The organism is Ensifer sp. GW821-FHT05G01 (assembly GCF_059419585.1).
In genome coordinates this window covers 114778-172448 of record NZ_JBWKSC010000014.1, presented here as the reverse complement: position 1 = coordinate 172448, position 57671 = coordinate 114778, and the positions used below count along the sequence as shown (strand labels likewise).

Annotated in this window: 48 protein-coding genes (2 of these 48 only partly in view); 20 read left to right on the top strand and 28 right to left on the bottom strand. The window is 62.7% G+C overall.

Annotation, left to right across the window (positions count from 1 at the left end; all coding sequences use genetic code 11):
• The 5 genes in view from AC07UR_RS28305 to AC07UR_RS28285 are tightly spaced (at most 21 nt apart) and all read left to right on the top strand, a layout consistent with a single transcriptional unit that may run on beyond the window.
• Positions 1-1002 carry the 3' portion of an ABC transporter permease gene (locus AC07UR_RS28305; protein WP_173423024.1) on the top strand. The gene continues 75 nt to the left of window position 1, outside the view, so 1002 of the gene's 1077 nt are visible here — the last part of the coding sequence; the start codon falls outside the window, past its left edge; it ends in the stop codon at positions 1000-1002.
• 12 nt (positions 1003-1014) lie between these two features.
• The gene (locus AC07UR_RS28300; protein WP_077501841.1) at positions 1015-1920 is read left to right on the top strand and encodes an ABC transporter permease; all 906 of its coding nucleotides are present in this window, start codon (positions 1015-1017) and stop codon (positions 1918-1920) included.
• Positions 1920-2753: an ABC transporter ATP-binding protein gene (locus AC07UR_RS28295; RefSeq protein ID WP_077501842.1), complete on the top strand. Its 834-nt coding sequence runs from the start codon at positions 1920-1922 to the stop codon at positions 2751-2753. Before AC07UR_RS28300 ends, AC07UR_RS28295 begins: the two co-directional genes overlap by 1 nt.
• Complete coding sequence (locus AC07UR_RS28290) at positions 2750-3490, top strand: ABC transporter ATP-binding protein (protein ID WP_173423025.1); 741 nt, start codon at positions 2750-2752, stop codon at positions 3488-3490. The genes AC07UR_RS28295 and AC07UR_RS28290 overlap by 4 nt, the downstream gene beginning before the upstream one ends.
• A 21-nt stretch (positions 3491-3511) precedes the next feature.
• Positions 3512-4018: a GAF domain-containing protein gene (locus tag AC07UR_RS28285; RefSeq protein WP_209789988.1), complete on the top strand. Its 507-nt coding sequence runs from the start codon at positions 3512-3514 to the stop codon at positions 4016-4018.
• Between the two features lie 47 nt (positions 4019-4065).
• On the opposite strand, the gene AC07UR_RS28280 is transcribed toward AC07UR_RS28285, so the two are convergent.
• The 15 genes from AC07UR_RS28280 to AC07UR_RS28210 form a co-directional block, all read right to left on the bottom strand.
• On the bottom strand, positions 4066-5157 hold the full coding sequence (locus AC07UR_RS28280) for an ABC transporter ATP-binding protein (protein ID WP_209789989.1): 1092 nt from the start codon (positions 5155-5157) through the stop codon (positions 4066-4068).
• A gap of 229 nt (positions 5158-5386) precedes the next feature.
• Positions 5387-6841: an ABC transporter substrate-binding protein gene (locus tag AC07UR_RS28275; RefSeq protein ID WP_209789990.1), complete on the bottom strand. Its 1455-nt coding sequence runs from the start codon at positions 6839-6841 to the stop codon at positions 5387-5389.
• 41 nt (positions 6842-6882) lie between these two features.
• Positions 6883-7911 (bottom strand): carbohydrate ABC transporter permease, encoded by a 1029-nt coding sequence (locus AC07UR_RS28270; RefSeq protein WP_209789991.1) that lies wholly within the window; start codon positions 7909-7911, stop codon positions 6883-6885.
• Positions 7908-8786, bottom strand: coding sequence for a carbohydrate ABC transporter permease (locus AC07UR_RS28265; RefSeq protein ID WP_209789992.1), 879 nt, complete (start codon positions 8784-8786; stop codon positions 7908-7910). Before AC07UR_RS28265 ends, AC07UR_RS28270 begins: the two co-directional genes overlap by 4 nt.
• On the bottom strand, positions 8783-9715 hold the full coding sequence (gene rbsK / locus AC07UR_RS28260; RefSeq protein ID WP_173423030.1) for a ribokinase: 933 nt from the start codon (positions 9713-9715) through the stop codon (positions 8783-8785). Before rbsK ends, AC07UR_RS28265 begins: the two co-directional genes overlap by 4 nt.
• 121 nt (positions 9716-9836) lie before the next feature.
• Positions 9837-10292, bottom strand: a complete 456-nt coding sequence (locus AC07UR_RS28255) for an RbsD/FucU family protein (RefSeq protein ID WP_176355784.1) — start codon at positions 10290-10292, stop codon at positions 9837-9839.
• Positions 10293-10445: 153 nt separating this feature from the next.
• Positions 10446-12830, bottom strand: coding sequence for an aldehyde dehydrogenase family protein (locus AC07UR_RS28250; protein WP_209789993.1), 2385 nt, complete (start codon positions 12828-12830; stop codon positions 10446-10448).
• A gap of 5 nt (positions 12831-12835) precedes the next feature.
• The gene (deoC, locus tag AC07UR_RS28245; RefSeq protein WP_173423033.1) at positions 12836-13849 is read right to left on the bottom strand and encodes a deoxyribose-phosphate aldolase; all 1014 of its coding nucleotides are present in this window, start codon (positions 13847-13849) and stop codon (positions 12836-12838) included.
• 180 nt (positions 13850-14029) lie between these two features.
• Positions 14030-14761, bottom strand: a complete 732-nt coding sequence (locus tag AC07UR_RS28240) for a DeoR family transcriptional regulator (RefSeq protein ID WP_209789994.1) — start codon at positions 14759-14761, stop codon at positions 14030-14032.
• Between the two features lie 224 nt (positions 14762-14985).
• Positions 14986-16788, bottom strand: coding sequence for an aminopeptidase P family protein (locus AC07UR_RS28235; RefSeq protein ID WP_209789995.1), 1803 nt, complete (start codon positions 16786-16788; stop codon positions 14986-14988).
• Between the two features lie 28 nt (positions 16789-16816).
• Positions 16817-17830 carry an ABC transporter ATP-binding protein gene (locus AC07UR_RS28230; RefSeq protein ID WP_209789996.1) on the bottom strand — a complete coding sequence of 338 codons (1014 nt, stop codon included), beginning with the start codon at positions 17828-17830 and terminating at the stop codon, positions 16817-16819.
• Positions 17827-18840 (bottom strand): ABC transporter ATP-binding protein, encoded by a 1014-nt coding sequence (locus AC07UR_RS28225; protein ID WP_209789997.1) that lies wholly within the window; start codon positions 18838-18840, stop codon positions 17827-17829. The genes AC07UR_RS28230 and AC07UR_RS28225 overlap by 4 nt, the downstream gene beginning before the upstream one ends.
• A 1-nt stretch (position 18841) precedes the next feature.
• Positions 18842-19711 (bottom strand): ABC transporter permease, encoded by an 870-nt coding sequence (locus AC07UR_RS28220; protein ID WP_209789998.1) that lies wholly within the window; start codon positions 19709-19711, stop codon positions 18842-18844.
• A complete protein-coding gene (locus AC07UR_RS28215; RefSeq protein ID WP_209789999.1) occupies positions 19708-20649 on the bottom strand; it encodes an ABC transporter permease in 942 nt (313 codons plus the stop codon). The genes AC07UR_RS28220 and AC07UR_RS28215 overlap by 4 nt, the downstream gene beginning before the upstream one ends.
• A 65-nt stretch (positions 20650-20714) precedes the next feature.
• Entirely contained in the window at positions 20715-22292 is a 1578-nt protein-coding gene (locus tag AC07UR_RS28210; RefSeq protein WP_234941761.1) for an ABC transporter substrate-binding protein, read from the bottom strand.
• A gap of 221 nt (positions 22293-22513) precedes the next feature.
• On the opposite strand from AC07UR_RS28210, the gene AC07UR_RS28205 reads away from it, so the two are divergent.
• Positions 22514-23131, top strand: coding sequence for a helix-turn-helix domain-containing protein (locus AC07UR_RS28205; RefSeq protein ID WP_209790000.1), 618 nt, complete (start codon positions 22514-22516; stop codon positions 23129-23131).
• 12 nt (positions 23132-23143) lie between these two features.
• Here the strand turns inward: AC07UR_RS28205 and AC07UR_RS28200 are convergent, their stop codons facing one another.
• Positions 23144-24175, bottom strand: a complete 1032-nt coding sequence (locus tag AC07UR_RS28200; protein ID WP_173423042.1) for a trans-3-hydroxy-L-proline dehydratase — start codon at positions 24173-24175, stop codon at positions 23144-23146.
• 287 nt (positions 24176-24462) lie between these two features.
• On the opposite strand from AC07UR_RS28200, the gene AC07UR_RS28195 reads away from it, so the two are divergent.
• From AC07UR_RS28195 to hpaH, 6 genes are all read left to right on the top strand, one after another.
• Complete coding sequence (locus AC07UR_RS28195; RefSeq protein ID WP_173423043.1) at positions 24463-25128, top strand: GntR family transcriptional regulator; 666 nt, start codon at positions 24463-24465, stop codon at positions 25126-25128.
• Between the two features lie 151 nt (positions 25129-25279).
• Complete coding sequence (locus AC07UR_RS28190; RefSeq protein ID WP_234941762.1) at positions 25280-30736, top strand: MG2 domain-containing protein; 5457 nt, start codon at positions 25280-25282, stop codon at positions 30734-30736.
• A gap of 8 nt (positions 30737-30744) precedes the next feature.
• Positions 30745-32826 carry a penicillin-binding protein 1C gene (gene pbpC / locus AC07UR_RS28185; RefSeq protein WP_209790001.1) on the top strand — a complete coding sequence of 694 codons (2082 nt, stop codon included), beginning with the start codon at positions 30745-30747 and terminating at the stop codon, positions 32824-32826.
• Between the two features lie 273 nt (positions 32827-33099).
• Positions 33100-33759, top strand: a complete 660-nt coding sequence (locus AC07UR_RS28180) for a response regulator (protein WP_209790002.1) — start codon at positions 33100-33102, stop codon at positions 33757-33759.
• A 209-nt stretch (positions 33760-33968) separates the two neighbouring features.
• On the top strand, positions 33969-34583 hold the full coding sequence (locus tag AC07UR_RS28175) for a LysE family translocator (protein WP_209790003.1): 615 nt from the start codon (positions 33969-33971) through the stop codon (positions 34581-34583).
• Positions 34584-34764: 181 nt separating this feature from the next.
• Positions 34765-35604, top strand: a complete 840-nt coding sequence (gene hpaH / locus AC07UR_RS28170) for a 2-oxo-hept-4-ene-1,7-dioate hydratase (protein ID WP_209790004.1) — start codon at positions 34765-34767, stop codon at positions 35602-35604.
• Between the two features lie 18 nt (positions 35605-35622).
• Here the strand turns inward: hpaH and AC07UR_RS28165 are convergent, their stop codons facing one another.
• The 4 genes from AC07UR_RS28165 to gcl all read right to left on the bottom strand — a co-directional run bounded on the left by AC07UR_RS28165 (position 35623) and on the right by gcl (position 40535).
• Positions 35623-36891 (bottom strand): glycerate kinase type-2 family protein, encoded by a 1269-nt coding sequence (locus AC07UR_RS28165; protein WP_173423048.1) that lies wholly within the window; start codon positions 36889-36891, stop codon positions 35623-35625.
• A 126-nt stretch (positions 36892-37017) separates the two neighbouring features.
• Positions 37018-37902 carry a 2-hydroxy-3-oxopropionate reductase gene (glxR, locus tag AC07UR_RS28160; protein ID WP_173423049.1) on the bottom strand — a complete coding sequence of 295 codons (885 nt, stop codon included), beginning with the start codon at positions 37900-37902 and terminating at the stop codon, positions 37018-37020.
• 5 nt (positions 37903-37907) lie between these two features.
• Positions 37908-38723: a hydroxypyruvate isomerase gene (hyi, locus tag AC07UR_RS28155; RefSeq protein WP_209790005.1), complete on the bottom strand. Its 816-nt coding sequence runs from the start codon at positions 38721-38723 to the stop codon at positions 37908-37910.
• Between the two features lie 27 nt (positions 38724-38750).
• A complete protein-coding gene (gene gcl, locus AC07UR_RS28150) occupies positions 38751-40535 on the bottom strand; it encodes a glyoxylate carboligase (RefSeq protein WP_209790006.1) in 1785 nt (594 codons plus the stop codon).
• 172 nt (positions 40536-40707) lie between these two features.
• Between gcl and AC07UR_RS28145 the strand changes: the two genes are divergently transcribed.
• Positions 40708-41529: an IclR family transcriptional regulator gene (locus AC07UR_RS28145; protein WP_209790007.1), complete on the top strand. Its 822-nt coding sequence runs from the start codon at positions 40708-40710 to the stop codon at positions 41527-41529.
• Between the two features lie 205 nt (positions 41530-41734).
• Here AC07UR_RS28145 and guaD read toward each other — a convergent pair whose 3' ends face one another.
• Positions 41735-43090 carry a guanine deaminase gene (guaD, locus tag AC07UR_RS28140; RefSeq protein WP_209790008.1) on the bottom strand — a complete coding sequence of 452 codons (1356 nt, stop codon included), beginning with the start codon at positions 43088-43090 and terminating at the stop codon, positions 41735-41737.
• Positions 43087-44325: a urate hydroxylase PuuD gene (locus AC07UR_RS28135; protein ID WP_209790009.1), complete on the bottom strand. Its 1239-nt coding sequence runs from the start codon at positions 44323-44325 to the stop codon at positions 43087-43089. The genes guaD and AC07UR_RS28135 overlap by 4 nt, the downstream gene beginning before the upstream one ends.
• 147 nt (positions 44326-44472) lie before the next feature.
• Between AC07UR_RS28135 and AC07UR_RS28130 the strand changes: the two genes are divergently transcribed.
• Complete coding sequence (locus tag AC07UR_RS28130) at positions 44473-45387, top strand: LysR family transcriptional regulator (protein WP_173423055.1); 915 nt, start codon at positions 44473-44475, stop codon at positions 45385-45387.
• A 37-nt stretch (positions 45388-45424) separates the two neighbouring features.
• Here AC07UR_RS28130 and AC07UR_RS28125 read toward each other — a convergent pair whose 3' ends face one another.
• Complete coding sequence (locus AC07UR_RS28125) at positions 45425-46405, bottom strand: quinone oxidoreductase family protein (protein WP_209790010.1); 981 nt, start codon at positions 46403-46405, stop codon at positions 45425-45427.
• A 98-nt stretch (positions 46406-46503) separates the two neighbouring features.
• Between AC07UR_RS28125 and AC07UR_RS28120 the strand changes: the two genes are divergently transcribed.
• Complete coding sequence (locus tag AC07UR_RS28120) at positions 46504-46881, top strand: winged helix-turn-helix transcriptional regulator (protein WP_209790011.1); 378 nt, start codon at positions 46504-46506, stop codon at positions 46879-46881.
• Positions 46882-46883: 2 nt separating this feature from the next.
• Here AC07UR_RS28120 and xdhC read toward each other — a convergent pair whose 3' ends face one another.
• The 4 genes from xdhC to uraH are packed head-to-tail and all read right to left on the bottom strand — an operon-like array spanning position 46884 to position 51976.
• The gene (gene xdhC / locus AC07UR_RS28115; protein ID WP_209790012.1) at positions 46884-47753 is read right to left on the bottom strand and encodes a xanthine dehydrogenase accessory protein XdhC; all 870 of its coding nucleotides are present in this window, start codon (positions 47751-47753) and stop codon (positions 46884-46886) included.
• Positions 47753-50104 carry a xanthine dehydrogenase molybdopterin binding subunit gene (xdhB, locus tag AC07UR_RS28110; RefSeq protein WP_209790013.1) on the bottom strand — a complete coding sequence of 784 codons (2352 nt, stop codon included), beginning with the start codon at positions 50102-50104 and terminating at the stop codon, positions 47753-47755. The genes xdhC and xdhB overlap by 1 nt, the downstream gene beginning before the upstream one ends.
• A 12-nt stretch (positions 50105-50116) precedes the next feature.
• Positions 50117-51598, bottom strand: coding sequence for a xanthine dehydrogenase small subunit (gene xdhA / locus AC07UR_RS28105; protein WP_209790014.1), 1482 nt, complete (start codon positions 51596-51598; stop codon positions 50117-50119).
• Positions 51599-51604: 6 nt separating this feature from the next.
• On the bottom strand, positions 51605-51976 hold the full coding sequence (gene uraH, locus AC07UR_RS28100; protein ID WP_209790015.1) for a hydroxyisourate hydrolase: 372 nt from the start codon (positions 51974-51976) through the stop codon (positions 51605-51607).
• 171 nt (positions 51977-52147) lie between these two features.
• On the opposite strand from uraH, the gene puuE reads away from it, so the two are divergent.
• The 3 genes from puuE to AC07UR_RS28085 are packed head-to-tail and all read left to right on the top strand — an operon-like array spanning position 52148 to position 55109.
• Positions 52148-53563 (top strand): allantoinase PuuE, encoded by a 1416-nt coding sequence (gene puuE, locus AC07UR_RS28095; RefSeq protein ID WP_209790016.1) that lies wholly within the window; start codon positions 52148-52150, stop codon positions 53561-53563.
• 8 nt (positions 53564-53571) lie between these two features.
• On the top strand, positions 53572-54594 hold the full coding sequence (gene alc, locus AC07UR_RS28090) for an allantoicase (protein ID WP_209790017.1): 1023 nt from the start codon (positions 53572-53574) through the stop codon (positions 54592-54594).
• Between the two features lie 29 nt (positions 54595-54623).
• Positions 54624-55109 carry an ureidoglycolate lyase gene (locus AC07UR_RS28085; protein WP_209790018.1) on the top strand — a complete coding sequence of 162 codons (486 nt, stop codon included), beginning with the start codon at positions 54624-54626 and terminating at the stop codon, positions 55107-55109.
• Between the two features lie 84 nt (positions 55110-55193).
• Here the strand turns inward: AC07UR_RS28085 and AC07UR_RS28080 are convergent, their stop codons facing one another.
• Positions 55194-56042, bottom strand: a complete 849-nt coding sequence (locus AC07UR_RS28080; protein WP_173423064.1) for a helix-turn-helix transcriptional regulator — start codon at positions 56040-56042, stop codon at positions 55194-55196.
• Positions 56043-56153: 111 nt separating this feature from the next.
• Here AC07UR_RS28080 and AC07UR_RS28075 point away from each other — a divergent pair, with 111 nt between their 5' ends.
• Together AC07UR_RS28075 and AC07UR_RS28070 are read left to right on the top strand one after the other, a co-directional pair.
• Entirely contained in the window at positions 56154-57407 is a 1254-nt protein-coding gene (locus AC07UR_RS28075; RefSeq protein ID WP_209790019.1) for a cytochrome P450, read from the top strand.
• Between the two features lie 68 nt (positions 57408-57475).
• Positions 57476-57671: the 5' portion of a 2Fe-2S iron-sulfur cluster-binding protein gene (locus tag AC07UR_RS28070; RefSeq protein ID WP_209790020.1), read on the top strand. The gene runs 125 nt beyond the window's last position; the window shows 196 of its 321 coding nt (coding positions 1-196); its start codon is at positions 57476-57478; the stop codon falls past the right edge of the window.

Sequence of the window (57671 nt, the reverse complement as noted above, 5' to 3'; positions counted from 1 at the left end):
CTTTTTTCGGCTCTGGGCTTTCTCGTCACGCTTGGCGTGACCTTCATCGGCCTGCTCGCAATCACCTTCTTCATCGGCCGCATCGTGCCGATCGATCCAGTACTGGCCGTCGTCGGCGACCGCGCACCCGTCGCCGTCTATGAGCGTGTCCGCGAGGAGATGGGGCTTGATCGGCCGCTGGCCGCCCAGTTCGTCAGCTATGTCGGCGACGTGGTAACCGGCAATTTCGGCACGGCGGTTTCCACAGGCAAACCCGTGATTGAGGACCTTGCTCGGGTCTTCCCGGCAACGCTGGAGATGGCAACGCTCGGCATCCTTCTCGGCGTTTTGATCGGCGTCCCGCTCGGCGTAATCGCCGCAAGCCGCCGCGGCTCATGGCTCGATCAGGGCATCCGCGTCGTCGGCCTGCTCGGTTACTCCGTACCGGCCTTCTGGCTCGGCCTTGTCGGGCTTGCGGTCTTCTACGCCAAGCTGAAATGGGTCGGCGGTCCCGGCCGTGTCGACATCTTCTATGACGGCGTCGTCACCCCGGTCACCGGCCTTATCCTCGTCGACAGCGTCATTGCCGGCGACTGGGAGATCTTCCGCAACGCGGTCTGGCACCTCATCCTGCCGGCCTCCTGCCTCGGCTTCTTCTCGCTTGCCTATATCGCCCGCATGACGCGGTCCTTCATGCTCGACCAGCTGAGCCAGGAATATGTGACCACGGCTCGGGTCAAGGGCGTTCCGGAACGGCTTGTCATCTGGCGCCATGCCTTCCGCCCGATCCGCGTACCGCTCATCACGGTCATCGGCCTTTCCTATGCCGGCCTGCTCGAAGGCTCCGTGATGATCGAGACGATCTTTTCGTGGCCCGGCATCGGCAACTACCTGACCGTCGCGCTGCTCAACGCCGACATGGCAGCCGTCCTCGGCTCGACCCTGGTGATCGGTGCGGTCTTCATCGGCATCAACAAGATATCGGACGTGCTCTATCGCGTGCTCGATCCACGTGCGCGCTAGGGAGAAGCGAACATGACAACACTTCGCGACTGGCTGATCGACGACAGCCCCGCCTCGCCGATGCAGGCGCGCCTCGGCCGGTTCTACCGGATTTTCGGCGCGCTGATGCACAACCCGCTCGCAGTGGTCGGCGCGATCATCATCCTGGTGCTCGTGTTGACCGCGCTGTTTGCGCCCTGGATCGCCACGCATGATCCGCTGCGCCAGGCGCTCGGCGAACGGCTGCTGCCGCCAAGTGCGGCGCACTGGATGGGAACCGACGAACTCGGCCGCGATATCTGGTCGCGCGTCGTTTACGGTGCGCGCATCACGCTGGCAATCGTTACCCTGGTCGCCGTGCTTGCAGCACCCGCCGGCCTGGTGATCGGCGTTGCCGCCGGCTATTTCGGCGGATGGGTCGACCGCATCCTCATGGGCATCACCGACATTTTCCTGTCGTTGCCCAAGCTGATCCTGGCGCTTGCCTTCGTCGCAGCACTTGGCCCCGGCATCGAAAACGCGATCATCGCCATCGCCATTACCTCCTGGCCCGGCTACGCCCGCGTCGCCCGCGCCGAGACGATGACGTTCAAGAACTCTGAGTTCATCTCGGCCGTGCGCCTGCTCGGCGCATCGAGCCTCAGGGTCAATCTCGGTCACGTGCTGCCGCTCTGCACCTCGTCGATGATCGTGCGTGTCACGCTCGATATGGCGGGCATCATCCTGACGGCAGCCGGCCTCGGCTTTATCGGCCTGGGTGCACAGCCGCCGCTTCCCGAATGGGGCGCGATGATCTCGCGCGGCCGTTCCTTCATTCTCGACCAGTGGTGGGTGGCAACCATGCCGGGCTTTGCGATCATTCTCGTCAGCCTCGGCTTCTGTTTCCTCGGTGACGGCCTGCGCGACGTGCTCGATCCGAAGAGCGGGGAGCAACGCTGATGAACCCGCTTCTCGAAATCGAAAACCTGCGCGTCACCTTCCCGACGCCACGCGGCGACCTTGAAGTCGTGCGAGGCCTCTCCTTCACCCTCGGCCGCGAACGCCTGGGAATCGTCGGCGAAAGCGGTTCCGGCAAGTCGATGACCGGCCGCTCGATCCTGAAACTGGTGCGCGCACCGGGCCGGGTCACGGCCGACAAGCTGACCTTCGACGGCATCGACCTCCTGACGCGCTCCGAACGGCAGATGCGCCCGATCCGCGGCGCCCGCATTTCGATGGTGATGCAGGATCCGAAGTTCTCGCTGAACCCGGTCATGACGATCGGCGAGCAAATCGCCGAGGCGCTTTTGACGCATCAGCGCCTGCCGCGCCGCGAGGTCAACAACCGCGTCCTGACCATGCTGGAATCGGTGCGCATCGCCGATCCGGAACGCGTTGCCAAGCTCTACCCGCATGAAGTGTCCGGCGGCATGGGTCAGCGCGTGATGATCGCGATGATGCTGATCCCGGAGCCGGACCTGCTGATCGCCGACGAGCCGACTTCCGCACTCGACGTCTCGGTGCAGGCCCAGGTTCTCGACATCATCGATGAGCTGGTCAAGCGCAAGGGTATGGGCCTGATCTTCATCAGCCACGACCTCAACCTTGTTTCGAGCTACTGCGACCGCATTCTGGTGATGAACACTGGTGAAGTGGTTGAAGAGTGCAAGGCGGGTGAGTTGATGAACGCCAAGCATCCCTATACGCGCGGCCTCATCGCCTCCATCCCGCGTCTCGACGAAACCCGGACCGAGCTTCCCGTGCTCGACCGCAGCGCATGGGCCAAGAAATGACGGCGCTTTCCCTCAAGAACCTCGATATCTTCTACGGCGAAGCGCATATCACGCACGACGTCAACCTCGAGATTGCCGATGGCGAAAGCTTCGCCCTCGTTGGTGAAAGTGGCTCCGGCAAGTCGACCGTGCTGAAGGCGATCGCAGGCCTGGCGCCTGAGTGGACCGGTGAGATCAACGTTTTCGGCAAGCCGCGCAGCCATGGCATCGACCGTGCCTTCTCCCGTCAGTGTCAGATGGTGTTCCAGGACCCCTACGGCTCGCTGCATCCGCGCAAGACCGTCGACGCCACGCTCGGCGAAGCGCTGACGATTCACGGCATCGGCGATCGCAGCGCCCGCATCGAAGAGGTAATGTCTTCCGTCGGGCTCGACCGGAAATTCCGTTTCCGCTTTCCGCACCAGCTCTCGGGCGGCCAGCGCCAGCGTGTCGCCATCGCGCGCGCGCTGATGCTGAAGCCGAAGGTGCTGTTGCTCGACGAACCGACCTCGGCGCTCGACGTCTCGGTGCAGGCGGAGATTCTGAACCTGCTGAAGCGATTGCGGCAGGAACAGAACCTGACTTTCCTGATGGTCACCCACAACCTGCCGGTCGTTTCCTTCCTCTGCGATCGGCTGGCTGTCATGCGGCAGGGCCGCATCGTCGAGGTGGCCGACGTTGCCGACCTCAAGCGTGGCGACCTCAAGGACCCCTATTCGCGCGAACTGATGCACATCAGCGCAGCGCACGCGAATTAATCAACATCCCAAGGACATATGATGAACAGTGAACAGATCGCTGCCGCATTGGCTGAATTCGATGCGGCGATTGCAAGGGAAACCGACGCGGACACCATCTTGGGCGCGCTTCAGACGCTTTGCCGCCAGGTGATCGGCGCCAAACTCTTCACGACGATGACCGTCGATATGGTCAATGAAGTTGCCCGTCGTGCCTACACGTCGCACCCGGAAGAATACCCGACGTCCGGCACCAAGCCGATCCGCTATGACAGCTGGTTCGACATCGTGCACAAGGAGCATAAGACCTTCGTGGCCAACACCATTGTCGATATCTCCAAGGTGTTCGGCGATCACGAGACGATCTGGGCGCTCGGCTGCGGCTCGGTCGTCAACATCCCCGTGGTTGTCGGCGGCGAACTGCTCGGAACCGTCAACTGCCTCGACGCCGAACAGCATTACACGCCTGAGCGCGTCGCCCTGTCGAAGCACCTGGAACTGCCTGCCAAGCTGGCGTTTCTTGCCGCTGCCCGCGCGACCAAGAACTGACTTGTCGAGGCCGGGGGCGTCGTTCGCCCCCGGCCTTAACCTCTGCTTCAGCGTCCGATCGCCATCCCGGTCTGCTTCAGGAAGAAATGCATATTCTGCGCCTCGATCGGCACCTCGATCGTATCGTCCGGCCTGACCGGTGACGCCGCGTGTATCTGTCCAGTGAAGGTCGCTTGTCCCACCCTTCCGAGCGCCAGCGTATGGGGACCCAGCGGCTCGATATCGCGCACCTGTAGCGTCAGCCTTGGCGCATCGGCTTCTGACGACATAGTATGCTCCGGGCGAATGCCGAGCACGACGGCCTGACCGACAAAAGCGTCCAGTTTTCTGGCGCGCGTGTCCGGGATCTTGACCGCGACACCGCCATCCGCCCTGAACCACAGCCCGCCATCACCGCGTTCGAGCAATCCTTCGACGAAATTCATGCTCGGCGCACCGATGAATGCGGCGACGAACAGATTGCTCGGCGCCTCGTAGAGCGTGATCGGATCGGCCGCCTGCTCGATACGTCCCTGGTTCATGACGACAACGCGGTCCGCCATCGTCATGGCCTCGACCTGATCGTGGGTGACGTAGACCGCTGTGGTCTGAAGCCTTCGGTGTAACAGTTTGATTTCCGTGCGCATTTCAATGCGCAGTTTGGCGTCGAGGTTCGACAGCGGCTCATCGAACAGGAAGACATCCGGCTGGCGGACAATCGCGCGGCCGATGGCGACACGCTGGCGCTGGCCACCGGACAGAGCGCTCGGCTTGCGGCTGAGGTAAGCGCCAAGGTTGAGAATGCGGGCCGCCTCAGCGACCGATTTTTCGATATCGGCCTTGGACGTGCCCCGCACCTTCATGCCGTAACCGATATTCTCCGCCACCGTCATATGCGGGTAGAGCGCGTAGTTCTGGAACACCATCGAGCAGTTGCGCAGGCCCGGGCGCAAGTCGGTGACATCACGTTCACCGATCCGGACCGTGCCCGAAGAAGCCGTCTCAAGGCCCGCAATCATGCGCAGGGTGGTCGTCTTGCCGCAACCGGATGGCCCGACGAGCACGACGAACTCCCGGTCGGCAATTTCGAGATCGAGCGGCGGGATAACGGTGACGCTACCGAAGGACTTGGTGATTTGCTCCAACCGGACCTGGGACATGCTGACGCCTTTTCTCATGACGGTAGCCGGCGCGAAAGCGGCCGGGATGCTGCATAATTCCGCAAATCGACATCGATTTGAGCAATTATCCAGCAGGTTTCAAGCGCTACAGCGCCTCGGGCGCGTCATAGCTAACGCATTGCGCTGTAGTGTATCTGCGGCCAGTGTGACCCGGCCGCAGGGACCGCGAAGCTCGCCCCGATCGTTTCGGGGCGAGCACTCGATCATCTCACTTCTGTGGCAGGCCCATCGATGCGCGATAGGCAGCGAGCTGCTTGTCGCGACCGAACTCGTCCGTCAGCTGGTTCCACTGCTCAGCGACGCTGTCGAGCGCCTGTTGCGGCGTGACTTCTCCGGCAAGCGCCTTGGAGAGTTCGATCTCCAGCACTTCCGTGTAGGAGAAATAGCCGGGCAGGCGCATGTCGAGGGCGATGTTCTTCGCGGTGACCGCATCCTTCTGCGCCCCCAGATACTCCTTGGCTTCACGCTCGGAGAAGATCTTCGACCAGAGGTCGAGATTGGTCGTGTGCGAGATGCGATAGGGATTGACGCCGGTGCCGCCGGTGATCGCCGCCTGGCCGGAAACGGCAGGGCTCGACAGATACTGGATGTAGTTCCAGGCCGCTTCCTGCTTGGTCGACGATGCGGGCACCGCCGCCTGCCAGCCACCGAAGGCCATGAACGAGGTCTGGACGACGTGATCGAACTTGTCCCACTTCTTGGTCTTGTAGTTCCAGATCTCGTCCGATCCCGGCAACGGTGCAGAGCCAACACTGCCTGCAACCTTCGACTGCTTCGGATCGGCGCCGATAACGCCGGTATCGCCCCAGCCGATCGATTCCGCCACCTGGCCGCCGGCAAAGGCGGCATTCACTTCACCAAAGGAGAAGTTGAGCGCATTCGGCGGCGCAAGTTTCGACGCGCGAATGTATTCCTCGAGGCCACGAACCCAGCCCGGATTGTTGACCTGTGCATCCATCGTGTCCGGATCGAAGAACATGCCACCCGGATTGCCGGGATGGCTGGTGTAGCCGGCGACGTGACTGAACAGGAACCAGAACTGCTGACCGCCGCGACGGAAGGCTTCCGCCGTGCCCCACAGGTTATTGGTCGGCTGGTTGAAGTACTCGGCAATGTCGAGATACTGCTTCCAGGTCTTCGGCGGCGCGAGATCGTAGCCGTACTTGTCCTTGAAGGCCTTCTGGTTGTCGGCGTTTTCGAACAGGTCGATGCGGTAGCTGTAGGTATGGGCGTCACCGTCCATCGTCTGCGACAGGATCTTGCCGTTCCAGACCATCAACTGCTCGCGATAGACCGGCGCGATATCCTCCCAGTCGGCGCCCTTCTGCATGTCACCCGGCATTTCCGACAGGAAATCGGTAAAGTCCGGCGCCCAGGCCGGCGCAAAGGCGATGACGTCGAAGGCATCTTCACCCGATGTCAGGGACGTGACGATTTTCGGGTAGAGTTCCGACCACGGAAACTCGACGACCTTCACCTTGCCGCAGGTCTTTTCCTCCCACCCCTTGGCCGCAAGTTGCAGCGCGGACGCGATATAGGGCCCGGTCTGCGTGGTCGCCGTCAGTTCGACGCCGGAATAGTCGGGGTCGCATGCGAGTGCCGTGCCGGTGCTTGCCATGGCAAGAACACCCAGCGACGCTGATGTCAGTAGCAGTTTCCTCATTCTTTCCTCCCTTGAATGAATTGTTGCCGAAAAACAGGTCGTTATTTGATCGCCCCCAGCAGCAGACCGGAGCGCATGAGCCGACTGAGAAGCACGGCCATGACCATCATCGGAATGATCGCCACCAGGGCGGCGGCGGAGATTGCCCACCATTCGTCGCCGCGCTGGCTGTTCTGGCCGGCAACGAGGATCGGCAGCGTCTGCCATCTCGAATTGGTCAGGAACAGCGCGAAAAGGAACTCGTTCCACACGAAGGCAAGCGTGATCATGAATGTCGCGATCAACCCCGGCTTCGACATCGGCAGCACGATGCCGAAGAAGATGCGCCATGTGGGCACGTTGTCGACCATGGCGGCCTCTTCGACCTCGACCGGCAACGCCTCGAAGAAGTCCCGCATCAGCCAGATGACGATAGGCAGCGAGAAGGCGATGTAGGCAAAGGTCAGGCCGATGTAGCTGTCGACCAGCTTGAAGCCGAGCTTGCCCATCTCGGTGTACATCAGATAGAGCGCGAAGGCGGCGACGATCGGCGGGAACATGCGCTGGCTCACGAACCAGAAGACGATGTCGTTGTTGCCGAGCTCAGGCCCCGGTAACCGGAAGCGGCTGGAGAGCACCGCCAGTGCCAGCGCGGCGATAAAGGCATAGATCAGCGATATCCCTTGCCCGAAGCCGAGCACATTGCGACCAAGCAGGAAGCCGCCGAAGGCGATGACGACGAAGATAAGGGCAGACAGCAGCCGGAAGCGGAAGGTGAAGCGGACCAGCGCATAGGCCGCCATCGCACCAATGCCCGTCGCGAGAACCGATGCCGAAAGGCCGATGATCGTCGAGGCCAGGAACGTGTTGAAGAACTGGCCCCGCTGGCCGGACAAAAGCTCGCGCCATGCCGTCAGGCTCGGCTCGAAATCGACGAAAGGCAGGTAGGTCGGGCCGCCGACCACGGCGATCGGTGTCTTGAACGATGTGATCAGGACCCAATAGAGCGGAAAGAACGTGATGGCGAGCCAGACAAGGCAGCCGCCAAGCGCGATCCATCGCCGTTTTCCCTTGAGAGTGCGCACGCTCATTTGTGCTTCTCCAGATACGGCTTGAGGATGGCGAGATAGACGAGGCCGATCACCGTGATGACGATCAGGAACAGGAACGACAATGCGGAGGTGTAGCCGAGATTGAACTTCTTGAAGCCCTCCTGATAGGCAAAGAGCGTCAGCGTCTCGGTCGAGATCCCAGGTCCACCGCCCGTCATCACGAAGACGGTATCGATAATCTTGTAGCTTTCGATCAGCCGGATGAAGACGACGGCGACGGAGATCGGCAGCAGCATCGGAAAGGTAATGTCGCGGAACTGTTGCCAGGGCGTGGCATTCTCCAACGCGGCCGCCTCGTAAACATCATCTGGCAGTGTCTGCAACCCGGCCAGCAGCATCAGAATGACAAACGGTGTCCATTGCCAGACTTCGACGGCGATGATCGAGCCGAGCGCCCAGCTCGTCTGCGTCAGGAACGGCAGATTGGGAAAGCCCAGAGCGCTCATCAGTTCGTTGAGCGGACCCATTGTCGGGTTAAGCACCTGTCGGGCAATCAGCGCCACGGCGACGGGCGCAACCAGCATCGGCAGGAGAAAGCTGACGCGAAAGAGGCCCTCGCCCGGCACCCGGGAATTGAGCGCAAGCGCCACGGAAAGGCCGATCACATATTGCAGGCCGACGGAGATGAAGGCGATCAACGTCGTCGTCCCGGCCACGTGCCAGAAGCGTGGATTCTGCAAAAGATCCGCATAATTGCCGAAGCCGACGAAACGCGCCGGCATTGGCGGCACCAGACGCATGCTCATGAAGCTTGTGGTCAGCGAATAGACCAGAGGAAAGATGGAAATCACCAGAACGATGATCAGGGCCGGCCAGATGAAGAAGTGCTTGATCGGGTCGTTGCGCGTCGTCATGCGGCCGCCCCTTGCGCCAGGAGAGCCTCGATCTCCGCAAGCGTCGGCATGGCAGGGGCCGTGCCGCGACGGGTGACCGAGATCCCGGCGGTAGCACAGCCGAACCGCGCGGCATCCGCTGGCGCGAGCCCCCGCGCCAAGGCTGCTGAAAACCCGCCGACGAAAGCATCGCCCGCGCCGGTCGTGTCGATAACCGGGCCGCTTGCCATCGCCGGGACGAATACGGACTGGCTCTGATTGTGGAGAAGAACGCCTCTTTCGCCGAGGGTGATCAGCGCTGACTTTGCGCCCTTCTTCAGAAGCGCGTCACCCGCCCGCCGCGCATCGTCTGCCGTGGCAAGAGAAAATCCCACCAGCGCCGCCGCTTCGGTCTCGTTCGGCACGATGTAATCGCAAAGCGGATAGATCGCATCCGGGAAGGGCTCTGCCGGCGCCGGGTTGAAGACGGTGACCACGCCTGCCGCATGTGCGATTTCCAATGCTCGCTGGGCGGCGGCCGCCGGCTGCTCAAGTTGCGTCACGAAGATGCGCGATGCTTCGATCGTATCCCGCGCTGCCTCGACATCGTCGATGCCGATCGAGCCGGCTGCACCGGGATAGACGATGATGGCGTTCTCGCCATTCTGATCGTTGACGTAGATGAAGGCCGCGCCGGTCGGCAGGTCGTCCATCTGGACGATCTTCGGCGTCACGCCCGCCTCGGCATAGGTGCGAAGCGCCATATCTCCGAAGGTATCGCGTCCGATTTTCGAGATGAAGGACACCGGACTGCCCGCACGTGCCGCCGCGACCGCCTGGTTCGATCCCTTGCCGCCGGGCCCGACCGAGAAGCCGCTTCCGGTAATGGTTTCGCCGACAACCGGCATGCGCCGCGCCAGATAGGCCGTATCGGCCACGAAGATCCCGAGGATCGAAACACCAACCTTCATTCCTGCCTCCCCTGGTCACGCCGCTGCCAAAGGCGAAGCGGCGATCCAAGATAAATTTCACGCGTTCAAGATGTTATGACGACCAGCTCACAGAGCCGATGCGCAGGCTAACGTTTGTCAGCTAGGCATTTTCAGGCGGAATGACGCCCTTGGTGAAAAGGAAGCAGCCATAAAAGCGCGTTTCTCCGGTGGTAATGACGCAATAGGCCTTCTTGGCTTCTTCATAGAAGGCGAAGCGTTCGATGCCGTACATCGGCGCGGGCTTGCCCTCGGCACGATCGATTTCGGCCTGGACTTCCTGCTGCACGCCAGGAATTTCGGTCGGCGCACCCATGATCTCCATGCGGCCTGCCGATGGCTGCAGCGGCGTGTCGAGAGGAAGCACCGACAGAACCGCCTTCACGGCGCGCGCTGCAGAGACATTGTCGATCCGCAAAAGTTTGCCGAGTGTGGTCTGCCTGGCAATCGCATCGGACGGGAAATTGGTATCGGAAATGACCAGCGTGTCGCCGTGCCCCATGGAGCGAAGCGCGTGCAAAACATCGGCGTTGAGTGCCGGGTCCAGATTCTTCAGCATAGACAACCCTCCTCCAGACGCCGGCTCGCATGCTTTCGAGTGGCGCGAAACTCGGTGACGCGCTGTCGGCGCCACCTCTCCCAAATCTACCCTTGCAATGTTGCAGTCGCTGCATTCCCGGGCCGGCTCCCCCCGCCCCGGGATCTGGATTCCTTACTCCCCGTAAGGGATCCAGATGTTCTTCACGTCCGTCGCGCGACGCAGATAGGCTTGCCCTTCTGCTGCGAAGCGATCGAACCAATCGGTCGCCTTGCCATAGTCGACGAAGGTCCGCTTCAAATTGCCAGCCGAGAGCTTCTCGACCACGGTGGAAAGCTCCTGCGTGCCGAAGGCCCAGAGCGCATCGACGTCGTTGTGGCTTGCCAGCGTCTTTGCCAGTTCCATCGCCGAACCGGTGACGATGTTGACGACACCTGCCGGAACGTCGGACGTTTCGAGGATCGAATAGAAGTCGGTGGCTGCCAGCGGATGCTGTTCGCTCGGTACCGCGACGACGCGGTTGCCGGTGGCAATCAACGGCGCCACCAGGCTGATGAAGCCGAGCAGCGGCGCTTCCGTCGGGCAGATGACGCCGACGACGCCGATCGATTCGGGCATCGCGAGTGCGACGCCGCGCAACGGCGGCTGATGGACCACGCCTTCGTACTTGTCAGCCCAGGCGCCGTAGCTGAAAAGCCTGGATATCGACGCCTCGACCTCGGCCTTCGCACCGGCTGCCGATACGCCGGTCATCGCGGAAATGCGGTTGGCAAACTCATCGGCCCGGCCGCTAAGGTTCTCGGCGATGTAGTAGAGGATCTGCGCCCGATTGTGCGATGTCGCCGACGCCCAGCCGGAAGCCGCATGCGCAGCAACCACGGCGTTGCGGATATCCTTGCGGTTGCCCTCTCCCACTTCACCGATGACCTTGCCCTTGGGCGAAAGCACGGCACGCGAATAGTTGCCGTCAGGGCGCGCTTGCTTGCCGCCGATGAAAAGCTTCGCCGTGCGATCGAGCGACGGAGCGGCGAAATCGCCGGTGGCCTGCTTCAAGACCGGTTCTGCTGGCGCTGCGCGCAGCTTGCGACCCGCCCACGCCTTGGGCTTCAGATACTCGTAGCAGCCTTCGCGGCCGCCCTCGCGGCCGAAGCCGGATTCGCGCTTGCCGCCGAAACCAGCCGCAGCATCGAACAGATTGGTGGCATTCACCCAGACGACGCCCGCCGCGAGCTTGGCGGCAACGTTGAGCGCCAGACCGATCGTTTCGCTCCACACGCTTGCCGCCAGACCGTAGCGGGAATGGTTGGCGAGCTGGATCGCCTCTTCCGGTGTGCGGAAGGTCATCGACACGGCGACGGGACCAAAGATCTCCTCCGTTGCGACGATCGACGTCGGCTGCACATTGGTGAGCAAGGTCGGCGGGTAGAAGCTGCCGCCCTTGGGCAGCTCGATCTTCGGCTGGTGGAGCTTGGCGCCTTCGGCCACGCCCTTGGCGACCAGGCTCTCGATGCGCTGCAATTGAACCGGTGCGACGATCGCCGCCATGTCGATTGCCTTGTCGAGTGGATGGCCAACGCGCAGGCTCTGCATGCGCCGCGTCAGGCGTTCGTAGAAGAGAGGTGCCACACCTTCCTGCACCAGCAGCCGCGAGCCGGCGCAGCAGACCTGGCCCTGGTTGAACCAGATCGCGTCGACCACACCTTCGACCGCGCCATCGATGTCGGCATCGTCAAAGACGATGAATGGCGACTTGCCACCGAGTTCGAGTGTCAGCGACTTGCCGGTGCCAGCCGTCTTCTCGCGGATCAGGCGGCCGACTTCGGTCGAGCCGGTAAAGGCGATCTTGTCGATGTCGGAATGCTCGACGATCAGCGCACCGGTTTCGCCTTCGCCGGTCACGACGTTCAGCACGCCCGCCGGCAGGCCGGCGGCAGCGGCGAGCTCTGCGAACAGCAGAGCCGTCAGCGGCGTGAACTCGGCAGGCTTGAGGATGACGGTGTTGCCCAGCGCCAAGGCCGGGGCGACTTTCCAGGCAAGCATCAGGAACGGGAAATTCCACGGGATGACCTGGCCGACGACACCGACCGGCACCTGGTCGGCAAACTCGGTTTCCTGCAGCTGCGCCCAGCCGGCATGGTGATAGAAGTGACGCGCGGCCAGCGGAACGTCGATATCACGCGTTTCGCGGATCGGCTTGCCATTGTCGATCGCCTCGACCACCGCGATCAGGCGCGCATGGCGCTGGATCGTGCGAGCAAGGGCATAGAGGTGGCGGGCGCGGGCATGGCCCGGCAACTTGGCCCAGGAGCCTTGCGCTTTTCGGGCAGCAGCGACGGCGTCATCCACGTCCTTGGCACTGCCAAGCGCCACCTTCGCCAGCAGCGCACCGGTCGCGGGCTCGAAGGTCTCGAACGTCTTGCCGGACGACGGCGCGACAAAAGCACCGTTGATGAAGTGGCCGAACTCACCCTTGTGACGCGCCAGCCATTGGCGGGCCTCGGTGTCGGCTTCCGGTGCGGGACCATAGGACATTTCGTCAAAATACCTTGCGACTGTCATCGGGATCATCCAATCGGGTGTCGGTTGAGGGCCGAGTAGGCGCCGGTCACGTGATGCTCAAGCTGGCGCTCGATGTCGCCGAGCAGGCTCGAGGCACCGATGCGGAACAGATCCGGCTCCAGCCACTCGCGACCGAGTTCGTCCTTCATCAGGAATTGGTAGTTCAGGATATCCTTGGCGGCGGAAATACCGCCCGCAGGCTTGTACCCAACCTTGATGCCGGTGCGTTCCTGATAGGCGCGGATCATGCGCAGCATCACCAAGGTCACCAAAAGAGTGGCGTTGACGCCCTCCTTGCCGGTCGAGGTCTTGATGAAATCGGCGCCTGCCATCATGCAGACGAGCGAGGCACGCGCCACGTTGCGCAGCGTTTTGAGATCGCCGGTCGCCAGGATCGCCTTGACATGCGCATCGCCACAGGCGGCGCGGAAATCGCGCATCTCGTCATAGAGCGCCTGCCAGTTGCCGGTCAGGACATGTTCGCGGGTGATGACGATATCGATTTCCTTGGCACCATCGGCAACCGAAGCCTCGATCTCGCGGAGCTTGACGTCGTGCGGAATGAGGCCTGCGGGAAAGCCGGTGGAAACGGCAGCAACCGGAATGCCCGAACCTTCAAGCGCCTCGACTGCGGTCGAAACGAAACGGTGGTAGACGCAGACGGCGCCGGTCGTGATGTCGCGATTGCCCATGCCAAGCGCATCGAGAATGTCCTGGCGCACCGGCTGGCGCGCCTTGGCGCAGAGTCGCTTGACGCGCTCCGCCGTATCGTCGCCGTTGAGCGTCGTCAGATCGATGCAGGTTACGGCCTTCAAAAGCCATGCGGCCTGCGCGTCCTTCTTCACGGTCCGGCGACCTGGCAGCGTCGCAACGCGCCGCTCGGCGGCCGACAGATTGACGCGCTGGTCGACCACCCAACCGAGATCGAGCTCCGTGCCGTCGTTGCGCGGCCAGTTGTGGCCGGAAGCCACAGGCGCCACGGTTTTCGCGGCCACATTCTTCACAGCAAGGTCTTCCAAGCGATTGCTCCTCGAACTCCCTGACATCGCAGCACGATACCACGGCTGTTATCCGCGTCGGCGGCGATTCTCATTTTGTTATTTTTCTATCGTATTTTTGTTAGCATTCCATCAGATGTGGAATGTGTCAAGCGCCACGATCGCGTTTCGATGGAATCCTACCATTTTCCTGGCGAAGCGTCAGATCGCCGGAAAGACTGCGTCGCCGTCTTCGGTGATCACCGAGCGAAAGACGTTCATCGGCGCAAAGAACGCCGGTTTCAGCTTGCCGATCTTGCTCAGGTCGACAACGAGATGGCTTTCGCGCGCAAGCGAGATCACCTTCTGCTTCACCGCCACCTCGTGAAAATGCACACAGGTTGCGCCACGCCCCGGGTCTACCCCCGCAGCCGAAAGAAATGCGACATTGATCCCGAGTGAATCGAGCGTTTCGAGCCCCGAATTTCCCGAAAACGACGCCGAGGCCGGATGATAAACACCACCGAGCATGACGATGCGCACATTGGGCTTCCGCGTCAGCCTATCCGCGACATTGAGCGAGTAACATACTGCAGTGATTGAATAATTATCCGGAATGAGATCGACGAGGTATTCGAGAGTCGTACCGCAATCGATGAAGATGGTTTCGTCCGGACGGATGTGTTGGGCTGCATGGACACAGGCTTCGCGCTTTGCCGCTGCATGACTGTCGGCTTCGCGCGCCAACTCATACGGCATATCGCCATCCATCTCGCCCGCCGGCACGATGTGGCCGCCGAGGAAAGTGAATTGCCCCGGATTGTCGGCGACGTCCCGCCGAACGGTCATCTCGGAGACCCCGAGTAAGGCTGCGGCATCGCGCAGATGAAGAACGCGACGGCCCGACAGCGCGTCGGCGAGTTGAATGATGCGGGATGTCTTGCGGCTGGCCATGATCGTTCCGTGTGTCCGGTCGTCCGAGCCAATGCATTGTATGCTGAAAGGGTCGAACAATATTTGTGACAATTATCACAAATGGTCGCTATTAGGCAAGTAACTTCACACGACCCGGCGAAAGCGGACGACGGAAGTCGCATCGCAAGCCTCCGTCGTCCATATCTTCAAATTGAGAACGCAAAGGGCGGCAGATCCATTGCTCGCCGCCGCAACTCGTCCGGCTAATTGCCGATCGGCGCTGTCCTTACAGCCAGCCAGGCAGCCGTGGCGGGATCGAGCACCCCTTGCATGGTCTTGGCAACGCGCCAATGATAGGCGTCGATCCACTGCCTTTCGGTTTCGCTCATGAGCTTGATATCTGCGAGCCGGAGATCGATCGGCACCAGCGTCAGGCTGCGAAAGCTCATGAAACCGTCGCCATCGTCGATTACTTCCACCTGGTTCTCGATGCGGATGCCGTATTCTCCGGCCTTGTAGTAGCCGGGCTCGATGGTCGTCACCATGCCCGGCCGCAATTCAACCTCGTTGACGCGGCGGTCGAAGCGTTGGGGCTGCTCATGCACCGACAGGAAATGACCAACGCCGTGACCGGTGCCGTGATCGTAGTCCAGTCCGAGATCCCAAAGCGGACGGCGTGCAAAGGCGTCGAGTTGATGGCCGTAGGTGCCTTTCGGAAATTTGAGCGAGACCATGGAAATCAGCCCCTTGAGGACTGCGGTATAGGCGCGGCGGATGTCATCACGGACAGGCCCGATCGCTGTCGTGCGCGTCGCATCCGTGGTTCCGGTGAAGTACTGCCCCCCGGAATCGAGCAGATAGATGCCATGAGAGGTGATCGGCGCATCGCTCTTCGTGGTCGCCGCATAATGGCACATGGCAGCGTGGCCACCGGCAGCCGAGATCGAGCGGAAGCTCGGCTCGACGAAGGTTGCCTCCATCCGGCGGAAGGCGAGGATGCGATCCTCCGCCTCCAGTTCGGTTATAGGCCGCCCTTCCTCCTCCCGTGCGGACGCGTTGGCCTCCAGCCAGGCGAAGAACCTGATCCACGCGGCGCCATCATGGCGATGGCAATCGCGAAAGCCCTGGAGTTCAACGGGGTTCTTCAGCATCTTGGCGAGGGTGATCGGGCTGCGCAAAAGGCGGACGTTGCCGCCGGCCTCGCGTGTCGCATGGGCAACCGCCGATGGAGCAAAGCCGGGATCGACGAGCGCCACCCGCCCGGCGGTCGCCGTACGAACCCTGTCGAGCAACAGGTCAGGCTCGGACATCGCAACACCTTCGAGCTCGAAGTCCGTGAGATCGTTCGGCAGCTTGCGGTGATCGACCAGCCATTCGACCCGGCCCTCCCTGTCGGCGATCATGAAGGACTGCGGCATCGGGTTGAATGCCACATCCCGGCCGCGAACATTCAGGAACCAGGCGATATTGTCGGGCTGCGCCTCGATCAGGACATCGGCGCCCTGCTCCGCCAACATCTGGCCGATGCGGCGCTTCTTGTCGGCGACGCTTTCGCCGGCATACTCACGCGACAGCGCGATCACATTGCCAAGCGGCCGTTCAGGCTGGTCCGACCAGATCGCGTCGACGAGATCGTCGGTCACGGCAACCCATTCGGCACCGGCAACAGCAACGGATTGGCCGCAATCGATGTCCCAGGTGGGCGGCAACAGCATGGAATTGAAACCGACGCGTTCGCCCTTGCGCAGGTTCTTCCGCAGCCAGTCCTTCAGCGGTGCATCGTAGAAATGCTCGATGGCGAAGCAGTCGACGTCGATCTCTTCGCGCACCTGCACCTGATAGCGACCATCGACAAAGATGGCGGCCCGGTCGCGCATGACAATTGCGACGCCGGCCGATCCGGTGAAGCCGGTCACGAAGGCGAGCCTGTTGTCATGGGGCGCACAATATTCGCCCTGATGTTCGTCGAACCGGGGGATGACGTAGCCGTCGAGCCCCTGCTCGTCGAGTTTGCGCCGCAGGGCCGCGATCCGGCTGGAGGCGCTCGGCGTGTCTTTCGATGTCATATGGTCTTTTCCTATTCGATAATGGTCTTCACGCGCCGCCGATCGTCTCGGCGAAGTGACAGGCAGTCATGCCGTGGCCGACCGGCCGCAGCGCCGGCTTTTCCTTGCGGCAACGCTCCGCGGCATGCGGGCAGCGGACGTGGAAAGGGCAGCCAGGCGGAATGTCGAGCGGGCTCGGCAATTCGCCGGAGAGCGCCGGCGCCCTGCGTCGCGCCGTCGGATCGAGCGAAGGGGCTGCGGCCAACAACGCTTGCGAATAGGGGTGCATCGGCCTGGAAAAGAGCGCCTCCGACGGGCCGATCTCGACGATAGCACCGAGATAAATCACCGCGACACGATGGGAGACGTGGCGCACCAGCCTGAGGTCATGGGCAACGAACAGCACCGTCAGCCCCAGACTGTCCTGCAGCTCCAACAGCAGGTTGACGACCTGCGCCTGGACGGAAACGTCGAGCGCGGACACCAGCTCGTCGGCGACAAGGCAGGTCGGCTCCAGCGAAAGCGCCCGCGCGATACCGATACGCTGTCGCTGGCCGCCGGAGAACTCGTGCGGATACTTGTCCGCGGCGCCATCGGGCAGCCGCACCAGATCAAGCAACTCGTCGACGCGGCGATCGATGCCGGCGCCTTCGCGCATGCGGTGAACCGTGATCGCTTCCCGGAGCGTGTCGCGCACCGTCATGCGCGGATTGAGCGACGTATAGGGATCCTGGAACATCATCTGGACGCGCTTGTTGTAGCCGCGTCGCCTTGCGCCCTTGAGGTCGATGACACTTTCGCCTTCGAAGCGGATATCGCCCGACGTCGGCCGGTTGAGGCCGGCTATGCAGCGCGCGAGCGTCGACTTGCCGCAACCGGACTCACCGACAATCCCCAGCGTTTCGGCCGGCATTACGTCGAGGTCGACGCCGTTCAGGGCCGAGACGACCTGACGCGGCCGGCCGGCCAACGTGTCCGACAGCGAACGGCGCTTTTCAAAGCGCATGAAGAGATCGCGGATCGAAAGCAGCGGCGTGGCCGCCTGATGGATCGATTGGCTCATTGCGCCGCCTCCCGCGCGCTGAAATGGATGAGGGCTTGCTCGCGGTGATGGCAGGCGACCTGACGGTTTTGCCCGGCAGTGCCGAGGTTCGGCCGGACATCGCGGCATTCCGGCCCGGCGACGGGACAGCGCGCCGTAAATGCGCAACCGGCCGGCAAGGCGTTGAGCGACGGCGGCGCACCAGGGATCGAATAGAGCAGCGTGCGCGGCGCGACGTCGCGCGGGATCGAGCGCAGAAGCCCGAGCGAATAGGGATGCCGGGCATCACCGATGACGTCGGCCGTCGGTCCCGTCTCGCAGAGACGGCCTCCATACATCACCGCCACCCGGTCGCAGGTCTCGGCTACCACGCCCATGTCGTGGGTAACGAGGATCACCGCCATGCCGAGGTCGCGGCTAAGCGCCTGGATAAGCCGCAGGATCTGGTCCTGTATGGTCACATCGAGCGCCGTCGTCGGCTCGTCGGCGAGCAGCAGTTGCGGGTTGGAGGCAAGGGCAATCGCGATCATCACCCGTTGCCGCATGCCGCCGGAAAACTCGTGCGGATAATCACCGAGCCGATCGCGCGCCGCAGGAATGCCGACCATGTCGAGCAGTTCGACAGCACGTGCCTTCCTTGCTTTCGCATCCAGATCCGTATGGGCGGCAAGGTTCTCCGATATCTGCAAACCAACGGTCAGGAGCGGGTTCAGCGACGACATCGGCTCCTGAAAGATCATCGCGATCTCGCGTCCGCGCACCCGTCGCAGCGCCGCCTCGTCGAGCGGCACCAGATCCCTGCCCTTCCAGAGGATCTCGCCTTTGACGCGCCCCCTTGGCCTGACGATGCCGAGGATCGACCGAAGGGTGATGCTCTTGCCGGATCCGGATTCGCCGACAAGCCCGAGGATCTCGCCCGCCTTCACCTGAAACGAAACATCGTCGACGGCAACCAGCGGGCGCTCCGCCAGGCCGAACTCGGTGCGTAGCCGCCTGACGTCCAGAACCGCTTCTTTTTCAACGGGGTTCATGTCAGCGTCCTTTCGGTCGGAGCAGATCGGCAAGCGCGTCGCCGACCAGACTGAAGCCGAGGCCGGTGAGCACGATGGCAATGCCCGGCATCAGGCTCATCCACCACGCAGTCAGCAGGAAGTTGCGCCCTTCGGCGATCAACACGCCCCATTCGGCAGCCGGCGGCTGCGCGCCGAGGCCGAGATAGCCGAGCGACGAGCCGAGGAGGATGGCAAGTGCCATGTCCGTCATCCAGTAGACGATGATCGGCGAGATCGCGTTGGGAAGGAGGTGCCGGAAGATGATGCGCCGGTCGGAATAGCCGAGCACGCGGCCGGCTGCGGCATAGTCGTTGGATTTCTGCGCCATGATCTCGGCCCGGGTCAGACGGGCATAGTAGACCCAGTTCACCGCCGTGATCGCCACATACATATTGACGAGGCCAGGCCCGAGCACCGCCACGATGGCGATGACCAGCACCAGGAAGGGAAAAGTGATGATCGCATCGACACAGCGGCCGAAGATGGTGTCGGCGATACCGCCGTAATAGCCAACGAAGGCCCCAACCGTGACCCCGATCAGCAACGCGAAGATCGTGGCGAAGAAGGCCATCTGCATGTCGACGCGATAGGCCCAGATGACGCGCGAAAGCACGTCGCGGCCGAAATTGTCGGTGCCGAAGGGATGGGCAAGGCTCGGCCCCTGCTGGATGGCACTGAGGTCGAAGGCAAGCGGATCATAGGGAGCCAGCAACTGCGGGAACAGCGCCAGCGCGATCGACAACGCGAGGATGGCGAAACCGATGACGAAGGACGGCCGCGAGAAGGCCCGGCCAAGGAAGGCATAGACCCGGCTCGCCTTGCGGCTGGGATATTGCAGGACGATGCTCATGATTGACGAAGCCTCGGATCGAGCCAGGACTGCACGATGTCCGTCAGCAGGAAGACGACGGAGACGAGCACGGCGAAGGTAAGGGTCAGCCCCTGGATCAGCGGATAGTCCCGCGCGAAGATCGCCTCCAGCATCAGCCGTCCGACGCCCGGAACGGCAAAGACCGTTTCGGTGACCAGCGTTCCGCTCATCAGGTTGCCGATGGAAAGGCCGAGCAGCGTCACGGTCGAGACCAGGGCGTTGCGCAGCACATGCCGCGTCATGACGATGCGCGGCGAAAGTCCCTTGGCACGGGCGAACTGCACGTAGTCGGCATCGAGCACCTCGATCAGCGAGGCCCTGAGATTGCGCAGGATGATGGCCGAGGTGTAGAGCGCGACGCTGAGCGCCGGCAGCATCAGATGGTGAAGATTGTCGAGGAAACTCGTCCCGTAACCGCCGACAGGAAACCAGCGCAGCTGGGCTGCCAGCACCGTCAGCAGCACGAGGCCAATGTAAAAGACCGGCATCGACAGCCCCACCTGGAAGACGCTACGGATGGTAACGTCAAGGGCGCTGTTGACCCGTGCGGCGGCAAGAAACGCCAGCGGACCCGCAAGACAGATCGCTAACAGCACCGAGTAAAGCGCCAGGAAGATCGTGGTCGGCAACCGTGTGAGGATGATCTCCGTGACCGGTGCCTTCAGCATGATCGAACGGCCGAGATCGCCGGTCAGCGTGTTCTTGACGAAAACCAGAAACTGGATCGGTAGCGGCTGGTCTAGACCGAGGTTGTGGCGGATTTGCTCGAGCTGCGCGTCCGTTGCCTTGGCCTCGGCCATGGCAATCGCCGGATCCCCGGGCAGCAAGCGAACAAGCAGGAAAATGAAGATCATGACCAGAAGAAAGGTCGGGATAATCTGCAGCAACCGAGCCATTAGGTAGGAAAGCGAGGGCATGGATTGAACCTTGTGAACGATGTCGGACGGCCTTCACCGCCCGACATCCTGAATTCAGGCAGTCGTCACTTGGCCCGCCAGGCCTCGGAGAAGTCATTCGCACCGAGAGGCGTCTGCACATAGCCTTCGACCGACTTCGAGACTGCGACAGCGAAGGGCGTTTCGAACAGGAAGAGCAGCGGCGCGCCGTCCGCATAGATCTCCTGCATCTTCTTGTATTCGTCCTTACGCTTGGCCGGATCGACCTCAACGTTGGACTGCTCGAACAGCGCGTTGAACTCTTCGTTGTTCCAGCCGGTGCCAACGGCCTGACGCTGCTTGTAGTAACCGAGCCAGCCGGTCACCTGCGCCGGATCGTTGACGTCGTTCGCCCAGCCATAGGTATGGATATCGAAGTCGCCGGAGCGGTTCTTCTCGCCGCGGGTGGGATTGTCGACCTGCTCGACCTTGAGGTTGACGCCGAGCGGCGACCACATCTGCTGGAGAGCGGTGAACAGCGTCGCATCATCGGCGCTGCCGGCAAGCGTGGTAAACGTCACCTCGAAGCCGCCGCCAAGACCGGCCTCCTCAAGCAATTGCTTGGCCTTTTCCGGATTGTAGGGGTAGAGCGGCTCCGGGCCATAGTGAAGCTGGGTGGCGGCCGACATGAGCGACGTCATCGGCTTGCCGGTGTCGAAGGTGACGAGCTTGATCAGCACATTCTTGTCGGTGGCGTAGTTCAGCGCCTGGCGCACCTTGGCGTCGGCAAGCGGGTTCTTGGAGCCGTCCTTACGGGTCTCGCGCGTATTGATCGGCGCATAGACGATGCGGGTCGACGGAAAGAGTTCCATCTTCAGCGCCGGATCGGCACCGAGCTCACCCACACGGGCGAAGGGAATGAATTCCGCCGCATCGACTTCGCCGGCCTGAAGCTTGAGAATGCGGGTGGCATCGTCAGGAATGATGACGAAATCGACCTGGTCAAGATAGGGCAGCGGCTTGCCGTCCGTGCCGGGGCGCCAGTAATTGGGATTGCGCTCGAAGGTCATGCTTGAGCCCTGCACCCGGCTCTTCATGGTGAAGGGGCCCGAGGTCACCGGGCCTGCCTCGAAGAAGGCGCGCGCCTTTTCTTGATCGTTGGCGCCAGCCGCCTTCTCGAAGGCCGCCTTGGGCATGATGCCGGTGTTGAACGTTGCAAGAATAGAGACGATGGTCGGGTCCAGGTTCTTGAGCGTCAGCGTCACCTGGTTGCCATCGGCGGAAACCTTGTCGACGGCACCAAGCAGGCCGGCCCAGGGGCCAAGCTCGGGATTGCGGGCCCGGTCGAGCGAGAAGACCACATCGGCGCCCGTCAAAGCAGAGCCGTCGGAGAATTTTAGTCCATCGCGCAGCTTGAGCTTGATCGAAAGCCCGTCTGCGGCAACGTCGTAGCCCTCAGCCAATCCGGGCACGATCGAGCCGTCAGGGCCGTTGCGCAGCAGAGTTTCGTAGAGACCGGCAACCATCCAGAGATCAGGATTGCGATCGGCGTAGACCGGGTCGATGACGGTGGAATCGTCGTAGCGCGCAAAAGTCATGGCGCCGCCACGCTCGATGGCGAGCGCCGATGTGGCCGCAGCCAGCCCAAGTGCGGCACCCAGTAAGATCGGCAACAAACGTTTCATCTCTCACTCCTCCTGTTTGATCGCCCGGCCATTGCCGGAACATGCCTCCGGCTAATTGGATATTGGATCCAATTTTTTCGAACGTTTTTCTTTGCGTCCGGATTGTCGCGAAGGCATTCTTGTTGTTCCCCTTTATAAGCCGGCCAGCAGCGGAGCTTGCATAGTCGACTTTAGTCGGACTAAAGTACAACAACAGACGCGAGTCAAGCGGAAAGAAAATCATGCCTCTCGATACCGATGAGGCGCCAGTAGCAGATGCCGGCGCCCCTTTTACCGACATGCCCGCGGCCGCAACGATCGGCCAGATGCTGCGGGCCCGCCGCAAGGAAATCGGCAAGACGATGAAGCAGGTCGCGCGCGAAGCCGGGCTGACCGAGGGCTTCATCAGCCAGATCGAACGCGGCATTTCCACACCGTCGCTGATCTCGCTCTACAATGTCGCCAATGCGCTCGGCACCAGCGTCGACACGTTCCTGTCGCAGCCGCCGCAGCACGCCCATTCCATGGTGTCGCATGCCGGCGAACGCCGCGGCTACAATGTCGAGACGAAGGAGCGGGTCTATGAGCTGCTTGAACGCGGCTTTCCGGGCGCGCAGCTCAACGGCTGCATAACCCATATGCCGGTCGGCTACGCGTCCGAACTGACCAGCCACGAAGGCGAGGATTTCCTCTATCTGATCGAGGGGGAAATGCTCTACGAGATCGACGGCAAGGAATATGTGTTGAAGGCTGGCGACACCCTCCACTTCCCCTCATCCTTGCCGCATCGCGCCCGCAACATCGGCGCGGGGCCGGCCCGCGAACTCTGGGTCGGCACCACGCGCATCATTGCTGAATAGATGTCAGCTGGCCTACTGCTTGCGCGGCCAGGTATCGGCAAGCCGGTAGCCTGATGGCCACGGATCGGCGGGATCCAGCATCACTTGATGCGTGCCGGTGACCCAGGCACGCCCGGAGATTTCCGGGATGATGGCCGGGCGACCGCCGACCGTCGCATCTGCCACGATGCGGCAATCGAACGTCGAATCGATGATCGAGTGGCCGACAAAACGCTGCCCCACCTTCATCTGCCCGCGCGCGTGCAGCACCGCCATGCGCGCCGAGCAGCCGGTGCCGGTTGGCGAACGGTCAAGCTTGGCCGGCTGGATCACCACAGTGTTGCGGCCATGCAGGACGCCGTCGCGTTCCTCGACCGGCAGCGTCAGCTGGCAGAACGAGATATGCGCCCATTCCGGGTTTTCCGGATGCGTGAAGCCGAGTTGCTCGTTGGCCGCGCGGGTGATCTTGATGCCGGTTTCGGCCAGTTCGCGCGCTTCGTCCGGCGTCACTGAAAAACCGAGTGTGCGCGCATCGGTGATCACGAAGCTGTCGCCGCCATAGGCGGTGTCGACCGTGAGCGTGCCGAGCCCCTCAACCTCGATCTTCGCGTCGAGCTTGCCGGCAAAGGAAGGAACGTTGGTGACGGTGATGCGCTCTGCCTTGCCGTTGCGGCAGGTGGCGACGACATCGACCAATCCGCCAGGCGCCTCCAGCACCATTCTCGTCTCGGGCTCCTGCATCGGCACGATGCCGCTGTCGAGCAGCACGGTCGAAACGCAGATCGAGTTGGAACCGGACATCGGCGGGGTGTCCTCCGGTTCCATGATGATGAAGCCCATGGTCGCGCGCGGATCCTTCGGTGGCACCAGCAGGTTGATGTGGCGGAAGACGCCGCCGCGTGGCTCGTTGAGCACGAAATTGCGCAGAGTCTGATCCTCGGCAATGAAGCGTCGCTGCTCCCACAGCGTCTTGCCCGGCGGTGGCGCCACGCCGCCGACGATAACATCGCCGACTTCGCCTTCCGCATGGCAGGAAACAATATGAATGACCTTGCTGCTGCGCATTTTTCGCCTCCACGCGATGCATGCGGACCGCATCCACATGCCTATGCCTTGATATCTATACATCGACGCGCGGGAGAAGGGATCTCCCGCGGTGACTGAAGAGCCGCCACCGCCGACGCGCCAACAGTCATAGAAATATTGGATCCAATATACAATGTGAAATATACGAAATTTTCGCGGTTGCCTCGGCCTCTGTTGCCCGGCCGCAGGAATGGACCTATGACCGGAAGGACGGCAGGCCCCGCAGTGCCATAGCCAGAGACACAAGCCACCGGGAATTGGACGCGATGAAACTCGATGCCGTTGATATCAGGCAAGCCGCTTCCGCCGCCGATATCGTCTACGAGGCATTGCGCAAGGCGATCATCGAAGGCGCGCTCGCCGAAGGGGAGAACCTGCGGCAGGACCAGATCGCGCAGATGTTCAACACCAGCCGTATCCCGGTACGAGAAGCGCTGTCGCGCCTTGAACAGCACGGGTTGATTACCACGCAGCGCTACAAGGGCGCCGTCGTCGCCGGTCTTTCCATCGAGGAGATCGAGGAGATCTTCGAGTTTCGCGCCCTGCTCGAAGCCGAGGTCATCCGGCTCGCCGTTCCCAATCTGGATCGAAAGACGCTCGACCTTGCCCGCAGGCACTGTGACGAGTTTGGCAAAGAATCCGATTCGGCCAAGTGGGGCGAAACCAACCGTAATTTCCACTACAGCCTCTATGAGGCCGCGCGCCGGCCCTACTACCTACAGATCGTGCGCGCCTCGCTCGACCGCATCGATCGCTATCTGCGCGCCCAGCTGACGTTGACGGACGGCATGAAGCGCGCGGCGCGCGAGCATGAGGCGATCTTCGACGCCTGTGCCAAGGGGGATGCCGATCTGGCCTCCGCGCTGACGCGCGATCATATCCTCGACGCCGGACGTTCGCTCGTCGTTTTCCTGAGGGAACAGCGAGGTTAAGCGCCTCCTCGAAGGGTCGCAGCCATCTGGGAACGAGTTGTTCTTTTCTGCGCAAATCGTCTTTCAACTCTTGGACGTCCAAGGTTGACAAGGCGTCCCGAACCTTGAAAAGGTGAAGCTCTATCGAGACCGGTTGCGTTGGGAGGACTTGATGTCTGTGCGCGCGTTTTTCGGCCTTTCCACTCTCCTTGTTTCTGTTCTGACCGCTGGATATCCAGCTTTTTCGGCCGAGACGGGTCGCCAGGTCGAGATCACTCAGGACGCTGACTACTTCGGCTTCGATCTGCGGACCGAGCAGAATGTTTCCCTGGAGCAGTGCGAGACCGCCTGCATCGCGGATCAATCCTGCCGTGCATTCACCTACAATCCCAAGGTGAAATGGTGCTTCCTGAAATCCGACTTCAACCACCTGAACGACTTTGCGGGCGCCATCGCCGGCAAGGTCGTGCAGGCACAGGCCGTGCAGCCTGATCTTGGCGCACCACCACGTCTCTCCTTCCTCTCCGACCAGATCCTGCAGGATGCGCGCGACGCCAAGGCGAACCTTGCACTTGCCGACGACCAGCAGGGCTTTGGCGTCAACGGCCTGATCGAATCGGCGCGTGTTCTGGCGTCGTCGGGGACGATCGACGCCGCGTTGAAGGCATTCCAGGGCGCGCTTGCGATCACTCCCGACGACAGTGAACTGTGGCTCGAGACGGCACGCACGGCAAACCGGATTACCGGCAATACCGATGTGGCGACGCAGGCCGCTCTTGCGGCAATCAACGGCTATCAGTTGACCCGCACCGCCGAAAGCCGCGCCCATGCACTGGCAGTTCTCGCCAAGGCGCTGGAAAATTCCGAGAATTTCCGCGGCTCGCTCAATGCCTACAAGGCCAGCCTTGAGCTGGTGCAATCGAAGACGGTCGAGACCGCCTATCTCGACCTGAAAGAGCGCAAGCGCTTCCGCGTCATTGAAAACACCGTCGACGCCGACAGCGCCTCACCGAGCGCCTGCGTGCAGTTCTCCGAGCAATTGCTGAAGAGCGGCGCCGACTATGCCTCGTTCGTCACGGTCGATGGCGCTGCCGCAAAGGCGGTGGAGGCCAAGGGCGACCAGATCTGCGTCGAGGGTCTGTCGCATGGCCAGCGCTACAAGCTGACGCTGCGCACCGGCCTGCCCTCGTCGGTCGACGAGGTGCTGGAAGCACCGGTTACGCTTGAGGTCTACGTCAAGGATCGCGGCCAGGTCGTGCGCTTTACCGGCGACAGCTTCGTGCTGCCGTCGACGGCACGTCGCGGCATCCCGATCGTTTCCGTCAACACCGACAGCGCCAAGCTCAAGCTCTATCGGATCGGTGACCGCAGCCTGGCGCAGGTGCTGCAGAATTCGCAATTCCTGACGCAGATCGACGGTTACAGCGCCCAGCGCATTCAGGACGAAAGCGGCGAACTGGTCTGGGAAGGATCGCTCTCCATCGAGAGCGTGCTCAACAAGGAAGTGGTCACCAGCTTCCCTGTCGATGAAGCCTTGCCGAAGCGCAAGGCCGGCGTCTACGTGCTGACGGCTGCGTCCGAAACCGGCATCAGCCAGGACTGGGATGCCCGTGCCACCCAATGGTTCGTCGTCTCCGACATCGGCGTATCGACCTACGCAGGCACCGATGGGCTGAATGTCTTTGCCCGGTCGCTCGCGACCGCCAAGCCGATCGAGGGCGTCGAGCTGCAGCTCGTCGCCAAGAACAACGAGATCCTCGGAACGGCGACGACCGACGGAGACGGCCGTGCCACCTTTACCGCCGGCCTCATCCGCGGCACGGCCGCGCTGACCCCGGCGGTGATCACCGCCAGGAACGGTGAAGACGATTTCGTCTTCCTCGACATGACCCGGGCCGGCTTCGACCTGTCGGATCGCGGCGTGACCGGCCGCGCCGCCCCCGGCGCGATCGACATTCTCGCCTGGACCGAACGCGGCATCTACCGCGTCGGCGAAACGGTGCATGCGGCAGCGCTCGCCCGTGACGTCAACGGCGAGGCGATCGAGAACCTGCCGCTCACTTTCGTGTTCTTGCGCCCCGATGGCGTCGAATACCGCCGGATGATCAGCGATGGCGGCAAACTCGGCGGTCACACGCTTGACCTTGATGTTCAGGAAAACGCCATGCGCGGCACCTGGACGATGCAGATCTTCACCGACCCCAAGGCCTCGCCCATCGGCGAGAAGCAGTTCCTGGTGGACGATTTCGTGCCGGATCGTACCGAGTTCGATCTGACGAGCGAAGCCAAGGAAATCGCCATCGGCGAACCGGTACAGGTCGCCGTCGACGGCCGCTATCTCTATGGCGCACCGGCCGCCGGGCTTGAGCTTGAGGGCGAAGTGGTTCTGAAGCCGACGCGCGAAAATGCTGCCTTCAAGGGGTATTTCTTCGGCCTTGCCGACGAAGAGGCGAGCGAGGACGCGCGCCTGCCGCTCGAAGAGCTCGTACCCCTCGATGAAGAGGGCAAATCGACGTTCGACGTCGCGCTCGCCGAAGTCCCGTCCACGACACAACTCATCAATGCCAACGTCACCGTCCGCATGCGCGAGGCCGGAGGCCGTGCCATCGAACGCTCGCTGACGCTGCCGGTAAAGCCGGAAGGGCCCGTCATCGGCATCAAGCCGGAATTTTCGGGCGACCTTCAGGAGAACTCGGTCGGCAAGTTCCGCGTGATTGCCATCGACCCCGATGGCAGCAAGGCCGCCATGCCGGGCGCGCTCTGGAAGCTCATCAGCGTCGAGCGCAACTATCAATGGTACCGCGACGGTACCGCCTGGAAGTATGAACCCGTTGTCACCACCAAGCAGGTGGCGAACGGCACTATCGATGTGACTGCCGATGGCGGCGAGATCTCAGTACCCGTCGGCTGGGGGCGCTACCGTCTCGAAGTTGAGACCGCCGCCCTCGATGGGCCGACGTCAAGCGTCGAGTTCGATGCCGGCTGGTATGTCGCCTCGACATCGACAGAGACGCCCGATGGTCTCGAGATCGCTCTCGACAAGGAAAACTACTCCGTCGGCGAGACTGCCAAGCTCAAGGTTTCTCCGCGCTTTGCCGGCGAACTGCTGGTGACCGTCGGAACGGAAGACCTGGTGACGACGAAGAGCGCGACGATTGCCGCCGAAGGCGGTGAGGTCGATCTACCCGTTACCGCCGAATGGGGCGCCGGCGCCTATGTGACCGCGACGCTCTACCGCCCCGGTGACGCGCAGGAAAGCCGCATGCCGATGCGCGCGATCGGCATCAAGTGGCTGACCGTCGATCCGGCCGAGCGCAAGCTCGCCGTCACCCTCGAAGCGCCCGAAAAGACCGAGCCGCGCAAGCCGCTCGATATCAGCCTGCAGGTGGCAGGCGCCGGCGCAAATGAGGAAGCCTATGTCACGATCGCCGCGGTCGACGTCGGCATCCTGAACCTCACCCGTTACGAAGCGCCGGATCCGGCCGCCTGGTATTTCGGTCAGCGTCAGCTGGGTCTCGAAATGCGCGATCTTTACGGTCGGCTGATTGACGGCTCGCTTGGCGCGACCGGCAAGTTGCGCACTGGCGGCGATGGCGGCCAGGTGGCACTGCAGGGAAGCCCTCCAACCGAAAAGCTCGTGGCCTTCTTCGAAGGCCCGGTGAAGCTTGATACCGACGGCAAGGCGACCGTCAGTTTCGACATCCCGCAGTTCAACGGCACCGCACGTATCATGAGCGTCGCCTGGACGAAGTCCGGCGTCGGCCATGCGGTGCGCGACGTCGTCATCCGCGATCCCATTGTGGTGACCGCGAGCCTGCCGCGGTTCCTGGCACCCGGAGACCGTGCCGAACTCAGGCTCGATATCGCCAACACCGATGCGCCAGCGGGCGACTACCAGGTCCAGTTGACGACCAACGGGCCGGTCACCGTCGAACAGGCTGGTCCAAGCGAAACGGTCCGCCTCGATGCTGGCGGCAAGTCGGTCCTGACGCTGCCGCTGGTCGGCCAGTACCCGGGCGACGGCCAGGTCACGGTCCAGCTCACCGGCGCTTCCGGGCTATCCCTCGAACAGGCGCTCAACATTCCTGTGCGCCCGGCGACCTTGCCGGTGACCCAACGGCAGGTGGTCAATTTGGCGGCGGGCAGCAGCCTGACGATCGACGGCCAACTGCTGGCCGATAGCGTGCTGCAGGGCGCCTCGGTGTCGCTCAGCGTCACCCGCTCGGCCGCCTTCGACATTCCCGCCATCCTGATGTCGCTCGACCGCTATCCCTATGGCTGCGCCGAGCAGACGACGAGCCGCGCGCTGCCGCTGCTCTACATGAGCGAACTTGCCAAGCAGTCGGGCCTTGCCGATGACGACGAAGTGACGAAGCGGGTGCAGGAGGCGATCTATCGCGTGCTCTCCTACCAGTCGTCATCAGGCAGCTTTGGCCTGTGGGGCCCGGGTTACGGTGACCTCTGGCTCGATGCCTATGTCACCGACTTCCTGACGCGCGCACGCGAACAGAAATACGACGTGCCCGAGGCAGCGATGGTGCAGGCTCTCGAGAACCTGCAAAACGGCCTGGGCTACGACACCAACGTCAAGGATCGCGGCAACGAGATCGCCTATTCGCTCTATGTGCTGGCGCGTAATCGCAAGGCTGCGGTCAATGACATCCGCTATTACGCCAACACGTTGATCAACGATTTCCCGACGCCGCTCGCCAAGGCACACGTCGCAGCAGCCCTCGCGCTCTATGGCGATGCCCAGCGGTCGCAGGAGATCTTTGCGTCGTCCGCCAACATGTCGACGGGCCTCGTCAATGTCAGCCTGTCGCGGTCCGACTATGGCTCTTCGCTTCGCGACGATGCGGCAGTCTTGGCGCTGGCCGCCGAAAGCCGCCCGGTTCCGCCGATCATCCCGGAACTGTCGAAGATCGTCGCACGGCAATGGGAGCAGAAGAAATACACCAGCACACAGGAACAGGCCTGGATGTTGCTGGCCGCACGCGCCGTTCAGGGCGGTGACGAAGACATGCTGCTGGACGTGAACGGCGCTTCGAAGAACGGCGCTTACGCCGCGCGGATCACCGGCGACGCCCTGCTGTCACACCCGGTCGTGATCAAGAACGAAGGTGCTGACGCCGTCTCTGCCGTGGTGACCACGGTTGCGGCCCCGGCTCAGCCACTGTCGGCCGGCGGCGATGGTTTTGCCATCGAACGCACCTACTACACGCTTGACGGCGCCGAAGCCAATGTGAGCCAGGCAAGGCAAAACGAGCGGTATGTCGTGGTGCTGAAAGTGACCGAAACCAATGACTGGCCGTCGCGGGTTCTCGTGTCGGATCTGCTGCCGGCAGGCTTCCAGATCGACAATCCGAGCCTGGTCGACAGCGCCCAGTTGAGCAACTTCGAATGGCTCGGTGAGATCACCGCGACCCACACGGAGTTCCGCAACGACCGGTTCGTCGCCGCCTTCGACCGGACCTCAGGAGACAGCCGCGAGCTGACGCTCGCCTATGTCGTGCGCGCCGTGAACCCTGGTGTCTACGATCATCCGGCTGCAAGCGTCGAAGACATGTACCGGCCGCAGTTCTCGGCCCGCACCGCGACCGGGCGCATGGAGGTCTTGGCAGCGCGATAGGCCAAACGATGTCGATAGGGCACAAACTGCTGATCGCGATACCCGTCGGCCTGTTGCTGACGGGGCTATCGGCCTTTGCCCTCGATAAGGCCGACCGGGCATTTCCGCCGCCGCTTGAGGCGGCCGGCATCGTCTCCCGGGAGGTTCTCGACGCCGACGGCCAATTGCTGCGGGCCTTTGCGACACCCGACGGTCTCTGGCGGCTGAAGACGACGGTCGATGACGTCGATCCGCAGTTCCTGCGCATGCTGGTCGCCTATGAGGACCAACGCTTCCGGGAACATGCCGGTATCGACATCCTCGCGCTCGGGCGCGCCGCGCTGCAATTCGTCAGCAACGGCCGCATCGTCTCCGGCGCGTCCACGCTTTCGATGCAGGTGGCGCGGCTGATCGAACCGCGCGAGCAGCGAAGCGTGACGGCCAAGCTGCTGCAGATTGCTCGCGCTATTCAGATCGAACGCCGGCTTTCGAAGGACCAGATCCTCGATCTCTATCTCAGCCACGCCCCCTATGGCGGCAATCTCGAAGGCGTGCGCGCAGCCAGCCTTGCATGGTTCGGCAAGGAGCCGAAGCGCCTTTCGGTCGGCGAAGCTGCCTTGCTTGTGGCGCTGCCGCAATTGCCGGAAAAGCGCCGGCCCGACAGAAATCACGCGGCCGCCGAGACTGCTCGCCAGCGCGTCTTGACCCGCATGGCCGTTGCCGACGTGATCGGCGAAGGCGAGGCTGAGCGCGCGGCGATCACCGCCATTCCGAGGCGCCGCCTTCAGCTACCCGCCTATGCCGCGCATCTGGCCGAGCTCGCGCTGCGCAAGCAGCCAACCGCCGTAAAGCATCAAACGACGTTGCGCCGCAGTGTTCAGCGCGGGCTCGAGGCGGTTGCGCGCGATGGCGCCGCCAAGTTGGGACCGAGGGTGTCCGTCGCCATGATCATGGCCGATGCCCGCACCGGCGAGATCATCGGCGAAGTCGGCTCGGCCGATTACTTCGATGCAAGCCGCTCGGGCTGGATCGACATGACGCGGGTCAACCGCTCACCCGGATCGACGCTCAAGCCGTTCATCTACGGCCTCGCCTTCGAGGAAGGCCTGGTCAGCCAGGAAACCATCATCGAGGACCGCCCAGCCGACTTCTTCGGCTACCGCCCGCGCAATTTCGACATGAGCTACCAGGGCGACGTCAGCGTACGCCAGGCGCTGCAATTGTCCTTGAACGTGCCGGCCATCCGGCTGCTCGACGTCGTCGGCCCTGCCCGGCTGATGGTGCGGTTCCGCCGCGCCGAAGTGAAGCCGGTGCTGCCGGCCGGCGAGGCTCCGGGTCTCGCAATCGGCCTCGGCGGCGTTGGCATGACGCTGCGCGACCTCGTGCAGCTCTATGCGGGTCTCGCCAATCGCGGCTTCCCCGTGCGCCTCGGTGATGGCATCACGGGCACGGCCGGGCTGATCGACGGGGAGCCGCTTCTTTCCCCGGTTTCCGCCTGGCATGTCTCGGATGTGCTGTCCGCGGTTCTGCCGCCGGCGGGAAGCCGCCAGCGGGGCATCGCCTACAAGACCGGCACCAGCTACGGCTACCGCGACGCCTGGTCGGTCGGCTATGACGGCCGGTATGTTCTCGGCGTCTGGGTCGGGCGACCGGACAACGGCGCCGTTCCCGGCCTGACCGGCTACGGCTCCGCCGCGCCGATCCTGTTTGAAGGCTTTGCCAAATCCGGCCTGCCGATCACGCCGCTACCGGATGCGCCGGCTGGTGCCGTACGCATCTCGCAGACCGAACTGCCGATCAGCCAACGCCGCTTCTCGATGACGGCAAGCGGGCTGGTCAACGCCTCGGCGCGCGAGCCAGCGCCACAGATCGTCTTTCCGCCCGAGGGCGCACGCGTCGAACTGGGCGCCAACCTTGAGACAATGTCGCCGCTGACCCTGAAGCTGCAAGGCGGTCGCGCGCCCTTCCGCTGGCTTGCCAATGGCAGACCGCTGCCCGACCCGACCCGCAGACGGACGACGCAGTGGCAGCCGGATGGGGCCGGCTATTCCACCCTCACGGTGATCGACGCCATCGGGCGGGCGGCTAGTGTTCGCGTCTTCATCGAATAGCACTCGGCCGCATTCCTCAATTTCCGCTCGACGCATGGTCGCGTGCGGCGATGCCCACTGGCACACAGCCCTATCCGACGCCCCCGAACCTCCAACACAGGAGCAACCGGCAATGGACCGGTAAATGGGCGAACAGCACCGCGTAAGATTCACGAAATAGTAAGTTTTGTCGGCAGAGGGTGCGGATGCTTGCGCCGTGCCGCCGCACAACCTCCGCTCGACAGCCTGTCTACGGTCGCCGAACGATGCTCATTTGAATGAAGGATTGCTTGGATGTCGAAGGCCATGACCGTCATCGTTGCCGACGACCACGCCATCGTGCGCGAAGGCTTGAAGATGCTGCTGTCGACGATGGCGGATGTAACCGTGGTTGCCGAGGCCGCCGACGGCGAGGCCGTGCAGGTACTTGCCCGCAGCGAACCGGCAGACCTTCTGGTCCTCGACCTCGGCATGCCGGGTGTTGCCGGCATCCAGTTCATCGCCGATATCAGGGCGATGGCGCCAAGAATGAAGATCCTGGTGTTGACCGCCAATGTCGAACCGAGGACGGTTCGCGCTGCCATCGAGGCCGGGGCCAACGGTTATCTCACCAAGAACGGCGACCCCGCCGAACTTGCAGACGCCGTAGATGCGCTCCGTGCCAACGACATCTATCTCGCCCAATCGATCCGCTTTGCCGTCAGCGACCCGGCCCGACAGACGCTGCCGTCGGCGACCGACGAAGCTCTTTCGCCCATTCCGCTCACCCGGCGGGAGATGCAGATCCTCTCGCTCGCAGCCCAGGGGCTGACGGCACGCGAGATCGCCGAACGGCTTGGCATCAGCCCGCTCACCGCCCGCAAGCACCGCGAAAACCTGATGCGCAAGCTCAGCCTGCACAGCGCCGCAGAGATTGCCGCCTACGCGGTTCGCATCGGCCTGCCTATCGGCTGAGATCCGCATGCGGCACCTGCTCCTATTGGTGACGTTCGCTTAACCACCACAATATTAGCAACGGGTTCGAAACGACGAAATACGACACCTGCCGTATGTCGCATCGATACAACCAAGCGTAGTTCTCCCCCTGCTCGAATTCCGGACAGAACGGATCGGGCTGAACGCCACGCTGCTGGAAAGACAGCCGGCGAACCGGAGGAACCGCCATGCCCTCGATTGACCACTGGATTTCGTTTGCAGTCGCGACCGCGATCTTTGCCTGCATGCCGGGACCGGCCATTCTTTATATGACCGCGCAGACCCTGGCGCATGGGCGTAAGGCCGGTTTCCTCGCGGCGCTCGGCATTCATATCGGCTGCTATGTGCATATCGCCGCAGCAACGCTGGGGCTTGCCGCCCTTCTCGCTCACGCTCCGTTTCTCTATGCCGCAATCAAGCTTGCGGGTGCCATCTATCTGGTCTGGCTTGGCGGCACGATGCTGCTCGGCATCGGCAAACATGACGGGCACAAGACGGACGCCAAGCCGGGTGTGCTGCGCGACAGCATCTTCGTAGAAATTCTCAACCCGAAGACGGCACTGTTCTTCGTAACGTTCCTGCCGCAATTCGTCGATCCGGCGGCGGCGATGCCAGTCACGCTACAGTTCCTGATCTTCGGGATGCTTGTCAACCTGGCGTTGTCTGCAGCAGATGTCGCAGCGGTGCTGCTCGCGTCGCTCACACTTGGTCGTTTCACCGGCGGCCAAAACCGCCTGGTTCCGCGGGCCTGCGGTTCGATCCTCATCGGGCTTGGCATGCTGCTCGCAACGCAATCCGTCTGACGTGCGGACGCCGTGATCAAGTGCTGCCCCATGCCGACGTTCCATAAGCGGCGATCCCCTTTCCTATCGTGGCTGTTTCAGCGATGATATCGGCGCATTGAACGTCAGCGGAATGCTCGAAATCCTTCGGATGCCCATCGCCAAGGCATGGCCGGCGTCTGTGTGAGAGGAAGGCGGTCGCATGCTTAGTCTTGCCGAGATTTCCGAAGCAGCCGAGAGCCTCCAGCGGGCCGAAGTCGATCGCCGCCAGATTGGTCTCTTGTCACTCAAGCACCCGGGTATGACTGTCGATGAAGCCTATGCGGTTCAATCCGCCTGGGTCCGGCGCAAGCGGGACCTCGGTCGACGGATCATCGGCTTCAAGATCGGCTTGACCTCGAAGGCGATGCAGCAGTCGCTCGGCATCGATACGCCGGATTCCGGCGTGCTGTTCGACGACATGCTGTTTGAGGACGGCGCGACCATTCCCGCTGACCGCTTCATCCAGCCTCGGGTGGAGGCGGAGATCGCCTTCGTGATGAAGGCACCGCTCAAAGGGCCGCGCGTCACCGTCTTGAACGTGCTCAACGCCACCGACTTCGTAATCCCTGCCCTGGAGATCCTCGACACCCGCATCCTCAGACGTGATCCCGAGACGCAACAGGCAAGAGGCATCGCCGATACGATCGCCGACAACGCCGCCAATGCCGGACTGATCCTCGGCGGGCGGCCGATGCGCGCGGACGCGGTCGACATGCGCTGGATGGGTGCGATCCTCTCACGCAATGCCGAGGTCGAAGAAACCGGATTGGGCGCCGGCGTTCTCAATCATCCCGCCCGCGGTATCGCCTGGCTCGCCAACCGGCTGGCACAATATGGCGATGCGATCGAGCCGGGGCAGATCGTGCTTTCCGGCTCGTTCGTGCGGGCAGTGGAAGCGCGCAGTGGCGACACGTTCGTTGCCGATTTCGGCAGCCATGGCACGGTCAGCTGCCATTTCAGCCAGAGCGCGCCGCCTGACCAAACGGCGACAACGGGTTAGTGCACTTTCCTCGCAGCGCTACTGCACCAGGATGGCGCGGAAGTCGTTGACGTTGGTCCCGGTTGGTCCCGGCTTGAAGATATCGCCAAGCGCATCGAAAGCGCTCCAACTGTCGTTGCGCTGCAAAAATGCTGCCGCATCAAGCCGCTGGGCGGCGAGCCGGGCGATGGTGGTGCCGTCGGCAAAGGCACCGGCATTGTCCTCGGAGCCGTCGATGCCGTCGGTATCAGCCGCGAGCGCCGATACGCCGCTCGCACCATCGATGCCGAGTGCCAGAGACAGAAGGAATTCGCTGTTGCGTCCGCCCTTGCCTGCACCCTTTATCGTCACGGTCGTCTCGCCGCCGGAGAGAACCACAACCGGTTTGGCGAATGGCCGACCGCGCCCGGCCACCTCGCGGGCGATTGCCGCGTGGACACTGCCGACATCGCGCGCCTCGCCCTCGATCGCATCCGACAGGATGATCGCCTCGATCCCGGCCTCCCGCGCCTTGGCGGCAGCGGCTTCGAGCGAGACGGAGGCGGAGGCGATCAGGCGCACGTCATTGTCGGCGAAGCGCGGATCGGACGGTGACGGCGCGTCGGCCGCCGGATCTGCGAGCCATGCCAGAACCTTTTCGGGCAGTTGCAAACCGTAGCGCTCGACGATCTTCAGGGCGTCGGCGCGCGTGCTTGCATCCGGCAGCGTCGGGCCGGACGCGACCAGCGCCGGGTCGTCACCGGGAATGTCGGAAACAATGAGCGAGACAACCTTGGCAGGATAGGCTGCGGCTGCAAGCCGGCCACCCTTGATCATCGAGACATGCTTGCGCACCGCATTCATGGCACTGATCGGCGCGCCCGAGGCAAGCAATGCCCGGTTGACGGCAACTTCGTCGTCAAGCGAAAGCCCGGGAGGCGGCGCGGGCAACAAGGCAGAACCACCACCGCAGACAAGGGCGACGACCAGATCGTCCGTCGTCAGGCCGCTGACTTCGGCAAGCAGGCGTTGCGCGGCCTGAAGGCCGCTTTCGTCCGGCAGGGGATGCGACGCCTCCAGCACCTCGATGCGCTCGCAAGGGGCTGCGTAGCCATAGCGGGTGACGACAACGCCGGAGAGCGGGCCGTCCCAGTGACGCTCAAAGGCCTGAGCCATCTGGGCTGCACCCTTGCCGGCACCAACGACAACGGTGCGGCCCCTCGGCCGCTCCGGCAAATTGGCGGCGATCACCAATGCCGGATCGGCGGCGGCAACCGCCGAGGTAAACAACGTCTCCAGAAACCTGCGTGGATCGGTGATGGCTGGCATTGGTATCCCCCTGATAACGAAGTCGTCTCGGGCGGCGGTTCCTCCAACCGCCGCCCGGACACATGATCGGTCCGATGCAATGGGTCCACGGACGGATCATGCGCATTTATATGGCCGGCAACGGCCTCACGCGACCTGATGGTTCGCCATGCGCTCGAGAGCACGCACCAGGCCGGAATGGTCGAGCCCGCTGTCGCCATTGGCGGCGCAGTTATTGAACAGTTCCTGCGTCGCTGCCGTGTTCGGCAGCGAGATGCCAAGGGACTTTGCACCCTGCAGCGCGAGGTTCAGGTCCTTCTGGTGCAGCGAGATGCGGAAGCCCGGATCGAAGGTGCGCTTGATCATCCGGTCACCATGCACTTCGAGGATGCGCGAAGAGGCAAAACCGCCCATCAGCGCTTCGCGAACCCGCGCGGGATCGGCGCCGGCCTTCGAGGCGAAGACGAGTGCTTCGGAAACCGCCTCGATGGTGAGCGCAACGATGATCTGATTGGCAACCTTCGTCACCTGGCCGTCACCGCAATCGCCGACGAGCGTGATATTTTTGCCCATCAGCTGAAACAGCGGCAGAGCGCGGTCGAAGCTTTCCTGCGAACCGCCGGCCATAATCGACAGCGAGGCGTTCTTGGCGCCGACTTCACCGCCGGAGACCGGCGCATCGACGTATTCCGCGCCGGTTTCGCGGACCTTCTTGGCGAACTCCTTGGTCTCGATCGGTGAGATCGAGCTCATGTCGATGACAAGCTTGCCCTTGGAGAGGCCGTAGGCGACGCCGTTCTCGCCGAAGAGGACGTCCTTCACTTCAGGCGTATCCGGCAGCATCAGGATGATGGTGTCGACGGTTTCCGCAAGCGCCTTTGGCGTCTCGACGAATTTCAGGCCGTTATCGAGGAGTTCCTGCCGCGGCGGGATGGCGAATTTCGAGGTGATAACCGTGTGTCCGGCATCCTGCAGATGGCGTGCCATCGGCGTGCCCATGATGCCCAGTCCAATAAAGCCGATCGTTGCCATTATGCCTAACTCCTGATCTTGATGATATCTGCGGATTGCGTGCGCTTGCGCTCTGCCCCAAGCCAGCCGAGGCCTTCGGCTGTCGTGGTGCGCGGCTTGTATTCGCAGCCGATCCAGCCGTCATAACCTGCCTCTTCGAGCGCATCGAAGACGTAGGGGTAGTTGATCTCGCCGGTCCCCGGCTCGTTGCGACCAGGATTGTCGGCGAGCTGAACGTGGGCGATTCGATCGGCAAAGCGCTTGTAGGTGCCGATAAGTTCGCCCTGCGTGCGCTGCTGGTGGTAGAGGTCGTACTGGATGAACAGATTGTCGCTGCCGACCTCGTCGATGATCGAGGCGGCCTGCTCGACCGTGTTGAGATAGAATCCGGGAATATCGAAGTCGTTGATCGGTTCGATCAACAGGCGAATGCCCTGCTTGCCGAGTTCGCTTGCCGCAAGCCTGAGATTGGCGACCAGCGTGCTGCGCAGCACGTCTTCCGAGATCCCGACCGGCGCGATGCCGACCAGGCAGTTGACCTGCTTGCAATCGAGTGCGGTCGCATAGTCGATGGCGCTCGCCACGCCCTTGCGGAACTCGTCGATCCGATCTGGAAGGATTGCGATACCGCGCTCGCCGCCGGCCCAGTTGCCGGCTGGCAGGTTGTGCAGCACCTGCGTCAGCCCATAACGCTGCAGCTCGCCGCGCAGGCTCACCTTCTCGAACTCGTAGGGAAAGAGATACTCGACACCTTCGAAACCGGCCTTGGCCGCAAGGGCAAAACGATCGAGGAACGGCGCCTCGGTAAACAGCATTGTCAGGTTCGCAGCGAACTTCGCCATGCGGTGATTCCTCCTTGTGATTGTTTTTTAATCGAGCAGCGCTGCGATCGCGGTCGGCACGTCCTCGCCGCGGATCGCCAGTTCCTCGAATTCGACGACCGCATTGATGTCGACGCCCATGGAGATGTTGGTGACGCGCTCGAGGATGAACTCGATGACGACGGGAACCTGATGCTCGTCCATCAATGCGCGCGCACGGTCGAACGCCTCCTGGAACTCGTTGGGACTGCGCACCCGGATCGCCTTGCAGCCGAGCCCTTCGGCGACCGCGACATGGTCGACGCCATAGCCCTTCTCTGCGTCGCCAGAGGCGTTGATGTTGTCGAAGGCGAGGCTGACCTCGAAGTCCATGTTAAAGCCGCGCTGGGCCTGGCGGATGAGGCCGAGATAGGAATTGTTCACGACCACGTGCAGGTAGGGCAGCTTGTGCTGGGCGCCGACCGCCAGTTCCTCGATCATGAACTGGAAGTCATAGTCCCCGGAAAGCGCAACGATCGTCCGGTCCGGATCGGCGGCACGCACGCCGAGCGCTGCCGGCAATGTCCAGCCGAGCGGACCGGCCTGGCCGCAATTGATCCAGTTGCGCGGCTTGTAGACGTGCAGGAACTGGGCGCCGGCGATCTGGCTGAGGCCGATGGTCGAGACATAGCAGGTATCGCGGCCGAAGGCCTTGTTCATCTCTTCGTAGACGCGCTGGGGCTTCAGCGGCGTCTGGTCGAAATGGGTCTTGCGCAGCAGTGTCCGCTTGCGTTCGCGGCATTCTTCCGCCCAGCCCGACCAGTCGCGCAGCTTGCCGGCCGTCTTCCACTCGGTTGCGACGTCAAGGAACAGCTTCAGCGCGGCACCCGCATCGGAGACGACCCCGAAATCCGGCGCGAAGACGCGGCCGATCTGCGTCGGTTCGATGTCGACATGGACGAACTTGCGTCCTTCGGTATAGGTCGGGACGTTGCCAGTGTGGCGGTTGGCCCAACGGTTGCCGACGCCGAGCACGAAGTCGGAGGCGAGCATGTTGGCGTTGCCGTAGCGATGCGACGTCTGCAGGCCGCACATGCCGGCCATCAGCGGATGGTCGTCCGGGATCGTGCCCCAGCCCATCAGCGTCGGGATAACGGGAATGCCGGTGATCTCGGCAAATTCGGTAAGCAGGTCCGAAGCGTCGGCGTTGATGATGCCGCCACCGGCGACGATCAACGGCCGTTCGGCCTCGTTCAGCATCGCGATGACCTTCTCGGCCTGAGCACGCGTCGCCTTGGGCTTGTAGGGATCGAGCGGCTCATATGTTTCGGGATCGAACTCGATCTCGGCGAGCTGAACATCGACGGGCAGGTCGATGAGGACCGGGCCCGGCCGGCCGGAACGCATCAGATGGAACGCCTTCTGGAAGACGAAAGGTACCAGCGCCGGCTCCATCACGGTCACGGCCCATTTGGTGACGGGTGCGGCGATCTTGGCGATGTCGACGGCCTGGAAATCCTCCTTGTCCAGACGGGCACGCGGCGCCTGACCGGTGATGCAAAGGATCGGGATAGAATCGGCGGAGGCCGAGTAGAGGCCGGTGATCATGTCGGTGCCGGCGGGGCCCGACGTGCCGATGCAGACGCCGATATTGCCATGTCTGGCGCGTGTGTAACCCTCGGCCATATGCGAGGCGCCTTCGACGTGGCGGGCGAGGATGTGGCGCACCGAGCCGCGCGCCCTCAGGGCGGAGTAGAACGGATTGATCGCCGCACCGGGTACGCCGAAGGCACAATCGATGCCCTCTTTTTCGAGAACGTAAACAGCCGCATCGACGGCACGCATCTTAGCCATGGGAACTCCTCCTGTTTGATGAGACGATAACCCATAATGAACGATACTCAACGGCTAAATGGAATTCATTTCCATCATACGGAAATAAACATCTTCAAGAATTTCGAAACAATCGATCCCGCTCCTGCTAGAGGATGATGGACATGACTCGGGGATCGCTGGAGGACGAAGGATGGATGCGACAGGCAAGGGAAAACGCGGCAGGAAGGCCGGCGAGAACGCAGCGCCCGGCTCCGTACAGGTGCTCGACCGCAGCCTGACGCTGCTGGCGATCGTTGCCGAAAACGACGGCTCGACCCTGACGCACCTGTCCGATGTGACCGGCATGGCACCATCGACAGTGCACCGGCTGCTGACCTCTCTCGCCAACCACGGCATGGTGATGAACGATCCGGACACCGGCGCCTGGACCATCGGCCTGAAAGCATTCGAGATCGGCAACGCCTATCTGCGCTTCCGCAAGCTCGGCACCATCAGTCGTCCGTTCCTGAAGCAGTTGATGGAGGAAAGCGGCGAAACAGCGAACATCGGCATCGAGGAAGGCGGCGATGTCGTCTTCATCTCGCAAGTGGAAAGCCATGCCCCAATGCGGGCGTTCTTTCGCCCCGGCCGGCGCGGGCCGATCCATGCGTCGGGCATCGGCAAGGCGATCCTGTCGACCTGGGCGGACAAGGATGTGGCGCATCTGCTTGCCGGGCGCGAGCTCGCGCATTTCACCGACAAAACGCGCGACAGCCTGCCGGCACTGCTGCAAGATATCCAGACCATCCGCCAGCGCGGCTGGTCGGTCGACGACGAGGAACACACGCTTGGCATGCGCTGCGTGGCCGCACCGATCTTCAACGAATATGGCGAGACGATAGCCGGCATCTCGATCTCGGGGCCGTCGGTGCGCGTCAACGACGACAGGTTGGCGCTGCTCGGCCCGGTCGTGCGCGAACGCGCCGATGCCCTGACACGCGCGATGGGCGGCAAACGGCCGGAAGACCTCTGACGAAGAAAGCCTCCCCCTTGTGGGGGAGGCTCGGATTGCTCAGCGGGGAAGGATGGGCGTGAATGGGTCGCAGTTGCCCAAGCCGCCCTCGTTCCGGTGCGTGTCGCAGGAACCTTGTCAGCCCAAGTCCTTGGGCTGGAAGGTCTTAAACCTGACAGACGTCAGGTCGGTGGATTCCGGCACAAGGCCGGAATGAGGAAACGGCTCAGACCGTCTCGAGCTTGCGGCCACCTTCAGCCTCTGCCGCAACGACTTGGGCACTTGCACGATGTTTCATCGGCTTGCCGGCGACATAGGTCTCGGCCACCGAGCGATCGTCCCCCATGGTCTGCAGGATGAAGAGTTCCTCGGCGAGGTTCTTGGCCACGCGCATGCGCAGTTCCATCGACGGCTTGGCGCGGCTGTCGAGCACGACGATATCGGCGTCGGCGCCGATATGCAGCGAGCCGATCCGGCCGTCGAGATCGAGCGCCCGCGCGTTGCCGAGCGTCATCATGTAGAACGAGTTCAGCGGAGAAAGCCGCTGGCCCTGCAGATGAAGAACCTTATAGGCCTCGTCCATGGTTTCGAGCATCGAGAAGCTGGTGCCGGCGCCGACATCGGTTGCCACCGACCAGCGGGCGCCGAGCTTGTCGAACCGGTCGCGATCGAAGAGGCCTGAGCCCAGGAACAGGTTCGAGGTCGGACAGAACGTGCCGACGGCGCCCGTCTCTGCAAGAACCGAAATCTCGCGGTCACTCAGATAGATGCAGTGCCCAAGCAGCGTCTTGCGCGTCAGCAGATCGTAGCGGGCATAGATGTCAGTATAGTCCTTCGCGTCCGGATAGAGCGAGGTCGCAAACGCGATCTCATCCTTGTTCTCGGAAAGATGGGTCTGGACGTAACACTCGGGATGTTCGGCAACGAGCGCGCGGCTCATCTCCATCTGTTCCGGCGTCGAGGTAATGGCGAAGCGCGGGCTGATGGCGTAGTGCGCACGGCCGCGGCCATGCCACTTACCGATCAGGTGCTTGGTCTCGTCGTAGCCGAGTTGAGGCGTATCGCGCAGCGCGTCCGGCGCATTGCGGTCCATCATCACCTTGCCGCCGATCATCAACATTCCGCGCTCTTCGGCCGCCCCGAAGTAGGCATCGACGCTTTCCGGATGGACCGAGCAATAGGCGACAGCCGTGGTGGTGCCGTTGGACAGCAGCTCGTCCATGAACCGGCCGGCGATGAACTGCGCATGCTCCGGCTCACGGAACTTCTGTTCCTCGACGAAGATGTAGGTGTTCAGCCATTCGAGCAGTTGCGCGCCATAGGAGGCGATCGCCTGCGTCTGCGGGAAATGCAGATGCGTATCGATCAGGCCCGGCAGCACGAGGTTCGGCCGGTGATCGGCAACCTTGACCGCAGGGCCGGCGCGACGCGAAACGTCTGCATGTTCGCCGATATCGGCAACCTTGCCGCCCCGCACCAGAACGGCGCCGTCTTCGAAATAGCGATAGGAAGCGATATCGTCGATGCCCTCAGGCTTTTCGACGAAGGTCAGCACGCGGCCGCGGATGAGCAAATCGGTCATTGAACCTTACCTCCATTCACAACGGACTCGTACCAGGCGACGAGCAGTTGTCGCTCTTCGTCCGATACGCCCGTAACATTGGCCGGCGGCATGGCATGCGAACGGCCGGCCTGCAGATAGATTTCGCGAGCGTGATTGGCGATCTCGGTATCGGTCTCAAGCGTCACGCCCTTGGGCGGCACGACCATCCCCTCCCAGCCGGGTTCCTTGGCATGGCACATGGAACAGCGGCCGAGCACGGTATCGCGCACTTTCGGAAAGGCTTCCGCGGTGACGAACGGCTGCTGGGCCGCCGACACCTTTGCCTCCTCGTCGCCGCTGAGGATCTTCGGCACCGTCGACAGCCACATGATGACAATGAAGAGCAGCACGGTTGCAAGCCATGTCCAGGTCGGGTTGCCCTTGTCGGCGTGGCGAGTGTTGAAATAGTGGCGGATGGTGACGCCCATCAGGAACACCAGCGACGCAATGATCCAGTTGTACTGGGTGCCGAACGCCAGCGGATAGTGGTTCGACAGCATCAGGAACAACACCGGCAGCGTCAGGTAGTTGTTGTGCGTCGAGCGCTGCTTGGCGATGACGCCGTATTTCGCGTCCGGCGTGCGGCCGGCGATGAGGTCGGCAACGACGATCTTCTGGTTCGGGATGATGATGAAGAAGACGTTCGCCGACATGATCGTCGCGGTGAAGGCGCCGAGGTGCAGGAAGGCGGCGCGACCGGTGAAGAGCTGCGTGTAGCCCCAGGCCATTCCGACCAGGATGAAATACAGAAGCACCATCAGCTTTGTGTTGTCGCGGCCGGCCGGAGACTTGCAGATCGTATCATAGGCAAGCCAGCCGAAACCGATCGAGGCCAGCGAAATGGCGATCGCCGTCGTCTTCGACACGTCGAGCACATTCGGGTCGATCAGGTAGAGATCCGCGCCGGCATAATAGACCATGCACAGCATGCCGAACCCGGAAAGCCAGGTGACGTAGGATTCCCATTTGAACCAGATCAGGTGCTCGGGCATGTTTGCGGGCGCCACTAGATACTTCTGGATGTGGTAGAAGCCGCCGCCGTGAACCTGCCATTCCTCGCCATAGGCGCCGACGGGCAGATCGGGTCTCTTCTTCAGGCCGAGGTCGAGCGCGACGAAATAAAACGACGAACCGATCCACGCGATACCGGTGATGACGTGCAGCCATCTCATGGCAAAGGTGAGCCAATCCCAGGCTATGGCATACTCGTACATGCAATTCTCCCATTTCTCCGTGCGGCATTATGTGTCATTGCTGGAGTTCGGGGGAACGTCGCTGCGTCACCAACACTTTCAAAAAAATCTATATAATCGCGACGGAATGGATGCGTTACATAACGCCCGGAGGAGAGATCGGGAGGCATGTCATATCTGGACAATGTGCGCGTCTTCGTACGCGTCGTAGAACTTGGAACCCTGTCGGCGGCTGGTCGCGACCAGCGCGTAACACCGGCGGTTGCCAGCAATAGAATCAAAGAGTTGGAGCGCCATATGGGCGTTCGGCTGTTCAACCGGACGACGCGCAAGCTGACGCCAACGGAGCACGGTCGCGTGTTCTACGACGGTGCCGTCAAGATCCTCGAGGCGGTCAACGAGGCGGAAAACGCCATTGCAGACCTCTCGCACAATCCGAAGGGCGCACTGAAGATTACCGCTCCGTTAGGGATAGGTCGAAGGCTGATTGCCTCGGGCATTCCGGAGTTTCACGACAAGTATCCCGATATCGAAGTGCGGCTCCGGCTCTCCGACCACAATGTCGACATCCTGTCGGAAGGCGTGGACGTCGCCTTCAAGCTCGGCATTCTCGAGGATTCGAACCTGCGCATGCGCGGCATCATGAACTGCGAGCGGGTCGTATGCGGCGCACCCGCCTATTTCGAAAAACGCGGCATGCCGCAGACCCCGGACGAGCTGATCGCCGACAAGCACGACTGTCTGCTTTTGCGCTACCCTGGCTCCAAGGAATATTTCTGGACGCTGCAGACACCGGAAGGCGTGAGGAAATTCGAAGTGACCGGCCCTTACGATTCGGATGACGGCGACGTGCTGACCCAATGGGCGCTCGACGGACGCGGCATCATCAACAAGCCACTTTTCGAAGTGAAGAGCCACATCAACGCTGGCGAACTGGTGCCGATCCTGGCATCGACGCCGCCGCTCGGCGTGCAACTGGCGGCGATCTATCCGCACAAGCGTTTTCAGGACCCGAAGGTGCGGCTGATGATCGACTATATGGCGGAGCGCTGTCAGCGGCTGATCGGCAAGATGCTGGCCTGACGGCCAGCATCGGTAAAACTGCGCTCGGGTCCAAAGACTAAGGCACGAGCACGATCTTGCCCATCGCGCTTCGCGCTTCCAGGACGCTATGCGCCTCGGCCGCCTGTGCCAGCGGAAACCGGCCACCCACATGAACTTTCAGCCGCCCATCTTCTACCTGACGGAACAGATGACCGAGATCGACCTTCAGGCCGGAAGGGGTGAGCAAAGGCAACAGGGCAAAGCCGCGTAGCGACTGATTGTTCGACAGCATCCGTTCGACATCGCCTGCCGCGAGTTCGAATCGGCCCATCGCGCCAAAGACAAGCTCACCGCCGGGCGAAAGCAAGCAGAGCGCCGATTTGGTGAAGCCACCACCGACGAAGTCGTAGATCGTCTCGACCGAGCCACCCACCAGATGCCGGCTGAGCGTCTCCTGCCAGTCTGCTGTCCGGTAATCGATGGCAACGTCTGCGCCAAGCGAGCGCGCGAACGCGACCTTCTCGCTGCCGCCGGCAAGCGCTATCACCGTCTTGGCGCCCGCCTCCTTTGCGAGCTGAATGAGCAGCGAGCCGACACCGCCGGCCGCAGCAGTCACCAGCACAGTCTTTCCCTTGAGTTTGCTTTGCCGAACGAGATGAAGCGCCGTCAACCCCTGGATCATTAGCGCCGTTGCCACCTCGAACGAAACGTCGTCAGGGATCGGCACAAGTGCGCCGGCGTCGATGGAGACATATTCCGCGCCGCCACCCGAGCCGCGTCCAAAGGCGAACATCGGCACTGCCACCCGCGTGCCGACCGCCGGCGCTGCCACATCTTCGCCCAGCGCCTCGATAACGCCCGCCACCTCGACACCCGGCACCAACGGTAAAACGGGCGTGACGGCATAGCGGTCCTGGCGCGTCAGGACTTCAAAGAAATTGAGCCCGATTGCCCGGACGCGCACCAGCGCTTCACCGCGCCTGGGCGCCGGCTTCGGCGCGTCAATAACTCGAAGGACTTCAGGGCCTCCGAAGGATCGGTATTCAATGGCTCTCATGGATCTGACCTGATTTGATTGGCTTCGATCCGAAACTAGCCCTACTCTCCAACTCAGCTCTACACACCCTTTCGTTCCATACTGACCCACTGGTAACCATGGCCGATATCATCAAGAGACTGCCGTCATTGCCATCCGAACGCGCACTCAAGGTGATCTCGGGGCGCTGGAAGGCAGTGATCCTCTATCATCTGTTCGACGGTCCGCGACGGCTGTCGCAGTTGCGGCGACTTGTTCCGGCCATCAGCCAGAAAGTACTGATCCAGCAGCTTCGCGAGATGGAGGAACACGGCCTGGTTCATCGCGAGATCTTTCGCGAAGTGCCGCCAAGGGTGGAATATTCGGCAACGGCGCTGGGCCAAAGCCTCGAGCCGGTCCTGCTTGCCCTATGCGAATGGGGGCAGCGTCACGCGCAGGAACTGGGCGAATTCGATCAGGTCGGCGATTGCATCATCCGTCCGCGCCAAGGCGCCTGATGTCAGGCGCCGACGTGCTTGCCCCGCTTGGCCGGCGCGACGGCCGGCGTTTCCCAATGATGGTTGAGTGCCGCGGTCATGATCTCGGCCGCGGCGAGCGCTGCGATGACGGCTGGCCGCTTGTCCTTCACCGCCGTGCCGCCGATCGGGCAGACGAGCCGGTCGAACAGATCCGGCCGGCCAATTTCGCGTGAAAGCCAGCTCTTGAACGTGGAGCGCTTGGTCTTCGAACCGATCATGCCGACATAGGACGCGTCGTCCCGCCGGAGCGCCTCGGCCGCGATCAGGAAATCGAGCGCATGGTCGTGGGTGAGAATGACGAAAGCGCTGCCGCGCGGGGCATCGCGGACAACCGCCTCGGGCATCGCCGTCAGGCAGGTCTCGATGCCGTGAACGTTGGCCGCCTCAAGTTCGTCCTCGCGGGTGTCGACGAGAATGGTGCGCACCGGCACGAGCGACAGTGCCATCGCCAATGCGTCGCCGACATGACCGGCGCCGAAGACGTAGACATGGGGGCGACTGGCGATTTCCACGTCGCTGCGGTCAATCAGCATGGCGGCTTTCTCCCGATCGATGCGCGTGAAGGCGAGCGCGACACGCCCGCCGCAACACTGGCCGATCTCGGGGCCGAGCGGGATCGTCATGGCGTCGGCGCGATCGCCGCGCTTCAGGGCGCGCCGGCCGTGATCGATCGCCATATATTCGAGCTGGCCGCCGCCTATGGTGCCGAAAAGACCGTCCGGCGCCACCAGCATCCAGGCGTCGGTGTCGCGCGGCGTCGAGCCGGCAGCTCCGGTTACCTCGACCAGCACGCAGTCCGGTTCGCGGCGCAGAAAGTCCCTGATATCCTCTCGGCTCGCAACCATCGCCATCAACCCTTTGCCACAGTCCCTTGCCTTGCGGCGGCCCGCAGCCGCTCGATCGCCATCAGCACCCGCTCCGGTGTTGCCGGCGCGTCGAGGCGCGGAGCGATACGATACTCCGCAACGCTCGCGGCTGCCATCGACAAGGCCTCCAGTACCGAAATGCCCAGCATGAACGGCGGTTCCCCGACGGCCTTCGACCGCCGGATCGTCTCCTCGCGGTTGACGGACCATTCGGCAAGACGAACGTTGAACACGCGCGGGCGATCGGAGGCAAGCGGGATCTTGTAGGTCGACGGTGCATGCGTGCGCAGCCGCCCCTTGGCATCCCACCAGAGTTCTTCGGTCGTCAGCCAGCCCATGCCCTGAACGAAGGCACCCTCCACCTGGCCGAGGTCCAGTGCCGGGTTCAGCGACCGGCCGACGTCATGCAGGATATCGGTGCGATCGACCTGATATTCGCCGGTCAGCGTGTCGACGCTGACCTCTGAGCAGGACGCGCCATAGGCATAGTAGAAGAACGGACGGCCGCGACCCTCAGAGCGGTTCCAGTGGATCTTCGGCGTCTTGTAGAACCCGGCGGCAGACAGCTGGATGCGGGCGCCATAGGCGAGTTTGATGAACTCGCCGAAGGGCAACCGTTCCGCGCCGATGCGCACCGTGTTCGGCTCGAAAGCAACATCGGCTTCCGCAACGTTCCAGCGTTCGGCAGCAAAGCGCACCAGCCGCGCCTTGATCTGCTGCGCCCCATTGGCGGCGGCCATGCCGTTCAAATCCGCGCCTGAGGATGCGGCCGTCGCCGATGTGTTCGGCACCTTCGCAGTCGTCGTCGCCGTCACCTTGATCCGCCCGAGATCGACCTGGAACTCGTCGGCAACCACCTGCGCGATCTTGGTGTAAAGCCCCTGCCCCATCTCGGTGCCACCATGGTTGAGGTGGATCGACCCGTCGGCATAGACGTGCACCAGTGCGCCGGCCTGATTGTACTCGGTCTTGGTGAAGGAGATGCCGAACTTGACCGGCGTCAGCGCAATGCCGCGCTTGACGATATGATTTTCCCGGTTGAAGGCGATCACGGCTTCTCGACGCGCGGCATAATCGGCCGACGTTTCCAGCTCCTCGATGATGCGGCCGATGATGTTGTCTTCGACCTTCTGGTGATAGGGCGTGAGATTACGACCTTCGCCACCATAGAAGTTGAGTTTGCGGATTTCGAGCGGATCCTTGCCGACCGCGTAGGCGACGTCCTCGATCATACGCTCACCGCCGACCATGCCCTGCGGCCCGCCGAAACCGCGAAACGCGGTGTTGGAAACGGTGTTGGTCTTCAACGGCTTCGAGCGCAGGCGCACATTTGGATAGAAGTAGCAATTGTCGGCGTGAAACAGCGCCCGGTCGGTGACCGGACCGGAGAGATCGGCGGAAAAACCGCAGCGCGCCGCAAACACCGCATCGACCGCCTCGATGCGGCCTTCGTCGTCGAAACCCACCTTGTAGTCGACATGAAAATCGTGGCGCTTGCCGGTCGCCGACATGTCGTCGTCCCGGTCGGGCCTGACCTTGACGGCGCAGCGGTACTTCTTTGCGGCGAGTGCCGCTACGGCTGCAAAGATGTTGGCCTGCGTTTCCTTGCCGCCAAAGCCGCCGCCCATGCGGCGCACATTCACGGTGACGGCGTTCGACGGCACGCCGAGCACGGTTGCCACCATGTGCTGGGTTTCGCTCGGATGCTGGGTCGAGGAATAGACGAGCACCTCGTCGTCTTCGCCAGGAATGGCGAAAGAAATCTGGCCTTCGAGGTAGAAGTGGTCCTGTCCGCCGATGCGCATCTCGCCCTCGACGATGTTTTTCGCCTTGGCAAAACCGGCTTCGATGTCGCCGCGCTCCAGCTTCAGGGGATCGATGACCAACGGATAGTTGGCGGCGGCCGCCTCCAGCACGTCGGTCACATGCGGCAGGTCGCGGTATTCGACCTTGACCTTCACGGCCGCACGCCGTGCCGCCTCGCGCGACGTGGCGATGACGGCGAAGATCGGCTGGCCGTGAAACTCGACCTTGCCAGTCGCAAACACCGGATCGTCGTGTTTATGGGCAGGACTGATGTCGTTCTCACCGGGGATATCGTCGGCCGTCAGGATGCCGATCACGCCTTCACTGGCGCTGACTGCGTCGAAATCGATCGACAGGATATCGGCATGGGCGCGCTGCGACAGGCCGAGATAACCGTGCAGCGTGCCGGCGGGCTCGGGAATGTCGTCGATGTATTCGGCGGTTCCCGACACATGCTTGTGGCCGGATTCGTGCCGCTCGTTTTCGTGGACGCCACCGCGGATGCGGTCGATGGGCTGCATCACATTCATGGGTCTCACCTCCTAGACTGCAACGGCGATGGTGCGGTCGAGCCGGATGTTTCCGGTCGCCTGCGTTTCCAGATAGAAGCGGCGAAGCAGGTTCTTCGCCACCAGCTGGCGGTATTCCGCCGAAGCCCGCCAGTCGGTGAGCGGCGTAAAGTCCTCATCGAAGGCGGAGATCGCTTGCTCGACTGTCGCCTCGCTCCAGACCTTGCCCTTGAGCGTAGCCTCGACATGGTCAGCCCGCTTCGGCGTTCCGGCCATGCCGCCAAAGGCGATCACGGCGTCCGTGACATTGCCGGCACCGTCGAACGTCAGACGGAAGGCGCCGCAGACCGCGGTGATATCCTCATCCAGCCGCTTGGTGATCTTGTAGACGGCAAAGCACGTGTCGGCTTCGAGGAAGGGAATATGGACCGCCTCGACGAATTCGCCGGGCTCGCGATCCTGCTTGCCATAGGCGATGAAGAAATCCTGGAGCGCGACCGTGCGACGGCGCGCGCCCTTGCGCAGCGTCACCGAGGCCCCGAGCGCGATCAGTGCCGGCGGCGTGTCGCCGATCGGCGAACCATTGGCGATGTTACCGCCGACGGTGCCCATATTGCGGACCTGCTGCCCGCCGATCCGGTCCCAGAGTTCGCGCAGTTGCGGGAAATGCTCGGTGATAACTGGATAGGCTTCGGCATAGCTGACACCTGCGCCCAGCGTCACACCGTTCTCGTCGACGGTGATGCGGCGAAGCTCTTCGAGATGCGTCAGGTGCACGACCGGCGCGATATCGCGCATGAACTTCGTGACCCAAAGACCGACATCGGTCGAGCCGGCGACGATCGTCGCCTTCGGATTGGCTTCGAGCACATCGGCAAAATCGTCGACGGAGGCCGGCAACATGAACAGCTCGGATCCCTCGCCGATCACCACGCGGCGACCATCCTGAAGGCTGGCGAGTTCACCGGCGATCCGGTCGCGTTCGGCAAACAGCGGATCCTTGCCGAGATCGCCGATCGTCGAGATCGCTTCTGCGGCGCGGATGATCGCGGCGTAGCCGGTGCAGCGACAGAGGTTGCCCTGCAGCGCCTTTTCGATTTCCGTGATCGACGGCTTCGGGTTCTCCATCCAGAGGCCATAGAGCGACATGACGAAGCCGGGCGTGCAGAAACCGCACTGCGAGGCATGCGTCTCAACCATCGCCTGCTGGACGGGATGAAGCGGGCCGCCCGGCGTTGCCAGCGAATCCACCGTCACAACATGACAGCCGTCGAGCGAGCCGACGAAGCGGATGCAGGCATTGACGGATTCATATTTCAGCTGGCCGCCGAGCATTCGGCCGACCAGTACGGTGCAGGCGCCGCAGTCGCCCTCGGCGCAGCCTTCCTTGGTACCGCGCAGGTTGCGGTCGATGCGCAGGAAATCGAGCAATGTCTGGACCGCCGAAACGTCGGAAAGCTCGACGAGGCGGTGGTTGAGCAGAAAACGGATGGTGTTGCGGATCTGGATGGTCATTGCCGGTCAGCTCCCGCGATAGGTCGAGTAGCCATAGGGCGAGAGCAGCAGCGGCACGTGATAGTGCGCCGCCTGGTCATCTATGCCGAAACGGATGGGGATGACATCGAGGAACGGATTGGCGCCGCGCGCCGCTTCGGAGCCGAGATAATCGCCGGCGTGAAACTGCAACTCGTAGGTGCCCGTCTGCATCAGCGGTCCGCTCAGAAGCGGCTGGTCGCAGCGTCCGTCGCCATTGGTGCGTACCGAGCGCAGGTGCGTCTGGCGCTCGCCTTCGATGCGATAAAGCTCGATGCGCAGGTCCTTGGCCGGTTTGCCACTGGCCGTATCCAGCACATGTGTCGTCAGACGGCCGTCGTTTCCACCATGAGATTGCATGCGTATCGCTCCTCCCGAAGTCAGCTTTCCAGTTGGCAGTATCGAGGCGAGCCAGGGCATTGAGAAGCGGGCCGTTCATTCGAGACTTTCAAAATTTTCAGGGGGAATGACGTTGGAAAAATCCCGTTAGGAATCAGGCCGCAGAGACAAATGTCTGGAGGACTGCTTCATATGAGATACCCCCGCGATCTTCACGGCCATGGCCCTGATACCACCACCGTCTGGCCCGACGAGGCGCGGATTGCCGTGCAATTCGTGATCAATTACGAGGAAGGCGGCGAGAATTGCGTGCTGCATGGCGATGCCGCATCGGAGGCCTTCCTGTCGGAAATCGTCGGCGCTCAGGCCTGGCCCGGACAGCGCCACTGGAACATGGAGTCGATCTATGAATATGGCGCCCGCGCCGGTTTCTGGCGGCTCCACCGGATGTTTACCGAAAAGGGCGTGCCGGCGACGGTCTATGGCGTCGCAACAGCGCTGAAGCGGTCGCCGGCCCAGGTCGCAGCCATGCAGGATGCCGGCTGGGAGATCGCCTCGCACGGCCTCAAATGGATCGAGCACAAGGATTTCAGCCCCGAGCGCGAGCGGGAGGAGATCGCCGAGGCGATCCGGCTGCATACTGTGGTCACCGGCGAACCGCCGCGCGGCTGGTACACCGGCCGCTGTTCCGACAATACGCTCGATCTGGTGACCGAGACCGGCGGCTTCGACTACGTCTCCGACAGCTATGCCGACGACCTGCCCTACTGGCACGAACATGCAGGTCGCCATCAGCTCGTCATTCCCTACACGCTCGACACCAACGACATGCGCTTTGCGACACCGCAGGGGTTCAACAGCGGCGACCAGTTCTTCAGCTATCTCAAGGACAGCTTCGACGTGCTCTATGCGGAAGGTGCCGCGGGCGCGTCGAAGATGCTCAGCATCGGCCTGCACTGCCGCCTCGTCGGCCGGCCGGGTCGCGCCGCAGCACTTGCCCGTTTCATCGATTATGTGAGGGGACACGAGAAAGTCTGGCTCGCCCGGCGCATCGATATCGCCCGCCACTGGGCGAAAACCTACCCGTTCAAGGCCTGGGACGATCGTCCGTCGCGGCTTTCGGAGGCTGAATTTGTCGCTCGCTTCGGCGGCGTCTTCGAACATTCCGAGTGGATCGCCGAACGCGCCTTTGCCGGTGAACTGTCGGCTGCCAACGACACGGCGATCGGGCTTGCAGCGGCGCTGACCGCAGTGTTCCGCGAGGCGACGGCAGACGAGCGTCTTGCCGTGCTCAACGCCCACCCGGATCTCGCCGGCAAACTGGCGCAGGCAAAGCGGCTGACCGAAAGCTCGACCAGCGAGCAGGCGTCCGCCGGCCTCGATGCCTTGACCGATACCGAACGCGCGCGGTTCACCGAACTCAACAGCGCCTATGTCGCAAAGTTCGGCTTTCCGTTCATCATTGCCGTCAGGGGCCGCAGCAAGGATGACATCCTCGCCGCCTTCGAAACCCGCATCGGCAACGATCGCGACAGCGAGCTGGAGACGGCCTGCCGTCAGGTGGAATGGATCGCGCTTCTGCGCCTCAAAGACATGCTGCCGAGCTGAGCAAAGCCATGGCGATCGAAGCCGTCGACCTGCCTGACTTCGCGCGAAAGGCGATCAATCTCGCCTCCGCCGGCCTTGGCGCCAGGCCGGTCTTTGCGACGGACGAGTTCTTCGCCCCGCTTGAGCGGCTGCTGCAGGATTGTCCCGCAGTCTTCCATCCCGGTGTCTACGACGACCACGGCAAATGGATGGACGGGTGGGAAACCCGGCGCCGGCGCGGCCCTGGCCATGACCACGCAATCGTCGCCCTTGCCGCAAGCGGCCGGATCGCCGGCTTCGACGTGGACACAGCCCACTTCACCGGCAACTACCCCAGTGCCTGCGCCATTGATGCCTGTCTGGCACCAGGAGGACCTGATGAAACGACAGTGTGGACCGAGCTTTTGTGCACGAGCCCGCTTGGCCCAAGCGCCCATCATTTCTTCCCGGCGCGGGTCGAAGGCGTTTGGAGTCACGTCAGGCTGCGCATCTATCCCGACGGCGGCATTGCCCGGTTACGGGTCTATGGCACGCCCGAACTCGACCTAAGTAGGTTCGGCGACGAGGCCGTCGACCTCGCATCCTCGCTGCTCGGCGGCCGGATTGTCGCCTTTTCGAACGGCCATTACGGCCATCAACGGCTGCTGGCGCCCGGGCCGGCGATCAACATGGGCGACGGCTGGGAGACGCGGCGGCGGCGCGAACCGGGCAACGACTGGATCATCGTACACCTTGCCGCACGGACGTCGATCGAACGCGTTATCGTCGACACCGCACATTTCAAGGGTAACTACCCGGATGCCTGCTCGGTGCAGGCGGCCGACCTCAGCGAGGCGGAGTGTGCCGTTGACGCTGCGGTGACAGCATCGTCGCTCTACTGGCGGGACGTACTGCCGCGCCAGCAGCTGAGCCCCGACAGCATCCATGACTATGGCGCAGGCATGATCGAAGACATCGGTCTCGCCACTCATGTCCGTCTCAACATCTACCCCGATGGCGGCGTCAGCCGGCTGCGAGTCTTCGGGCGCATTGCAGGTGCCGGCACCCCTTAAACGACCAACATCAGACGGAGGAGCGTCACATGAAGGAGATCGTCATACAGCCGTTGACCCGGGAGGCTTTTGCGCCTTTCGGCGACGTGATCGAAACGGAGAATGCCAACAACTTCCCCATCAACGGGGGCAATGCAACCCGCTACCACGACCTCGCCAAGATCGATACAACAGGCGAAAAGGCCCGGCCCATGATCAGCCTGGTGCGCGGCGTACCCTATCCGCTGCCGCTGAAACTCACCATGGTCGAGCGCCATCCGCTCGGCAGCCAGGCCTTCATCCCCTTGAGCGACAATCCGTTTCTGATCGTCGTCTCCCGGGAAACCGACGAAGGCCCGAGTGAACCGATCGCCTTCAAGACCACCCCGGGCCAGGGCGTCAACATCGCTCGCAATGTTTGGCACGGCATCCTGACGCCGCTTGAAGACGTCTCGGATTTCGCGGTGGTCGATCGCGGCGGCGAAGGCGTCAATCTGGAGGAACACTTCTTCAAGGAGCCGTTCCTGATCGTGTGAGTGAATCCATGACCCGGTCGTCCGGTCGGGTTATCGGTGCGCCAGGGCCTCGCTGGCCGCCGAAATCGGGCGAAGACTGCGGCCTCAATAGCCGCCATCCCGCCGGAATTTTGTCGGCGTGTATCCAGTCACGCGGCGGAAATCGCGCGAGAAATGATAGGGATCCGGATAGCCGCAGACGGCGGCCACCGCCGAGACCTTGGCATCGGGTCCAACCAGCAGGCGCTTTGCCTGGTTGATCCGCTCGTGGCGCAGCCAGTCCATCGGCGTCGTTCCAACCATGTCGCGAAAGCGGCGAAAGAGTTGCGACGGGCTCAGCCGCGCAAGCGACGCAAGATCGTCGATCGTCCAGGGCCTGGCGAGATCGTCGCGCATCACTGACAGAACCTGAAGCAAACGGTCTTCACCGGACCTGTCCTCGGCCGGTTCGGCTCCGATCAGCCGTGGCGCGATCATGTCCGCCATCAGCCCCGCGATGGCGGCGCTCGACAAGGCGTCCGTCGCCGGCGAGCGCTCGGCAAGAAATCCGCTCACACTTTCGAACGCCGCCTGCGCGCTCCGCATGTCTCTCGGCACGAACAATGGCGACTGCTGCACGCCAAGAAACTGATAGAGCGCATCAAGCCCGTGTCCCTCGATCCCCATCCAGAGATAACGCCAGCTTTCGCTGTCGGCTGCGCAGCTATGCGCATAGGCCTGAGCCGTATCGAGCCAGGCAACACTGCCGGTTTCGGCCAGGAACCGTTGACCGCGCACCTCGATCAACCCGCATCCGCCGATCGTGTAGACGAAGACATGCTGGTGGAACCGTTTGCGGATCGGCGCCTCGTCATGGCGTGCCGTCCGGCTTCCGGCCACCAGCGCCAGATAGGGAAACGCATCGGCGAATTTTGCCGGTGTGTGGAAATAGATCTCTTCGCTTTCGGGCAGCATGCCATTTTCTGGCATTCGATGCGAGTTTTGTCCATCATCTTGCGACAGGGCACCATTCACAGAGCTACGGCAGTGACGTTATCATGCAGCTTTATGCACGGAGAATTGCCCATGACCGAAGCCGCGCCGAATGGCGACGCCGCGAATTTTACCTTCGCGCCGCTGTCCCCGGATTTTGCTCGCGATCCCTATCCGACCTACCGCGCGCTGCGCGAAAAAGAGGGGTTGCACTATTTCGCGGATTTCGACATCTGGCTCGCCTCGCGCTTCGAGGATGTCTCGGCGATCGTGATGGACAAGCGGATGGTCCGCTCGCTTGAGGATATCGCCACAGCCGAAGAAATCGCCAGCATTCAGCGCGCCGGCAACTGGCACGACATGCCGAACCATTCACGCTTCGTACAGTTCAGCCTTCTCGACAGCGACGGCGCCGTGCACGACCGGCTGCGCCGGCAGGTGTTCAAGCTTTTCACGCCGGCGATGATCGCCAAGCTGCGCGACCAGATCCAGGCCTATGTCAACAGGCTGATCGACAGTCTTGCCGATCGCGGCCAGATCGATTTCGTCGATGATCTCGCGGCCCATGTGCCCGGCCATATCATCGGCCGCCTGCTCGGCGTTCCCGATGAAGACTGTCCCCAGTTGCGCATCTGGTCGGAAAACATCGTCCAGTTTTTCGACGTCGACCGCTCGGATGAACGCAAGCTGATCGCCGAGACCAACACAACAGAGTTCTACGAATACCTGATAACCCTCAAGCACGAACGCGAGCGCAGCCCAAAGGACGATCTCATTTCCGTTCTGATCGAGGCAGAACGAGCTGGGGCGATGAACGCCGACGAGTTCATCTCGACCTGCATGCTCATCCTGATGGCCGGCCACGGCTCGACGATCGACGTGCTCGGCAGCGGCATGCACGCGCTGTTGCGATTTCCCGACGAGATGGTACGGCTGCGCCAGGACCCGGCATTGATCCAGACCGCCGTGCAGGAAATGTTCCGCTACGAGTCGCCTCTGCCGTTCTTCCATCGCCACTGTATCGAGGACGTGGAAATCGCCGGACGGACTTTCGCGCGTGGCACCAAGTTCGGCGTGCTCTACGGCGCAGCCAACCGCGACCCCAGACAGTTCGACAATGCCGACAGCTTCGACATCGGCCGCAGCCCCAACAGGCATCTCGCCTTCGGAGGCGGCGTGCACTTCTGTCTCGGTAACCATCTCGCCCGGCTGGATATGGACATCATCTTCAGCACCCTGCTGCGACGCTTTCCGCAGATCGAGCTTGTCGACGAGAGGCCCGAATACAAGCGCGGCCTCTCGGTGCGAGGCCCGAAGCGGCTGCAGATCGCCATCAAACCGGCTTGAACGCCAGCGATCGCGCCTTGTCGCACAAGATACGTCGAACGAATTCAGATTTGAGTGGAGACTATGGAATGCCAAGGATTGTTTTTGTGGATGCCGAGGGGAAGTCGACCGAGGTTGAGGCCGAAATCGGCCAGTCGGTGATGTCCGCGGCCGTTCAAAACGGCATCGACGCCATTGCGGCCGAATGCGGCGGCTCCTGCGCGTGCGGCACATGCCACTGTTACATCGACGCGGGATGGAGCGAAAAGCTGCCCGCGCCCGACT

Bases quoted from the DNA above. Each gene is read 5' to 3' on its own strand.
- AC07UR_RS28175 (WP_209790003.1), top strand. From the start codon at position 33,969: ATGCCCTCGATTGACCACTGGATTTCGTTTGCAGTCGCGACCGCGATC.
- pbpC (WP_209790001.1), top strand. From the start codon at position 30,745: ATGTCGATAGGGCACAAACTGCTGATCGCGATACCCGTCGGCCTGTTG.
- AC07UR_RS28145 (WP_209790007.1), top strand. From the start codon at position 40,708: ATGGATGCGACAGGCAAGGGAAAACGCGGCAGGAAGGCCGGCGAGAAC.
- AC07UR_RS28075 (WP_209790019.1), top strand. From the start codon at position 56,154: ATGACCGAAGCCGCGCCGAATGGCGACGCCGCGAATTTTACCTTCGCG.
- puuE (WP_209790016.1), top strand. From the start codon at position 52,148: ATGAGATACCCCCGCGATCTTCACGGCCATGGCCCTGATACCACCACC.
- AC07UR_RS28300 (WP_077501841.1), top strand. From the start codon at position 1,015: ATGACAACACTTCGCGACTGGCTGATCGACGACAGCCCCGCCTCGCCG.
- xdhC (WP_209790012.1), bottom strand. From the start codon at position 47,753: ATGGCGATGGTTGCGAGCCGAGAGGATATCAGGGACTTTCTGCGCCGC.
- hyi (WP_209790005.1), bottom strand. From the start codon at position 38,723: ATGGCGAAGTTCGCTGCGAACCTGACAATGCTGTTTACCGAGGCGCCG.
- alc (WP_209790017.1), top strand. From the start codon at position 53,572: ATGGCGATCGAAGCCGTCGACCTGCCTGACTTCGCGCGAAAGGCGATC.
- AC07UR_RS28265 (WP_209789992.1), bottom strand. From the start codon at position 8,786: ATGACGACGCGCAACGACCCGATCAAGCACTTCTTCATCTGGCCGGCC.
- AC07UR_RS28235 (WP_209789995.1), bottom strand. From the start codon at position 16,788: ATGACATCGAAAGACACGCCGAGCGCCTCCAGCCGGATCGCGGCCCTG.
- AC07UR_RS28190 (WP_234941762.1), top strand. From the start codon at position 25,280: ATGTCTGTGCGCGCGTTTTTCGGCCTTTCCACTCTCCTTGTTTCTGTT.
- AC07UR_RS28200 (WP_173423042.1), bottom strand. From the start codon at position 24,175: ATGCGCAGCAGCAAGGTCATTCATATTGTTTCCTGCCATGCGGAAGGC.
- guaD (WP_209790008.1), bottom strand. From the start codon at position 43,090: ATGACCGATTTGCTCATCCGCGGCCGCGTGCTGACCTTCGTCGAAAAG.
- AC07UR_RS28240 (WP_209789994.1), bottom strand. From the start codon at position 14,761: ATGGCCAGCCGCAAGACATCCCGCATCATTCAACTCGCCGACGCGCTG.
- AC07UR_RS28250 (WP_209789993.1), bottom strand. From the start codon at position 12,830: ATGACAGTCGCAAGGTATTTTGACGAAATGTCCTATGGTCCCGCACCG.
- AC07UR_RS28135 (WP_209790009.1), bottom strand. From the start codon at position 44,325: ATGTACGAGTATGCCATAGCCTGGGATTGGCTCACCTTTGCCATGAGA.
- AC07UR_RS28080 (WP_173423064.1), bottom strand. From the start codon at position 56,042: ATGCTGCCCGAAAGCGAAGAGATCTATTTCCACACACCGGCAAAATTC.
- AC07UR_RS28180 (WP_209790002.1), top strand. From the start codon at position 33,100: ATGTCGAAGGCCATGACCGTCATCGTTGCCGACGACCACGCCATCGTG.
- rbsK (WP_173423030.1), bottom strand. From the start codon at position 9,715: ATGAAGGTTGGTGTTTCGATCCTCGGGATCTTCGTGGCCGATACGGCC.
- AC07UR_RS28225 (WP_209789997.1), bottom strand. From the start codon at position 18,840: ATGAACCCCGTTGAAAAAGAAGCGGTTCTGGACGTCAGGCGGCTACGC.
- AC07UR_RS28210 (WP_234941761.1), bottom strand. From the start codon at position 22,292: ATGAAACGTTTGTTGCCGATCTTACTGGGTGCCGCACTTGGGCTGGCT.
- glxR (WP_173423049.1), bottom strand. From the start codon at position 37,902: ATGGCAACGATCGGCTTTATTGGACTGGGCATCATGGGCACGCCGATG.
- AC07UR_RS28130 (WP_173423055.1), top strand. From the start codon at position 44,473: ATGTCATATCTGGACAATGTGCGCGTCTTCGTACGCGTCGTAGAACTT.
- AC07UR_RS28230 (WP_209789996.1), bottom strand. From the start codon at position 17,830: ATGAGCCAATCGATCCATCAGGCGGCCACGCCGCTGCTTTCGATCCGC.
- AC07UR_RS28285 (WP_209789988.1), top strand. From the start codon at position 3,512: ATGAACAGTGAACAGATCGCTGCCGCATTGGCTGAATTCGATGCGGCG.
- hpaH (WP_209790004.1), top strand. From the start codon at position 34,765: ATGCTTAGTCTTGCCGAGATTTCCGAAGCAGCCGAGAGCCTCCAGCGG.
- AC07UR_RS28220 (WP_209789998.1), bottom strand. From the start codon at position 19,711: ATGAGCATCGTCCTGCAATATCCCAGCCGCAAGGCGAGCCGGGTCTAT.
- AC07UR_RS28165 (WP_173423048.1), bottom strand. From the start codon at position 36,891: ATGCCAGCCATCACCGATCCACGCAGGTTTCTGGAGACGTTGTTTACC.
- xdhB (WP_209790013.1), bottom strand. From the start codon at position 50,104: ATGAATGTGATGCAGCCCATCGACCGCATCCGCGGTGGCGTCCACGAA.
- uraH (WP_209790015.1), bottom strand. From the start codon at position 51,976: ATGCAATCTCATGGTGGAAACGACGGCCGTCTGACGACACATGTGCTG.
- xdhA (WP_209790014.1), bottom strand. From the start codon at position 51,598: ATGACCATCCAGATCCGCAACACCATCCGTTTTCTGCTCAACCACCGC.
- AC07UR_RS28290 (WP_173423025.1), top strand. From the start codon at position 2,750: ATGACGGCGCTTTCCCTCAAGAACCTCGATATCTTCTACGGCGAAGCG.
- AC07UR_RS28195 (WP_173423043.1), top strand. From the start codon at position 24,463: ATGAAACTCGATGCCGTTGATATCAGGCAAGCCGCTTCCGCCGCCGAT.
- AC07UR_RS28280 (WP_209789989.1), bottom strand. From the start codon at position 5,157: ATGTCCCAGGTCCGGTTGGAGCAAATCACCAAGTCCTTCGGTAGCGTC.
- AC07UR_RS28295 (WP_077501842.1), top strand. From the start codon at position 1,920: ATGAACCCGCTTCTCGAAATCGAAAACCTGCGCGTCACCTTCCCGACG.
- AC07UR_RS28255 (WP_176355784.1), bottom strand. From the start codon at position 10,292: ATGCTGAAGAATCTGGACCCGGCACTCAACGCCGATGTTTTGCACGCG.
- AC07UR_RS28215 (WP_209789999.1), bottom strand. From the start codon at position 20,649: ATGCCCTCGCTTTCCTACCTAATGGCTCGGTTGCTGCAGATTATCCCG.
- AC07UR_RS28120 (WP_209790011.1), top strand. From the start codon at position 46,504: ATGGCCGATATCATCAAGAGACTGCCGTCATTGCCATCCGAACGCGCA.
- AC07UR_RS28085 (WP_209790018.1), top strand. From the start codon at position 54,624: ATGAAGGAGATCGTCATACAGCCGTTGACCCGGGAGGCTTTTGCGCCT.
- AC07UR_RS28125 (WP_209790010.1), bottom strand. From the start codon at position 46,405: ATGAGAGCCATTGAATACCGATCCTTCGGAGGCCCTGAAGTCCTTCGA.
- AC07UR_RS28275 (WP_209789990.1), bottom strand. From the start codon at position 6,841: ATGAGGAAACTGCTACTGACATCAGCGTCGCTGGGTGTTCTTGCCATG.
- AC07UR_RS28205 (WP_209790000.1), top strand. From the start codon at position 22,514: ATGCCTCTCGATACCGATGAGGCGCCAGTAGCAGATGCCGGCGCCCCT.
- gcl (WP_209790006.1), bottom strand. From the start codon at position 40,535: ATGGCTAAGATGCGTGCCGTCGATGCGGCTGTTTACGTTCTCGAAAAA.
- AC07UR_RS28270 (WP_209789991.1), bottom strand. From the start codon at position 7,911: ATGAGCGTGCGCACTCTCAAGGGAAAACGGCGATGGATCGCGCTTGGC.